The sequence below is a fragment of the Citrobacter sp. HN-141 genome (assembly GCF_033341895.1).
GTDB lineage: Bacteria > Pseudomonadota > Gammaproteobacteria > Enterobacterales > Enterobacteriaceae > Citrobacter.
Genome location: NZ_JAWPBF010000017.1, coordinates 56,900 through 114,570, shown reverse-complemented (window position 1 = coordinate 114,570; position 57,671 = coordinate 56,900). Strand labels below are relative to the sequence as shown.

53 protein-coding genes (2 of these 53 running past the window's edge) are annotated in these 57,671 nt (G+C 52.4%); 28 read left to right on the top strand and 25 right to left on the bottom strand.

All coding sequences use genetic code 11. From position 1 onward, the window contains the following. From oxyR to argC, 4 genes are all read right to left on the bottom strand, one after another. A protein-coding gene (oxyR, locus tag RYZ59_RS19500) for a DNA-binding transcriptional regulator OxyR (protein ID WP_137381485.1) crosses the window boundary here: on the bottom strand, window positions 1–700 show its 5' portion. Its footprint begins 218 nt before the window's first position; the window shows 700 of its 918 coding nt (coding positions 1–700); its start codon is at window positions 698–700; its stop codon lies beyond the left edge, outside the window. 320 nt (window positions 701–1,020) lie between these two features. Next, complete coding sequence (gene argH / locus RYZ59_RS19495; protein WP_318050226.1) at window positions 1,021–2,391, bottom strand: argininosuccinate lyase; 1,371 nt, start codon at window positions 2,389–2,391, stop codon at window positions 1,021–1,023. Window positions 2,392–2,499: 108 nt separating this feature from the next. Next, the gene (gene argB, locus RYZ59_RS19490; RefSeq protein WP_318050224.1) at window positions 2,500–3,276 is read right to left on the bottom strand and encodes an acetylglutamate kinase; all 777 of its coding nucleotides are present in this window, start codon (window positions 3,274–3,276) and stop codon (window positions 2,500–2,502) included. A gap of 7 nt (window positions 3,277–3,283) precedes the next feature. Beyond that, on the bottom strand, window positions 3,284–4,288 hold the full coding sequence (gene argC, locus RYZ59_RS19485) for an N-acetyl-gamma-glutamyl-phosphate reductase (protein WP_137381483.1): 1,005 nt from the start codon (window positions 4,286–4,288) through the stop codon (window positions 3,284–3,286). A gap of 155 nt (window positions 4,289–4,443) precedes the next feature. Between argC and argE the strand changes: the two genes are divergently transcribed. The 6 genes from argE to RYZ59_RS19455 all read left to right on the top strand — a co-directional run bounded on the left by argE (window position 4,444) and on the right by RYZ59_RS19455 (window position 13,518). Beyond that, on the top strand, window positions 4,444–5,595 hold the full coding sequence (gene argE / locus RYZ59_RS19480; protein ID WP_318050223.1) for an acetylornithine deacetylase: 1,152 nt from the start codon (window positions 4,444–4,446) through the stop codon (window positions 5,593–5,595). Between the two features lie 345 nt (window positions 5,596–5,940). After that, window positions 5,941–8,592, top strand: a complete 2,652-nt coding sequence (ppc, locus tag RYZ59_RS19475) for a phosphoenolpyruvate carboxylase (RefSeq protein WP_271442190.1) — start codon at window positions 5,941–5,943, stop codon at window positions 8,590–8,592. 209 nt (window positions 8,593–8,801) lie between these two features. Beyond that, window positions 8,802–10,535 (top strand): phosphoethanolamine transferase CptA, encoded by a 1,734-nt coding sequence (locus tag RYZ59_RS19470; protein WP_137381480.1) that lies wholly within the window; start codon window positions 8,802–8,804, stop codon window positions 10,533–10,535. Window positions 10,536–10,620: 85 nt separating this feature from the next. Continuing rightward, a complete protein-coding gene (locus RYZ59_RS19465) occupies window positions 10,621–11,472 on the top strand; it encodes an AraC family transcriptional regulator (RefSeq protein WP_318050220.1) in 852 nt (283 codons plus the stop codon). A 267-nt stretch (window positions 11,473–11,739) separates the two neighbouring features. Beyond that, window positions 11,740–12,402 carry a fructose-6-phosphate aldolase gene (fsa, locus tag RYZ59_RS19460; protein ID WP_318050218.1) on the top strand — a complete coding sequence of 221 codons (663 nt, stop codon included), beginning with the start codon at window positions 11,740–11,742 and terminating at the stop codon, window positions 12,400–12,402. A 12-nt stretch (window positions 12,403–12,414) separates the two neighbouring features. Then, window positions 12,415–13,518 (top strand): glycerol dehydrogenase, encoded by a 1,104-nt coding sequence (locus RYZ59_RS19455; RefSeq protein WP_318050217.1) that lies wholly within the window; start codon window positions 12,415–12,417, stop codon window positions 13,516–13,518. 86 nt (window positions 13,519–13,604) lie between these two features. On the opposite strand, the gene katG is transcribed toward RYZ59_RS19455, so the two are convergent. From katG to RYZ59_RS19440, 3 genes are all read right to left on the bottom strand, one after another. Then, window positions 13,605–15,785, bottom strand: coding sequence for a catalase/peroxidase HPI (gene katG / locus RYZ59_RS19450; RefSeq protein ID WP_318050215.1), 2,181 nt, complete (start codon window positions 15,783–15,785; stop codon window positions 13,605–13,607). Window positions 15,786–15,953: 168 nt separating this feature from the next. Next, complete coding sequence (metF, locus tag RYZ59_RS19445; protein ID WP_271442185.1) at window positions 15,954–16,841, bottom strand: methylenetetrahydrofolate reductase; 888 nt, start codon at window positions 16,839–16,841, stop codon at window positions 15,954–15,956. Window positions 16,842–16,998: 157 nt separating this feature from the next. Further along, window positions 16,999–17,907, bottom strand: coding sequence for a LysR family transcriptional regulator (locus RYZ59_RS19440; protein WP_318050213.1), 909 nt, complete (start codon window positions 17,905–17,907; stop codon window positions 16,999–17,001). 89 nt (window positions 17,908–17,996) lie between these two features. On the opposite strand from RYZ59_RS19440, the gene RYZ59_RS19435 reads away from it, so the two are divergent. Continuing rightward, the gene (locus tag RYZ59_RS19435) at window positions 17,997–18,374 is read left to right on the top strand and encodes a carboxymuconolactone decarboxylase family protein (RefSeq protein WP_318050239.1); all 378 of its coding nucleotides are present in this window, start codon (window positions 17,997–17,999) and stop codon (window positions 18,372–18,374) included. A gap of 38 nt (window positions 18,375–18,412) precedes the next feature. On the opposite strand, the gene RYZ59_RS19430 is transcribed toward RYZ59_RS19435, so the two are convergent. Beyond that, window positions 18,413–19,969, bottom strand: a complete 1,557-nt coding sequence (locus RYZ59_RS19430; RefSeq protein WP_318050211.1) for a bifunctional UDP-sugar hydrolase/5'-nucleotidase — start codon at window positions 19,967–19,969, stop codon at window positions 18,413–18,415. A 133-nt stretch (window positions 19,970–20,102) separates the two neighbouring features. Here RYZ59_RS19430 and RYZ59_RS19425 point away from each other — a divergent pair, with 133 nt between their 5' ends. Further along, window positions 20,103–21,266: a cytoplasmic protein gene (locus tag RYZ59_RS19425; RefSeq protein WP_318050209.1), complete on the top strand. Its 1,164-nt coding sequence runs from the start codon at window positions 20,103–20,105 to the stop codon at window positions 21,264–21,266. A 35-nt stretch (window positions 21,267–21,301) separates the two neighbouring features. On the opposite strand, the gene metL is transcribed toward RYZ59_RS19425, so the two are convergent. Both metL and metB read right to left on the bottom strand, forming a co-directional pair. Further along, complete coding sequence (gene metL / locus RYZ59_RS19420; protein ID WP_318050207.1) at window positions 21,302–23,734, bottom strand: bifunctional aspartate kinase/homoserine dehydrogenase II; 2,433 nt, start codon at window positions 23,732–23,734, stop codon at window positions 21,302–21,304. A 2-nt stretch (window positions 23,735–23,736) separates the two neighbouring features. Continuing rightward, entirely contained in the window at window positions 23,737–24,897 is a 1,161-nt protein-coding gene (gene metB / locus RYZ59_RS19415) for a cystathionine gamma-synthase (RefSeq protein WP_137381470.1), read from the bottom strand. Between the two features lie 265 nt (window positions 24,898–25,162). Between metB and metJ the strand changes: the two genes are divergently transcribed. Further along, window positions 25,163–25,480, top strand: a complete 318-nt coding sequence (metJ, locus tag RYZ59_RS19410; RefSeq protein WP_048213988.1) for a met regulon transcriptional regulator MetJ — start codon at window positions 25,163–25,165, stop codon at window positions 25,478–25,480. 58 nt (window positions 25,481–25,538) lie between these two features. Here metJ and RYZ59_RS19405 read toward each other — a convergent pair whose 3' ends face one another. The 3 genes from RYZ59_RS19405 to rpmE form a co-directional block, all read right to left on the bottom strand. After that, window positions 25,539–26,963 carry an MFS transporter gene (locus RYZ59_RS19405; protein ID WP_318050205.1) on the bottom strand — a complete coding sequence of 475 codons (1,425 nt, stop codon included), beginning with the start codon at window positions 26,961–26,963 and terminating at the stop codon, window positions 25,539–25,541. An 89-nt stretch (window positions 26,964–27,052) separates the two neighbouring features. Then, entirely contained in the window at window positions 27,053–27,733 is a 681-nt protein-coding gene (locus tag RYZ59_RS19400; RefSeq protein ID WP_318050203.1) for an oligogalacturonate-specific porin KdgM family protein, read from the bottom strand. A gap of 339 nt (window positions 27,734–28,072) precedes the next feature. After that, entirely contained in the window at window positions 28,073–28,285 is a 213-nt protein-coding gene (gene rpmE / locus RYZ59_RS19395; protein WP_094761941.1) for a 50S ribosomal protein L31, read from the bottom strand. Between the two features lie 204 nt (window positions 28,286–28,489). On the opposite strand from rpmE, the gene priA reads away from it, so the two are divergent. From priA to RYZ59_RS19355, 9 genes are all read left to right on the top strand, one after another. Then, the gene (priA, locus tag RYZ59_RS19390; RefSeq protein WP_318050201.1) at window positions 28,490–30,688 is read left to right on the top strand and encodes a primosomal protein N'; all 2,199 of its coding nucleotides are present in this window, start codon (window positions 28,490–28,492) and stop codon (window positions 30,686–30,688) included. A gap of 156 nt (window positions 30,689–30,844) precedes the next feature. Beyond that, the gene (gene cytR / locus RYZ59_RS19385; RefSeq protein WP_137381466.1) at window positions 30,845–31,870 is read left to right on the top strand and encodes a DNA-binding transcriptional regulator CytR; all 1,026 of its coding nucleotides are present in this window, start codon (window positions 30,845–30,847) and stop codon (window positions 31,868–31,870) included. 93 nt (window positions 31,871–31,963) lie between these two features. Continuing rightward, window positions 31,964–32,938: a cell division protein FtsN gene (gene ftsN / locus RYZ59_RS19380; RefSeq protein ID WP_137381465.1), complete on the top strand. Its 975-nt coding sequence runs from the start codon at window positions 31,964–31,966 to the stop codon at window positions 32,936–32,938. A gap of 92 nt (window positions 32,939–33,030) precedes the next feature. Beyond that, the gene (gene hslV / locus RYZ59_RS19375; protein WP_003028805.1) at window positions 33,031–33,561 is read left to right on the top strand and encodes an ATP-dependent protease subunit HslV; all 531 of its coding nucleotides are present in this window, start codon (window positions 33,031–33,033) and stop codon (window positions 33,559–33,561) included. Between the two features lie 9 nt (window positions 33,562–33,570). Further along, the gene (hslU, locus tag RYZ59_RS19370; protein WP_003028803.1) at window positions 33,571–34,902 is read left to right on the top strand and encodes an HslU--HslV peptidase ATPase subunit; all 1,332 of its coding nucleotides are present in this window, start codon (window positions 33,571–33,573) and stop codon (window positions 34,900–34,902) included. Between the two features lie 67 nt (window positions 34,903–34,969). Continuing rightward, the gene (gene menA / locus RYZ59_RS19365; protein ID WP_318050198.1) at window positions 34,970–35,899 is read left to right on the top strand and encodes a 1,4-dihydroxy-2-naphthoate polyprenyltransferase; all 930 of its coding nucleotides are present in this window, start codon (window positions 34,970–34,972) and stop codon (window positions 35,897–35,899) included. 367 nt (window positions 35,900–36,266) lie between these two features. Next, window positions 36,267–36,818: a type IV secretion protein Rhs gene (locus RYZ59_RS19360; RefSeq protein ID WP_137381463.1), complete on the top strand. Its 552-nt coding sequence runs from the start codon at window positions 36,267–36,269 to the stop codon at window positions 36,816–36,818. Next, complete coding sequence (locus tag RYZ59_RS24815) at window positions 36,815–37,156, top strand: putative T6SS immunity periplasmic lipoprotein (protein WP_368666065.1); 342 nt, start codon at window positions 36,815–36,817, stop codon at window positions 37,154–37,156. The genes RYZ59_RS19360 and RYZ59_RS24815 overlap by 4 nt, the downstream gene beginning before the upstream one ends. 12 nt (window positions 37,157–37,168) lie before the next feature. Next, window positions 37,169–37,669 (top strand): Hcp family type VI secretion system effector, encoded by a 501-nt coding sequence (locus RYZ59_RS19355; protein ID WP_318050195.1) that lies wholly within the window; start codon window positions 37,169–37,171, stop codon window positions 37,667–37,669. Between the two features lie 160 nt (window positions 37,670–37,829). On the opposite strand, the gene RYZ59_RS19350 is transcribed toward RYZ59_RS19355, so the two are convergent. After that, complete coding sequence (locus tag RYZ59_RS19350) at window positions 37,830–38,177, bottom strand: hypothetical protein (RefSeq protein ID WP_318050193.1); 348 nt, start codon at window positions 38,175–38,177, stop codon at window positions 37,830–37,832. A gap of 153 nt (window positions 38,178–38,330) precedes the next feature. Beyond that, complete coding sequence (locus RYZ59_RS19345) at window positions 38,331–38,624, bottom strand: Arm DNA-binding domain-containing protein (RefSeq protein ID WP_318050191.1); 294 nt, start codon at window positions 38,622–38,624, stop codon at window positions 38,331–38,333. 201 nt (window positions 38,625–38,825) lie between these two features. Here RYZ59_RS19345 and rraA point away from each other — a divergent pair, with 201 nt between their 5' ends. Next, on the top strand, window positions 38,826–39,311 hold the full coding sequence (rraA, locus tag RYZ59_RS19340; RefSeq protein WP_318050190.1) for a ribonuclease E activity regulator RraA: 486 nt from the start codon (window positions 38,826–38,828) through the stop codon (window positions 39,309–39,311). Window positions 39,312–39,526: 215 nt separating this feature from the next. Here the strand turns inward: rraA and zapB are convergent, their stop codons facing one another. Further along, window positions 39,527–39,772 carry a septal ring assembly protein ZapB gene (gene zapB / locus RYZ59_RS19335; protein WP_115259761.1) on the bottom strand — a complete coding sequence of 82 codons (246 nt, stop codon included), beginning with the start codon at window positions 39,770–39,772 and terminating at the stop codon, window positions 39,527–39,529. Between the two features lie 426 nt (window positions 39,773–40,198). Between zapB and RYZ59_RS19330 the strand changes: the two genes are divergently transcribed. The 4 genes from RYZ59_RS19330 to fpr all read left to right on the top strand — a co-directional run bounded on the left by RYZ59_RS19330 (window position 40,199) and on the right by fpr (window position 44,604). Continuing rightward, window positions 40,199–41,044: an MIP/aquaporin family protein gene (locus RYZ59_RS19330; RefSeq protein ID WP_137381460.1), complete on the top strand. Its 846-nt coding sequence runs from the start codon at window positions 40,199–40,201 to the stop codon at window positions 41,042–41,044. A 21-nt stretch (window positions 41,045–41,065) separates the two neighbouring features. Next, window positions 41,066–42,574: a glycerol kinase GlpK gene (glpK, locus tag RYZ59_RS19325; protein WP_271441490.1), complete on the top strand. Its 1,509-nt coding sequence runs from the start codon at window positions 41,066–41,068 to the stop codon at window positions 42,572–42,574. Window positions 42,575–42,751: 177 nt separating this feature from the next. After that, window positions 42,752–43,762, top strand: a complete 1,011-nt coding sequence (gene glpX, locus RYZ59_RS19320) for a class II fructose-bisphosphatase (RefSeq protein ID WP_318050186.1) — start codon at window positions 42,752–42,754, stop codon at window positions 43,760–43,762. Window positions 43,763–43,857: 95 nt separating this feature from the next. Continuing rightward, window positions 43,858–44,604, top strand: a complete 747-nt coding sequence (gene fpr / locus RYZ59_RS19315; RefSeq protein WP_101741961.1) for a ferredoxin--NADP(+) reductase — start codon at window positions 43,858–43,860, stop codon at window positions 44,602–44,604. A 33-nt stretch (window positions 44,605–44,637) separates the two neighbouring features. On the opposite strand, the gene RYZ59_RS19310 is transcribed toward fpr, so the two are convergent. Continuing rightward, a complete protein-coding gene (locus RYZ59_RS19310) occupies window positions 44,638–45,066 on the bottom strand; it encodes a DUF805 domain-containing protein (protein ID WP_005121733.1) in 429 nt (142 codons plus the stop codon). A 100-nt stretch (window positions 45,067–45,166) separates the two neighbouring features. On the opposite strand from RYZ59_RS19310, the gene RYZ59_RS19305 reads away from it, so the two are divergent. Together RYZ59_RS19305 and tpiA are read left to right on the top strand one after the other, a co-directional pair. After that, entirely contained in the window at window positions 45,167–45,763 is a 597-nt protein-coding gene (locus tag RYZ59_RS19305; RefSeq protein WP_137381457.1) for a DUF1454 family protein, read from the top strand. A gap of 111 nt (window positions 45,764–45,874) precedes the next feature. Continuing rightward, window positions 45,875–46,642: a triose-phosphate isomerase gene (tpiA, locus tag RYZ59_RS19300; protein ID WP_003028783.1), complete on the top strand. Its 768-nt coding sequence runs from the start codon at window positions 45,875–45,877 to the stop codon at window positions 46,640–46,642. A gap of 45 nt (window positions 46,643–46,687) precedes the next feature. On the opposite strand, the gene RYZ59_RS19295 is transcribed toward tpiA, so the two are convergent. The 7 genes from RYZ59_RS19295 to cpxP form a co-directional block, all read right to left on the bottom strand. Then, window positions 46,688–48,160 carry a DASS family sodium-coupled anion symporter gene (locus tag RYZ59_RS19295; RefSeq protein WP_061066967.1) on the bottom strand — a complete coding sequence of 491 codons (1,473 nt, stop codon included), beginning with the start codon at window positions 48,158–48,160 and terminating at the stop codon, window positions 46,688–46,690. A gap of 113 nt (window positions 48,161–48,273) precedes the next feature. Then, window positions 48,274–49,578, bottom strand: coding sequence for an SLC13 family permease (locus RYZ59_RS19290; protein WP_318050182.1), 1,305 nt, complete (start codon window positions 49,576–49,578; stop codon window positions 48,274–48,276). A 73-nt stretch (window positions 49,579–49,651) separates the two neighbouring features. Further along, window positions 49,652–50,401: a CDP-diacylglycerol diphosphatase gene (locus RYZ59_RS19285; RefSeq protein WP_318050179.1), complete on the bottom strand. Its 750-nt coding sequence runs from the start codon at window positions 50,399–50,401 to the stop codon at window positions 49,652–49,654. 104 nt (window positions 50,402–50,505) lie between these two features. Next, the gene (gene sbp, locus RYZ59_RS19280; RefSeq protein ID WP_202037252.1) at window positions 50,506–51,495 is read right to left on the bottom strand and encodes a sulfate/thiosulfate ABC transporter substrate-binding protein Sbp; all 990 of its coding nucleotides are present in this window, start codon (window positions 51,493–51,495) and stop codon (window positions 50,506–50,508) included. 206 nt (window positions 51,496–51,701) lie between these two features. Continuing rightward, a complete protein-coding gene (gene pfkA / locus RYZ59_RS19275) occupies window positions 51,702–52,664 on the bottom strand; it encodes a 6-phosphofructokinase (RefSeq protein WP_202037253.1) in 963 nt (320 codons plus the stop codon). A gap of 183 nt (window positions 52,665–52,847) precedes the next feature. Then, a complete protein-coding gene (gene fieF / locus RYZ59_RS19270) occupies window positions 52,848–53,750 on the bottom strand; it encodes a CDF family cation-efflux transporter FieF (protein ID WP_137381453.1) in 903 nt (300 codons plus the stop codon). Window positions 53,751–53,897: 147 nt separating this feature from the next. Further along, window positions 53,898–54,398: a cell-envelope stress modulator CpxP gene (cpxP, locus tag RYZ59_RS19265; RefSeq protein WP_137381452.1), complete on the bottom strand. Its 501-nt coding sequence runs from the start codon at window positions 54,396–54,398 to the stop codon at window positions 53,898–53,900. Between the two features lie 150 nt (window positions 54,399–54,548). On the opposite strand from cpxP, the gene cpxR reads away from it, so the two are divergent. Both cpxR and cpxA read left to right on the top strand, forming a co-directional pair. Continuing rightward, entirely contained in the window at window positions 54,549–55,247 is a 699-nt protein-coding gene (gene cpxR / locus RYZ59_RS19260) for an envelope stress response regulator transcription factor CpxR (RefSeq protein WP_048214010.1), read from the top strand. Next, window positions 55,244–56,617 (top strand): envelope stress sensor histidine kinase CpxA, encoded by a 1,374-nt coding sequence (gene cpxA / locus RYZ59_RS19255; protein ID WP_318050175.1) that lies wholly within the window; start codon window positions 55,244–55,246, stop codon window positions 56,615–56,617. Before cpxR ends, cpxA begins: the two co-directional genes overlap by 4 nt. A gap of 66 nt (window positions 56,618–56,683) precedes the next feature. Here the strand turns inward: cpxA and yiiM are convergent, their stop codons facing one another. Beyond that, complete coding sequence (gene yiiM / locus RYZ59_RS19250; protein WP_318050173.1) at window positions 56,684–57,358, bottom strand: 6-hydroxyaminopurine reductase; 675 nt, start codon at window positions 57,356–57,358, stop codon at window positions 56,684–56,686. 152 nt (window positions 57,359–57,510) lie between these two features. On the opposite strand from yiiM, the gene RYZ59_RS19245 reads away from it, so the two are divergent. Next, window positions 57,511–57,671: the 5' portion of a dihydrodipicolinate synthase family protein gene (locus RYZ59_RS19245; RefSeq protein ID WP_202037256.1), read on the top strand. It continues 736 nt past the right edge of the window; the window shows 161 of its 897 coding nt (coding positions 1–161); the start codon lies at window positions 57,511–57,513; the stop codon falls past the right edge of the window.

The following is a 57,671-nucleotide window of genomic DNA, read 5'->3' as shown; positions in this document are numbered from 1 at the left end:
CTGCCGCGACCATATTGCGCAGCGTTTCCAGACTGGTTGCCCGGAAATGGGTGTCTTCATCGGCGCCGGCTTCAAAGCAGAAGCCCATCGCCTGATCGCGCAGACAGTGCCCATCTTCCAGCATCAGCAGTTTTTCACCTGCTAAATCTGACATCGGCACACAGTCGCGGTTTGCCCATGGATGATCTTCATAGATCGCCAGCATCATAGGCTCATCAAACAGCGGCACTTCAATGAACGCCTCACTTTCCTTGACCAACGCCAGGATCACGCAGTCGAGCTTACCGCTATCCAGTTGCGCCAGCAGCTGATGCGTCTGCGCTTCATGCAGGTACATTTCCAGTTTCGGGAAGGTCTGGTGCAACATAGGGATAATATGCGGCAACAGGTATGGTCCCACCGTTGGGATCAAACCAATGTGCAGCGGGCCAGACATTGTCTCGCCTTGTTGGCTTGCCATTTCCTTGAGCACTTTGACCTCGCGCAGCACGGTACGCGCCTGATCCACCAGCAGTAAACCTGCCTGAGTGAACAGCACTTTACGGCTCGTACGCTCCAGCAGCATAACGCCAAGCTCATCTTCCAGTTTGCGGATTTGCCCGCTAAGCGTTGGCTGGCTGACGTGGCAGGAGTCCGCCGCTCGCCGGAAGTGACGATGCTCGGCTAGCGCCACCAGGTATTCAAGATCACGAATATTCATTATTCATCCTCCATCGCCACGATAGTTCATGGCGATAGGTAGCATAGCAACGAACGATTATCCCTATCAAGCTTTCTGTTTAATAATGCACCACAGAAACGGAACGGTACCCTTTAACCCTTGAAGCGCCTGTCCGTTCTCATACTCGAAATAACTAAAGCCAACGTGAACTTTTGCGGACCTCTGGTCCGCATTTTTTTTGCATAAAAAAGCCCGGCGTCGCAAAGCTCGGCCGGGTTATGGTTTGGTAGGCCTGATAAGCGTAGCGCCATCAGGCAGAACGACACACAGTGCCGGATGGCGGCTTCGCCTTATCCGGCCTACAGACGCGCCTTCGCATCGTCGATTGCCTGCGCAACCTGCTGCGGCGATACGCCGCCTTTCGCCGCACGTTTATCCAGACAGGATTGCAGGGAGAGTATCGGATAGACGTCATCACCAATGACGCTGCTGAACTTTTGCAAGTCGGCCAGCGACAATGCTTCCAGCGGTTTACCCTGACGAATCGCCTCAACCACCGTCTCACCTACAATATGGTGTGCTTCGCGGAACGGAACACCTTTGGCAACCAGATAATCCGCCAATTCAGTGGCGTTGGCATAACCCTGCTGCGCCGCTTCCTGACAACGCGGGCGTTTCACCTGAATGCCGTCCAGCACCAGCGCGGCCATGTGCAAACAGTCCAGCCAGGTATCAAGTGCATCGAACAGGCCTTCTTTGTCTTCCTGCATGTCTTTGTTGTACGCCAGCGGCAGACCTTTCAGTGTCATCATCATACCGGTCAGCGCACCTTGTACGCGGCCACATTTGCCACGGATCAGCTCTAATGCATCCGGGTTTTTCTTCTGTGGCATCAGGGATGAACCTGAGGTTACACGATCGGATAATTCAACAAAGCCTGCTTCGCCGGTGTTAAAGAAAATCAGATCTTCAGCAAAGCGCGACAGATGCACCATGCCGATAGAGGCATCAGAGAGCAACTCCAGGACATGGTCACGATCGGAAACGCTGTCCAGGCTGTTGCGGGTTGCCGAGGCAAAGCCCAACCAGCCAGCCAGCTGCTCGCGATCGATTTCGTAGGCAGTACCCGCCAGTGCGCCACAGCCTAACGGGCTAACGTCCAGACGCTTAAGCGCATCCTGCAGACGGCTCTCATCACGCGCCAGCATTTCGACATAAGCCAGACACCAGTGCGCAAACGTCACTGGCTGCGCACGTTGCAGGTGGGTGTAACCCGGCATGACGGCGTCCTGGTTATTCTCGGCCGTCACCACCAGCGCAGTTTGCAACTGATGATTGGCTGACAGTAATTCGATAACCGTGTCTTTGCACCACAGTTTAAGGTCAGTTGCGACCTGGTCATTACGGCTACGTCCGGTGTGCAGTTTTTTACCTAATTGCCCGACTTTATCAATCAGCTTACCTTCCACCCAGCTGTGAATATCTTCGGCATCGCTTTGCAAAATCTGCTGAGGATTCGCGCGAACCTCTTCCAGCAGGTTATTCAGCGCCTCTTCCAACTGCAGCTGTTCATCAGCAGTCAGTACACCAACGGTTACCAGTGCTTTGGACCAGGCCACAGAGCCAACAATATCCTGTTCTGCCAGGCGGTAATCAAAACGCAACGAGTCGTTGAACTGTTTGAACCGCTGATCTGCTGCCTGTGTAAAACGCCCACCCCAAAGTGCCATAACGAATTTCCTTAATATGATATTTTTTCCCGGTGGCGCTGCGCTTACCGGGCCTACAAAACCCACGTAGGCCGGATAAGGCGAAGCCGCCATCCGGCACATTAATAGTTAAGCCAGAATACGCGTGCCAATCGGCGTGCCGTTAAACAGCGCCGGGAGTTGTTCAGCATGACGCCAGGAAGCGATATCTACCGGGCGGCCCAGCGTACGCGCAGCATCCAGCGCCGCATTGACCTTCACGATCATGCCATCGGTAATAATACCCTGCTCAATCAACTGTTCCGCTTTCGTCGCGGTCATTTCGGCAATACGCTGGCCTTTACCATCCAGAATACCGCTCACATCAGAGAGCAGGATCAGATCAGCCCCCAGCGTTGCCGCCAGCGCCGTCGCCGCCTGATCGGCATTGACGTTCATTAACAGCCCATCTTCAGTAACGCCAATGGAACTCACTACCGGCAGAAAGCCCCCTTCCAGCAGCGTGTTAATCAGCTTAGGCGAACCCGGCTGCGCCAGTCCAACGTGACCTAACTCTTTATCGAGTGGCGTCACTTTTACACTGTCGCCATCGCCAAGATACAGACCCACAGAGGCAATTTGATGTTTTTTCGCCCAGGCCAGTAAGGTTTTATTCGCGGTTCCCGCCAGCGCCCCGGTGATGATGTCGATTTGATCGGCTGGCGTAACACGCAGGCCATTTTTCTTTTTCACCGGCAGATTAAGTTGTTTCATCAGCTCATCGACCACGCAGCCACCACCGTGCACAATGATCAGCGGACGCTGATGCGACTCGCGATAATTTACCAGCGCGGTAAACAGACGCTCCAGCGCCTCTTCGCTATCCAGTAAAACGCCGCCCAGCTTGATAATTAATGGATTCATCATTGCACCCTTAAATAAGAGACTGCGTCTCAGCAAAGCCGAAACGGATATTTGCGCACTGCATAGCCTGTGCCGCCGCGCCCTTCAATAAGTTATCTTCCGTCGCTACCACAATCAGATGTTCGCCCTGCACAGCAAATCCGATATCACAGAACGGTAAGCCAACCACGTTTTTCAGTGCCGGAACGCCTTTTTCATACAGACGCACCAGCGGTTTATCGCTGTATGCCTGTTGCAGCGTCTGCGCGACCTGAGTCTGAGTGACACCCGCATTCAGACGGCAGGTAATGGTTTCCAGGATCCCACGCGGGAAATTGCCCAGATGTGGAGTGAAGATCACCTCCGTACCCAGGTGAGTAGCGATTTCCGGCTGATGGCGATGAGTAAACACGCCATACGGTTGCAGGCTCACTTCACAGAAGCTGTTCGAAATAGCGGCTTTACGGCCCGCACCACTCACCCCGCTGGTGGCGTTAATCACCGGCCACTGAGTCAGGTCCAGCAGCCCGGCATCAATCAGTGGTTTCAGCGACAATTGTGCCGCCGTCGGGTAACAACCCGGAACCGCAATCAAATTCGCATCTTTCAGTCTGTCTGCACTCCACTCAGCCAGACCGTATACCGCCTGTTCCAGCAGTTCAGGATGCTGATGGGTAAAGCCATAGTATTGCTCATAGAATGCGCCGTCGTTTACGCGGAACGCGCCCGAGAGGTCAAACACCACACACCCGGCGCGCAGAAACTGCGGAGCCAAATCATGACTGACCTCATGAGCCGTCGCGAGGAATACAACGTCCACCCCTGCGCTAAACTCGCTGATATCGGACATTGGTTGTAACGGCAAATCGACAATGCCTTTTAGCTGCGGATGTAAATCGGAGATTAATTTTCCTGCATCATTGCTTTGCGCTGAGACGGTCAAAGCGGTTATGGTCATATCAGGATGGCGATTTACATAGGTCACAAGCTCTGCGCCAGCGTAGCCACTCGCGCCCACAATCAGCGTATTCAACATCGGAGCTGTTCACCTTCTTAGATTCGGTTGCCAGGTATAAGCCTTTATCACCTCACCTTACACTTGGTGGGTTTTATTACGCTCAATGTTATTGTATTTTTATTCACAAATACTGCATGAATATTGATACTATCATGACCCGAGGTGTGTCAACAATGAAAAACAATTTACCGCCATTTATCGAGATTTACCGCGCTCTGATTGCCACACCGTCGATTAGCGCAACCGAAGAAGCGCTCGATCAAAGCAATGCAGGTTTAATCACTCTGCTGGCGGACTGGTTCAAAGATTTAGGTTTCAATGTTGAGGTTCAGCCTGTTCCTGGTACGCGCAATAAATTCAACATGCTGGCGAGTGCCGGGCACGGTGCCGGCGGTCTGTTGTTGGCAGGCCATACCGATACCGTACCTTTTGACGATGGGCGTTGGACGCGCGATCCCTTCACCCTCACCGAGCACGACAATAAGCTCTACGGTCTGGGCACCGCGGATATGAAAGGCTTTTTCGCCTTTATTCTCGATGCACTGCGCGGTGTGGATGTCACGAAACTGAAAAAGCCACTCTACATTCTGGCCACCGCCGATGAAGAGACCAGCATGGCCGGCGCACGTTACTTTTCTGAAACGACTTCGCTCCGCCCGGACTGCGCAATCATTGGCGAACCAACATCTCTGCAGCCCGTTCGCGCGCACAAAGGCCATATCTCTAACGCCATTCGAATTTTGGGTCAGTCGGGTCACTCAAGCGATCCGGCACGCGGCGTGAATGCGATTGAACTGATGCATGATGCTATCGGCCATATCATGAAGCTGCGCGATGACCTGAAAGAACGCTATCACCATGACGCCTTTACCGTGCCGTACCCCACGTTAAATCTGGGTCATATTCATGGCGGTGATGCTGCTAACCGTATCTGCGCCTGCTGCGAACTGCATATGGATATTCGTCCGCTGCCCGGCATGACGCTTAACGATCTGAATGGGCTACTCAACGATGCGTTGGCCCCGGTTAGTGAACGTTGGCCGGGTCGCCTGACGGTATCGGAACTGCATCCGCCCATTCCTGGCTATGAGTGTCCGCCGGACCATCAGCTGGTCGAGGTGGTTGAGAAACTGCTGGGCGCACAGACTGAAGTGGTGAACTACTGCACCGAAGCGCCTTTTATCCAGACGCTGTGTCCGACGCTGGTATTGGGTCCCGGTTCTATTAATCAGGCACATCAGCCAGATGAATATCTGGAAACACGCTTTATTAAGCCAACCCGCGAATTGATCACCCAGGTTGTGCACCATTTCTGCTGGCATTAGAGGCTTGTCGCCCTGATAACCCTTTAGGGGTGTTCGGGGCGATTTCTTAACATTTCCATAAGCAACGCTTATTTGATTCGATGTGAATTAAATAACGTAAATTCCCGGCATTTATTCGTTTGCTGAACCGATTTCGCAGCAATTGACGTAAGGGTTTTTACGTGGCTTTATAAAAGACGGCGAAAAAATTAAGTCCTAAAGATTTCGTGTCACAGCAAGGCGGCAAGCGAGCCTATCCCAAGGAGCTGACATAAGTCAGTGACCTTGGTGGGCGAGCGCAGCCAACGCCGCTGTGGCGCGAAGGATACAGGACACATAAATTAAAGATGGGGTGTCTGGGTTAATATGAACGAACAATATTCCGCGTTGCGTAGTAATGTCAGTATGCTCGGCAAAGTGCTGGGAGAGACCATCAAGGATGCGCTGGGAGAGAACATTCTTGATCGCGTAGAAACAATCCGTAAGCTGTCTAAATCATCCCGCGCTGGCAATGAAGTTAATCGCCAGGAGCTGCTCACCACACTGCAAAATCTGTCTAACGACGAGCTACTGCCCGTTGCCCGCGCATTTAGCCAGTTCCTGAATCTGGCCAATACCGCCGAGCAGTACCACAGTATTTCGCCAAAAGGCGAAGCTGCCAGCAACCCGGAAGTGATTGCTCGTACTTTGCGTAAACTGAAAGACCAGCCCAACCTCGATGAAGCCACCATCAAGAAAGCCGTGGAATCGCTGTCTCTCGAACTGGTACTGACCGCGCACCCAACCGAAATCACCCGCCGCACCTTGATTCATAAAATGGGTGAAGTAAACGCATGCCTCAAACAGCTTGATAACAAAGATATCGTTGATTACGAACGCAATCAGCTGATGCGTCGTCTGCGCCAGTTGATTGCTCAGTCCTGGCATACGGATGAAATCCGTAAGCTACGACCAAGCCCGGTTGATGAAGCCAAATGGGGCTTCGCAGTGGTTGAAAACAGCCTGTGGGAAGGCGTACCCAACTACCTGCGCGAGCTAAATGAACAGCTGGAAGAACATCTGGGTTATAAGCTACCTGTTGATTTTGTTCCAGTACGTTTTACCTCCTGGATGGGCGGCGACCGTGATGGTAACCCGAATGTCACCGCAGATATCACCCGCCATGTGCTGCTGCTTAGCCGCTGGAAAGCCACTGACCTGTTCCTGAAGGACATCCAGTTCCTGATTTCTGAGCTGTCGATGGTTGAAGCCACACCGGAACTGATGGCGCTAGTCGGTGAAGAAGGTGCGGCAGAACCTTACCGCTACCTGATGAAAATGCTGCGTTCGCGTCTGATGGCAACTCAGGCCTGGCTGGAAGCGCGTCTGAAAGGCGAAAAACTGCCAAAACCTGCTGGCCTGCTAACCCAAAACGAACAGCTTTGGGAGCCGCTGTACGCGTGTTACCAGTCTCTGCAGGCCTGTGGTATGGGTATCATCGCCAATGGCGAGTTGCTCGACACCCTTAGGCGCGTGAAATGTTTCGGCGTACCGCTGGTACGCATTGATATTCGTCAGGAAAGCACTCGTCATACCGAGGCACTGGGCGAACTGACCCGGTATCTGGGCATTGGTGACTACGAAAACTGGTCAGAAGCGGATAAACAAGCCTTCTTGATCCGTGAACTGAACTCCAAGCGCCCGCTTCTGCCACGTAATTGGGAACCCAGCAACGATACCCGTGAAGTGCTCGATACCTGCCGGGTGATTGCCGAAGCCCCTTATGGCTCCATTGCTGCCTATGTTATCTCAATGGCGAAAACACCCTCTGACGTACTGGCCGTGCATTTACTGCTAAAAGAAGCCGGCATTGGTTTTGCTATGCCGGTCGCACCGCTGTTTGAAACGCTGGACGACCTGAACAACGCCGATGATGTTATGAGCCAACTGCTGAATATCGACTGGTATCGCGGCTTTATTCAGGGCAAACAGATGGTCATGATTGGCTATTCTGACTCTGCAAAAGACGCCGGCGTGATGGCGGCCTCCTGGGCGCAATACCAGGCTCAGGACGCGCTAATCAAAACCTGCGAAAAAGCCGGTATTGAACTGACGCTGTTCCACGGTCGCGGCGGCTCTATTGGTCGCGGCGGCGCGCCTGCCCATGCGGCACTGCTCTCTCAACCGCCAGGTAGCCTTAAAGGCGGCCTGCGCGTGACGGAACAAGGCGAGATGATCCGCTTCAAATACGGCCTGCCGGAAGTCACCATCAGCAGCCTGTCGCTGTACACTGCCGCAATTCTGGAAGCTAACCTGTTACCGCCGCCGGAACCAAAAGATGGCTGGCGTCATATCATGGATGAGCTTTCAGATATCTCCTGCGATCTCTATCGTGGGTATGTCCGAGAAAACAAAGACTTTGTACCTTACTTCCGTTCCGCAACACCAGAGCAGGAACTGGGCAAGTTACCGCTCGGCTCACGTCCGGCAAAACGTCGCCCGACCGGTGGCGTAGAGTCTCTGCGTGCTATTCCGTGGATCTTCGCCTGGACACAGAACCGCCTGATGCTTCCGGCCTGGCTGGGTGCGGGTACGGCACTGCAAAAAGTGGTTGAAGACGGTAAGCAAAGCGAGCTTGAAGCAATGTGCCGTGACTGGCCATTCTTCTCCACGCGTCTTGGCATGCTGGAGATGGTGTTCTCAAAAGCTGACCTGTGGCTGGCGGAGTACTACGATCAGCGCTTGGTCAAAAAAGAGCTTTGGCCATTGGGTGAAGAACTGCGTCAGCGTCTGGAAGCCGATATCAATGTGGTGTTGGCAATTGCCAATGACTCGCATTTGATGGCCGATCTACCGTGGATTGCCGAGTCTATTCAGTTAAGGAATATTTACACCGACCCACTGAACGTCTTACAGGCCGAATTATTATATCGTTCGCGCCTGGCAGAAGAGCAAGGTCATGCACCAGACCCACGCGTCGAACAGGCGCTAATGGTGACAATTGCTGGCGTTGCTGCCGGTATGCGTAACACCGGCTAATTTTTATGCCTGTCACCCTCGTGCTATTGCGCGAGGGTGACATAAAATACTGCTGTCATAACCACCTCATTTTTAATATATTCCTGTCTGCATTTTATACATCCAATGGATATTTGTTAGCAGAACGCGATTTTCGACTCGCATTGCTTCAGATCCTCTTAAGGTTTAGCCGCTAACGTTGGCGCTACGATTAAAGACAGGCTCACACTATGCAATCCTTACAACTCCAGTCTAAACCCAAATTTAGCTGGAAAGCCCTGGGTTGGGCACTCCTCTATTTTTGGTTCTTCTCTACCTTACTCCAGGCCATTATTTATTTTAGTGGCTATAGCGGAACTAACGGATTACGCGACTCAATACTGTTCAGCTCATTGTGGTTGATTCCGGTATTCTTATTCCCGAACCGTATTCGCATTATCGCCGCCGTTATTGGTGTGGCACTCTGGGCTGCTTCATTGGCCGCGCTGAGTTATTACGTTATTTACGGACAAGAATTCTCACAAAGCGTTCTGTTCGTTATGTTTGAAACCAACGCCAACGAAGCCCGCGAATATCTGAGCCAATATTTCAGTCTCAAGATCGTACTTATCGCACTGGCCTATACAGCAACCGCAATCCTGCTGTGGACGCGTTTACGCCCGGTCCATATTCCGTCGCCATGGCGTTATCTGGTGTCATTTGCGCTGTTGTACGGTTTAATTCTGCACCCAATGACCGTCAATACGTTTATCAAGCATAAGCCGTTTGAGAAAACGCTGGGCGGCCTTGCATCGCGCATGGAGCCTGCCGCGCCATGGCAGTTCATCTCCGGGTATTATCAATACCGTCAACAATTGACCGCATTAAATAGCCTGCTGAATGAGAACAACGCATTGCCACCACTGGCTAACTTTAAAGACACTTCTGGTGATGCGCCGCGTACGCTGGTGCTGGTGATTGGCGAGTCAACTCAACGTGGCCGCATGAGCCTGTACGGCTACCCACGTGAAACCACGCCGGAACTGGATGCGCTGCATAAATCCGATCCAAACTTCACCGTGTTCAATAATGTCGTAACCTCACGTCCGTACACGATTGAAATCCTGCAACAGGCGCTGACCTTCGCAAACGAGAAGAACCCGGATTTATATCTGACGCAGCCGTCGTTGATGAATATGATGAAACAGGCGGGTTATAAAACGTTCTGGATAACCAACCAGCAAACAATGACCGCCCGTAACACCATGCTGACCGTATTTTCCCGGCAGACAGACAAGCAGTTCTATATGAACCAGCAGCGTACCCAAAGTGCGCGTGAATACGACAGCAACGTACTGGCGCCGTTTAAAGAAGTCATGGCCGACCCGGCACCGAAAAAGTTCATCATCGTTCACTTGCTGGGTACGCACATTAAATACAAATTCCGCTATCCGGAAGGCCAGGGTAAGTTTGACGGTAATACCGAGAACGTACCTGCAGGTCTGAGCAGTGATGAACTGGAGTCATATAACGATTATGACAATGCCAACGTCTATAACGACCATATCATTGCCAGCCTGATCAAAGACTACAAAGCAACTGATCCGAACGGCTTCCTGCTCTACTTCTCTGACCATGGTGAAGAAGTGTATGACACGCCGCCACATAAAACACAGGGCCGTAATGAAGATAGCCCAACGCGCCATATGTATACGGTACCGTTCCTGCTGTGGACGTCTGAAAAATGGCAGGCTGCGCACCCACGCGACTTCTCACAGGACGTCAATCGTAAGTACAGCAGCTCTGAACTTATCCATACCTGGTCAGATTTGGCCGGCTTTACGTACGACGGTTTCGATCCGACCCGTTCTATTACCAGCCCGGAGTTCAAAGAGACGACCCGCTGGATTGGTAATCCGTACAAGAAAAACGCCCTGATCGATTACGACTCCCTGCCTTACGGCGATCAAATCGGGAATCAGTAACGCCCTCTCAGGCCACTCTTTAAGAGTGGCCTTTTTTTATGATGACGGTTACTGTTTCCCTGTCCACGATCGGTTAGGGATTCACATGTATCACAACATCAGCCACCTACTTTCCCGCCTGATTAACGGTCCCTTACCGCTGCACCAGGTTTACTTCGCCAGCAGCAATGCCGCAACGCCAGAACTGGCGTATAAGGTCGATTTTCCACGACTGGAAATCGTGCTGGAGGGGCAACTTTCGGATACGGGTATCGGGAACATGCTTCTTCCCGGAGACGTTCTGTACGTCCCGGCAGGAGGCTGGAATCTTCCGCAATGGCAAACGCCCGTCACCCTGCTGACAATTCTGTTCGCTAAGCAGCAGTTAATCTTTAGCGTTATGCAATGGGATGGCCGCCAGTTCCAACATCTCGCCAATCAACATGTGGCACGCCGCGGGCCGCGTATCGGCTCCTTCCTGCTACAGGCACTCAATGAAATACAAATGCAGCCCCAGGAGCAGCAAACCGCGAAATTAATTATTGCCAGCCTGTTCAGTCATTGCCGTGACCTGCTCGGTAGTCAAATCCAGACGGCATCGCGTAGCCAGGCGCTTTTCGCCGCCATTCGCGATTACATTGACGAACGCTACTCCTCTCCGTTGACCCGCGAATCCGTCGCCCAGGCCTTTTACATCTCACCGAATTACCTTTCGCATCTGTTTCAGAAAACCGGAGCCATTGGTTTTAACGAATATCTTAACCACACCCGACTTGAACAAGCGAAAATGCTATTGAAGGGCTACGATCTGAAAATTAAAGAAGTTGCACACGCCTGCGGGTTCGTCGACAGCAACTACTTCTGTCGCCTGTTTCGCAAAAATACCGAACGTTCACCGTCTGAGTATCGTCGGCAATATCACAGCCAGTTAACGGAAAAAGAGACGTCCCCACATTAAGGTGATGTCGCGACAAAACCCACAGAGGACAAAAAACATATTTACTGGATTTTTGTAATATCAAAAAGAAACACGTATCCCCGGTTATCAGCATAGACTGACCAACCAATAACATGTGAAGTATCTCCCACTTTCACCGACACATTACATTTGTCCAGCTTTTGACAGATTTGTCAGATAGCGCAGTATGCCGAAACACTCTTATCCTGAGCACAGCAAAGTATCCCGGTAACGGGTTGCTAACGAGAAATTAAGAGGGTGTTTTATATGGAACTGTACCTGGATACCGCCAACGTCGCGGAAGTTGAACGTCTGGCTCGCATTTTCCCCATAACCGGGGTCACAACCAACCCCAGTATTGTCGCGGCCAGCAAAGAATCCATCTGGGATGTACTGCCACGTCTGCAAAACGCCATCGGCGAAGAGGGCATTTTGTTTGCCCAAACCATGAGCCGCGACGCGCAGGGCATGGTGGAAGAAGCCAGACGCCTGAGCAACGCCGTGCCCGGTCTGGTAGTGAAAATCCCGGTGACATCCGAAGGCCTGGCCGCAATTAAAATGCTGAAAAAAGAGGGTATCACCACGCTGGGAACCGCCGTTTACAGTGCTTCTCAGGGGCTGCTGGCTGCGCTGGCGGGAGCTAAATATATCGCGCCTTACGTTAACCGTATCGACGCGCAGGGCGGCGACGGAATTCGCACTGTACAGGAACTGCAAACGTTACTGGAACTGCATGCGCCAAACAGCATGGTACTGGCAGCCAGCTTCAAAACCCCGCGTCAGGCGCTGGATTGCTTACTGGCAGGATGTGAAGCAATCACCCTGCCATTAGACGTAGCGCAACAAATGCTCAATACCCCTGCGGTAGAGTCAGCAATAGAGAAGTTTGAGCAGGACTGGAACAACGCATTTGGTCACATCAACCTGTGAGGGAAATAAAGTATGGATCGCATTATTCAATCACCTGGTAAGTACATCCAGGGTGCCGATGTTATTACCCGTCTTGGCAGCTACCTCAAACCATTGGCAGAACGCTGGCTGGTCGTTGGGGACAAGTTTGTCTTAGGTTTTGCCCAGGGCGCACTGGAAAAAAGCTTCCACGACGCCGGACTGGCGCTGGAAATTGCACCGTTTGGCGGCGAATGTTCACAAAACGAGATTGACCGTCTGCGCGGCGTGGCGGAAAAAGCGCAGTGTGGCGCAGTACTTGGTATTGGCGGCGGTAAAACGCTGGATACCGCCAAAGCGCTGGCGCACTTTATGGGCGTGCCTGTCGCCATTGCGCCAACCATCGCCTCTACCGATGCGCCGTGCAGCGCGCTGTCCGTCATTTACACCGATGCCGGTGAATTCGATCGCTATTTGCTGCTGCCAAACAACCCGGACAGGGTCATTGTTGATACCAAAATTGTCGCGGGTGCGCCTGCGCGGCTGCTGGCAGCAGGTATTGGCGATGCGCTGGCAACCTGGTTTGAAGCACGCGCCTGCTCACGCAGCGGCGCAACAACCATGGCGGGTGGTCAATGCACTCAGGCCGCACTGGCACTGGCGGAGCTGTGCTTCAATACGCTGATTGAAGAAGGCGAAAAAGCGATGCTGGCCGCCGAGCAACATGTGGTAACGCCTGCGCTGGAGCGCGTTATTGAAGCTAACACCTATCTGAGTGGCGTTGGTTTTGAAAGCGGTGGCCTGGCAGCGGCTCACGCCATTCATAACGGTCTGACCGCAATCCCGGATGCGCATCACTACTATCACGGCGAGAAAGTGGCTTTCGGTACGCTGACACAGTTGGTGCTGGAAAACGCGCCGGTCGATGAAATTGAAACCGTGGCGGCGCTGTGCCATTCCGTTGGTCTGCCGATTACCCTGGCGCAACTGGACATCAAACAGGACATCCCGGCGAAAATGCGCATTGTGGCTGAGGCAGCCTGTGCCGAAGGCGAAACCATCCACAACATGCCTGGCGGCGCAACGCCGGACCAGGTGTATGCCGCCCTGCTGGTGGCTGATCAGTACGGTCAACGTTACCTGCAAGAGTGGGAATAAGCTGCCAATAAAAAATCCCCGCAATCGCGGGGATTTTTTTATTCATACCATGCCGGATACGCGCAAGCGACATCCGGCATTGTCTGTTACAGCAGATCGAAACGATCCAGGTTCATCACTTTCACCCATGCGGCAACGAAATCTCTCACGAACTTCTCGTGGGCATCGCTGCAGGCATAAACTTCAGCTACTGCGCGCAGTACAGAGTTAGAACCGAACACCAGATCGGCGCGGGTTGCGGTGTATTTTACTTCACCGCTCAGACGGTCACGACCTTCGAACAGCTCTTGTGACTCATCAACCGCCTTCCACTCATGACGCATATCCAGCAGGTTGACGAAGAAGTCAGTGCTGAGTACGCCTGGACGATCGGTAAAGACGCCGTGCTGGCTACCATCAAAGTTGGTGCCCAGTACGCGCATACCGCCCACCAGCACGGTCATTTCCGGTGCGGTCAGCGTCAGCTGCTGTGCTTTATCAATCAGCAGCGACTCGGTGGTCGACACGTCAGGGCGAGAGCGGTAGTTACGGAAACCATCAGCAATCGGCTCGAGCAATTCGAACATCTCAATATCCGTTTGATCCTGGCGCGCATCCACGCGGCCCGGTGCAAAAGGTACCTTAATGCTGACACCCGCAGCGCTAGCCGCCTGCTCTATACCGACAACACCGGCCAGCACGATAATATCGGCTAACGAAGCGGTATGGGCGGACTTATAAATGCCTTCCAGCACTGGCAGAACACGTGCCGCAGTCGCATTAACATCCCAGCCGCGTTGTGGTGCCAACGCCAGGCGAGCACCGTTAGCGCCACCACGTTTGTCACCGCCACGGAAAGTCGATGCGGAAGCCCACGCCACCGATACCAGCTCACTGACAGAAAGCCCGGAAGCTGCAATGGTCGCCTTCAGGTTAAGAATGTCTTCTTCGCTTGGATTGAAGAACGCATGCGGCAGTGGGTCCTGCCAAATCAGATCTTCTTGCGGTACTTCCGGTCCGATGTAGCGCGATTTCGGCCCCATATCACGGTGCGTCAGTTTAAACCACGCACGGGCAAAGGCTTCGTTGAACGCCTGCGGATCGTTAAGGAAACGACGAGAGATCTTCTCGAACTCAGGATCAAAGCGCAGGGTCAGGTCTGTAACCAGCATTGTTGGCTTGCGCTTTTTCGACGGATCAAACGGATCGGGGATAATTTCTGGCGCGTCAACGGCTTCAAACTGAATAGCGCCTGCTGGACTGCGCGTTTGCACCCATTCGTATTTGAACAGGTTCTCGAAGAAATAGTTGCTCCATTGGGTCGGCGTCTGCGTCCACACAACTTCCAGACCGGAAGTAATTGCGTCTGCACCCGAGCCGCTGCCGTAGCTGCTGGCCCAGCCCAGTCCCTGCGCTTCAATTGGTGCGGATTCTGGATCAGGGCCAACATGGGATGCTGGTGCTGCACCGTGGGTTTTGCCCAACGTATGACCACCACCAATCAGCGCGACAGTCTCTTCGTCGTTCATCCCCATATTACCGAAGGTCGCACGAATCGCCGCTGCCGCAGAAAGCGGTTCACCGCTATGGTCCGGCCCTTCCGGGTTCACATAGATAAGGCCCATTTCGGTTGCGCCCAGCGGCGCTTTCGCCAGCTCTTCCGGATGACGGTGGGTCAACCAGGCTTTTTCATCACCCCAGTTTACGTCGAGATCCGGTTCCCAGACATCTTCACGACCGGCACCAAAGCCGAAGGTACGGAAGCCGGAGTTTTCCAGCGCCACGTTGCCCGCAAGGATAAACAGGTCGGCCCAGGAAATTTTTTGACCATATTTCTGCTTGATTGGCCACAGCAGACGACGCGCTTTATCCAGGCTGACGTTGTCCGGCCAGGAGTTCAGTGGTGCAAAACGCTGCTGTCCGCGACCCGCGCCACCGCGTCCATCGATGGAACGATAGGTCCCTGCACCGTGCCATGCCATGCGGATAAATAATCCGGCATAAGTTCCCCAGTCAGCGGGCCACCACGGTTGAGATTCGGACAGAAGGGCTCTGAGATCCCCTTTCAGGGCAGAATAGTCGAGTTTGCTAAACTCTTTACGGTAGTCGAAGTCCTCACCCAGCGGGTTCGAACGATTGGAATGTTGGTTTAAAAGATCAACGCGGAGTTGGTTAGGCCACCAGTCGCGGTTGTTCGTTCCTGCTCCCGCGCTCTGATCGTGACCGCCCTGATGAAAAGGACACTTACCGGCAGTTGATGCGTTATGGCTATCGTCGGACATGCTCATCTATATGCTCCCTTTACAGTGTTCTGACTACGATATACACCACCAGAGATAAGATATAGTCGAATTAACCCACAGATTCGATAGCTAATTCCTTTTATATTTTAAGTTACAGAGATGTAGATCAAAATGATCAATAAAAAGCCCTCCGTAGAGGGCTGGGGCATCTGTTTAATTCGGTCTTACACCTAGTGTGTGACAAATAGCGTAGCTCATCTCGGCGCGGTTGAGCGTATAGAAGTGAAAATCTTTCACCCCTTCGCGACTGAGGATCTTCACCATGTCCATGGCAATATTCGCACCCACCAGCTTACGGGTTTCGGCATCATCATCCAGACCATCAAACATGGTCGACATCCAGGAAGGGATACGAACATTAGTCATATCGGCAAATTTTTTCGCCTGTTTAAAGTTAGATACCGGCAGGATACCCGGAATAATTTCCACATCGATACCCGCAGACACGCAGCGATCGCGAAAACGTAGATAGCTTTCTACATCGAAGAAAAACTGAGTGATCGCGCGGTTCGCACCAGCATCAACCTTACGCTTCAGGTTCAGCAAGTCTGCCTGGGCACTCTTCGCTTCCGGATGAACTTCCGGATAAGCGGCAACAGAGATATCAAAATCTGCGACGTCTTTCAGCAGGCTCACCAAATCGGCAGCATACATGTCTGGTTTACCTCCACCCGGAGGCAGGTCGCCGCGCAGGGCAACAATATGACGAATACCGTTATTCCAGTAATCCTGAGCAATGGTGCGCAGCTCATCGCGAGTGGCATCAATACAGGTCAGGTGCGGAGCCGCTTCGAGGCCCGTGCGATCCTTAATTCCTTTAATAATGCTGTGCGTGCGGTCGCGCTCACCAGAGTTTGCACCGTAGGTGACTGAAACAAACTTCGGCTTCAGGCTGCTCAGGCGATCGATGGAGTTCCACAGGGTTTGCTCCATTTCACTGGTGCGCGGCGGGAAAAACTCAAACGAAACGTTAATCTGACCCTGTACTTCCGCCAGGCTCTGATTCAGGGCTTCCCGCTGGTTGGCGTGAAAAAAGCTCATACCTTACCTCATCAATCTTTTGTCGTTATATGTTGTGTTGTGAACTGCTATACGTTTAGACGTCTAGATGTAAAAATGACGGAAAAGCGTGCTGGCGTCAACACAAAAATCATCGATAAAGGTGAGGAATACTCAGCCAACGTGAAATAAATTCACATCAGCCTGAAATAATGAGGGATTGCGTCACGACCGTCTGCAGCCACGCTAATTTTGTTACGTTCTCAGGTAGCATCAGCAACCCCGTACTAATACGTAATTCGGTATCGGTAAGCGGAAGAAAGGTCACGCCCTGACGCTGGATAGCCGAAAAGGAGGCGGGAATCAGGCTCAGACCGTCACCCTGCGCGATCCGCGCCAGCAGCACGTCATGTTCCAGCGGCTCTTCAATACAGGCAGGCGAGTAACCCGCACGACGAAAAATGTGTCGGGTGTAATCAAAGAAGGCGGGGTTACGATCACGTTTGAACCAGAACAGTGGCCGGTGGTTCAGCGCCGTTAACGAGAGCGACGGCAGCGTCGCTTCTGCCCACTGCGCGGGTAAGGCGGCAATCATCGATTCATGCCAGTCGAGCGGCGTGACGCTAAGCCCCGAGGCCTCAAGCGGTAGTGCTACCACTGCGGCATCCAGTTTTCCCCGACGCACCTGGCGCGCCAGTTCAGGCGAACTATGACGGACAACATGCAGCTTCTGTACTCGCGTAATAAGCTGCGACTCAAGTGCAGCGAAAACGCCCTGCTCAAACGCCGTACTTAGCCCTAAGCGCAGAGATTGCTCCCCCGTTTTCGCTAGCTGACTCAGCGCCGTCCAGGTTTTATCCTGTAGCGCCAATAGCGGGAGCACGATATCAAGCACGCGCTGGCCGTCCTCCGTCAGCGTAAGCCCACGGGTATGACGGACAAAAAGCGTCACTCCCAGGCGTTCTTCAAGCTGGCGAATATGGCGACTCAGCGGCGGCTGCGACATAAACAAACGCTGCGCCGCCCGACTCATATTGTTCTCTTCCGCGACTACGGCAAAGTAACGCAGCAGGCGAATATCCAGAGAGTGCAAAGACGGGGTTGTCATACCGAAAAGGTATCACGGAAACGGTATTATCCCAATCATTCCGCACGCTCTATCCTCACGCCACAGACCACATGAAAGAGGAAGAAATGATGCCTTCAGAACGCTTTATTACCGGTCAGAAGATGTTGCAAAAAGTGGATGGTAAAGGGGGCGATGCAGTCGTCGAAAGTCTGCAAGATATTGCCCCAGATTTCGCCCAATACCTGATTGAATTTCCTTTTGGCGACATCTATTCAAGACCGGGGCTGGATTTACGCAGTAGAGAAATCGCTACCGTCGCGGCATTAACTGCGCTGGGTAACGCCGCACCGCAGTTGAAGGTACATATTGGCGCGGCATTACACGTCGGTTTAACGCAGGATGAAATCATTGAAGTGATTATGCAGATGGCCGTATATGCTGGCTTCCCCGCGGCACTCAACGGCTTGTTTGCCGCAAAAGAGGTGTTTGCCTCCCACAAAGGCTAAAACAACAGGCCAGCGGAATATCTGCTGGCCTGAGCTCACTACGGTTTCACATCTTCCACACGCATGCCTTTGAGTTGCTCATCCGTCAGCGTATTTCCTGCTTTGAAAAAATCAACGACAGCATTAGAGACATAGTAACCGCCGGATGTGTTACGCGCTTTACCTTCGGTAAATGTTGTAAAACCATCACCGCCGTCTGCCAGGAAGCTATTGGTGGCAATGTGATAAACCGTGGCATCCTCAATGGGTTTGCCGTTTAACGTCAATACGGTGACCCGCTGACCAACCGGTTTACTGCTGTCATACTTCATCTCCAGTCCTTTGGACACCTGCAATACACCGTTGCTTAAACTCGCGCCATGCTCCATCAGGCTACGCAACTGCTTACCGGTAAGATCCATGGTTGCCAGCTCATTCGGGAACGGGAAGGTGCTAATAACCGCCCCCATGGTGATGGCACCTGCAGGGACTTCATTACGGATGCCGCCCGAGTTAGTGAGCGCTAACTGGGTATCTTTACCCGCCGCAGCCAGCAACGCATCTGCCGCCAGATTTCCCAGGGAAGAAGATTCACCGTAAGCACGCGTCAGCTCAACCGGGGAGTTGGCAACCGTTTGTTGTACCACTTTATCGAGCTTTTTATTCCAGCCATCAATGACCTGTTTCGTCTGCGGGTCTGGCTGCCACTCATCAGCAAAAATGGTCTTCAGCTCGAAGTTCTTCACGGTAAATTGATGCGGTTTCTGCTGGTAATCCAGCACCAGTTTACCCACATCAATACCACCGCTGTCGGTAGAAAGTATCAGGGTGTTACCGACTTTAATCGGCTCCGGCGTGCCCACATGCGCATGACCGGTGATCAGGATATCCAGCCCCTTCACCTGGCCTGCGGTCTGGATGTCTTTATCCAGCGCACGGCGCACATCGGTGCCCCCCAGACTGGACTGACGTGCTGGCGTGCCTTCATGGATCAGCGCCACGGTAAGGTCGACTTTGCCTTTAAGCTCATCGATATAGCGTTGCAACCACTTCACTTCATCCCGCGCCTCGATCCCGACACGTGTCGCAGCGGAAACCGTATCATCAAAAGCAAACACGCCGTGCAGGCCAATCACGCCAATCTTCACGCCATCTTTCTCAATGATGGTGTAGGGCTTATCCCAAAACTTTTTGCTGCTGTTTTGATAAAAGATATTGCCCTGCACAATCGGGAATTTCGCCTGGCTCAGCTGTAGCAGCGTGTTATCCCAGCCATGATCGAACTCATGATTACCCATGGTGACAGCATCAAAATTCATGGTGTTCATGATATCGATAATCGCCTTCCCCTTGGTCAGGCTGCTGATATATGGCCCGGTAAAATAATCACCGGCATCAAAAAACCAGGTGGCGCTATTTTTCGCTTTCTCCTGCTTCACCATCGTCGTGATATTGGCCCAACCACCAATGTCACGTGAGCCATTGGCAATCCATGGGACTTTATAAGGTTCGACATGGGCATGGAGATCGTTGGTATAGATAATCGTGACATCTTTAGCACTGGCCCAGAGCGGCAAAGAGACCAGAACACCAACGGCAAGCATTTTTAACTTCATAATCAATCCCTTTCAGTCATATAAAGAATCGCTACGTTACGTTCTGAAAGGTTTTTTTATGTGATAAAAATCACATCCGTCAGGGATAGTCGCGGGTCAAAATCAACGACCCTTAAAAATCGTTGGTAATACGATGGCGTCTCCGTTCACTATCAATTGCTGTAAGTCCTTTGGCTGCCAAAATCTGGGATTGCCGAGTTCAGCAGATTACAGCTGGCCAGAGTATCGGCTGGGTTATGCCGCGCTGCACTGCCGGGCATGCGGGAGTTATCCGCCGCTGTTTAACGAGGAACAGTTCCGACTCTGGTTGTCGGCATATTTAGCGGATTCTGCAGCTAATAGCGGTCATTTTTGCCCAAGTTGTTACCAACGGGACCCCATCCGCTATGGCCGAAATCCCCAGGGCAGTCAGCGCGTTCAGTGTCGGGCGTGTAAAAAGGTCTGGACGCCCAAACGGCAGCCGCTCACACTTTTTGAGCCGCCAGAACAAATCGCGACGGTTCCGTTGATCGTGCCTTTTCAAGGCGCCAGCGCCGACCAGAAACTTTATGTATTGCTCAGTTTTGACGCTATTCGCGGTAATATTCTGCATATTTCCAGCAATTTCACACATCATCCTGCCGGGGCTTCATTGCGCTACCGCTGGCGCGGCATCAGCGAGGCAGCTGCAACACATGACGATATTGTTGAGAGAGTAAGCCAACGAGAAAGTCAGTTTTTACGCCGCAGCCAGTTTGACGAAATTCAGTACGGCAGCGCGATGCTCAAACGTAACGCCAGCGGCGCGATTTTACGCCCGGTCATTACCGCGCATGGGCATTTCCGCGTCCTGAGCCATCTGTGGCCGGAGGTAAAAACTCACATTATTGCCCACGAATGTTTTCTGCGCGGCGCAGTGATTACCGCATGGGCGGAACAATTTCGCGAACATCACGCCTCGCTCTGGTTTGTGGATGAAGAAATCAGTGACGATCAACACACCAGTCCCTGGCAGTTACTGGGCAAAAGTTATCAGGGATGGTGGCAAAACCAGTGGCAAATTTGGCAACAAAGCGACACGCGTAAAATGGTGTGTTTGTTAACGGAAGGTCAGGTTGAAAAAGGCGCGTCAATAACCCTGGCGGCAAGTCATCATTTTCTCGCCTGGTTGCAGCAACAGACGGAATTTCGGGATAGCGCCCGTTACTCGGCCCATTCGGTGTTGCTGACGATAAGGACGCTGGCGGAGAAATACAACATCCTGGATTTGCCCGGTGGCGCTGCCGCTTACCGGGCCTACGGTTCGTGTCATATGTAGGCCGGATAAGCGTAAGCGCCATCCGGCAACGCAAACTACAGCAGCTGCGCCAGACGATTAATATCCGACTGAATCGCACCGGCGGTCACATCACGACCTGCGCCCGGCCCGCGGATCACCAACGGATTATCGCGATACCAGCGGCTTTCAATGGCGAATACGTTATCGCACGGCAACAGCGCAGCCAGCGGGTGTTCAGCGCGGACCGCCTCAACACCCACACGCGCTTTACCATTGGCATCAAAACGCGCCACGTAGCGCAATACCAGCCCCATTTCACGTGCAGCTTCCAGACGTTGCACCATCTGTTCGTTCAACTCATCGCCATTTTCAAAGAAATGGTCAATGGAGCCTTCTTCACAGTGCGCAGGCACCAGCGACTCAACGCGAACCTGGTCCGGCTCAATATCGTAACCTGCTTCACGCGCCAGGATCACCAGCTTACGCATCACATCTTTGCCAGAAAGATCGACGCGCGGGTCCGGTTCAGTTAGCCCTTGCTGCCAGGCTTGATCCACCAGATCGGTGAACGGGACCGTGCCATCAAATTGCAGAAACAGCCAGGATAACGTGCCGGAGAAGATCCCGCTGATCGACAAAATCGTATCACCGCTATCAATCAGATCGCGCACAGTGTGGTTGATCGGCAAACCTGCGCCCACGGTGGCGTTATACAGCCAGTGGCGGCCGGTTTTTTCGAACGCATCATGAATTTGGCGATACTTATCACTGGTACTCGCCCCCGCCAGTTTATTGGCGCTAATGACATGGAAACCATGGCTGGCGAAGTCCAGATACTGATCGGCCAATTGTTCACTGGCCGTCACATCCAGCACCACTAAATCATCATACGGGTGGGCGCGCATCCACAGGAATAGCGCCTCTTCATCCTGCTCTACCGCTTCGTCGTCGAAGAAGGCCAGAGCACGGCTGGCATCCAGCCCTTCATAGTTCAGCAGGCTGCGGCGGCTATCCACCACGCCTGCCAGCACAAACTCGAATCCGGTACGCGCGGAAAGCGTTGTTTGTTCGCGGGCAAACAGTTCCAGCCAGCGCGAGCCAATATTGCCTTTGCCGAACAGCACCAGACCGATACGTTTTTCTGCACGGAAAATAGACTGATGCAGACCCTGAATCAGGCTCTCCGTCGGGCCGGTACGCAGTACCGCAACCAGACTGATCCCCTCTTCCGACTGCCAGGTAAACTCGACTGGTTGACCTTTTAACTGCTGCCAGAAACGGTGGCAATGCAGCGGATTGCGCGTTACGCCAGCCCCAACCATCGCCACCAGCGCCAACCCCTGGCGCAGACGCAGCTCGCCCGGCAGGCCAGCTTCATCCAGAATTTTCAGCGCGCCGTCAGCCACTTCGGAGGTATAGCAAAATTGCAGCAACTGACGGTCCGGATGCACGCCAACCGCCAGCGGACGCACCTGCATGCGTTTTAAAATCTGATCGATATCTTTGTAAGCCAGCTTAAAGTCCTGGCCGGTGGGAACCTGAAACTCAATCAGACAGACGTCGTCATGGCTGGTCACAATGCGCGCCCCGGTACCAGAAGCCAGTACACGTTCAATCCGAGTTGACCCCTGATCCGGCGTGTAGCTGCAGCGCAGCTGCAGGTCGATATCGCTACCCGAAACCGGCTGTAAGGTGCGGGCATGCAGAACCGGCGCCGCCAGACGCGCCAGCTCGCTGGCTTCATCCAGACGCAGCAGCGGCAGCAAACAGGCATCTTTGACTTTACGCGGGTCCGCACTATAAACCCCAGCGACATCGCTCCAGATAGTCACACGGGAAACGCCTGCCAGCGCCCCCACCTGCGTAGCTGAATAGTCAGAGCCGTTACGCCCCAGCAGCACCGTTTCACCGGCATTGCTACGGCTGATAAACCCGGTAACCACCAGGCGCTTGCCAGGATGTTGAGCCAGCAGTTGTTGCAGCAACGGATAAGACAGACCTTCATCCACCTGCGGCTGGGCACCGCGTTCAGCACGTAAAAACTCACGCGCATCCAGCCAGGCCGATTCCAGCCCCTGCTGGTTAAGGACAGCAGACATCAAACGCGCCGACCACACTTCACCATGCCCCACCACTTCGGCATAGACGGCTTCATTCACACCGCTGTCGAGCAATCCGGCCAGACGCTCCAGATCGTGAATAAACGCACCGATCAGCCCATCAGCCACATCTGGTGGTAACAGGCCACTAATCAGCTCACTTTGATAACGGCGTAACGCCTGCTGAACCTGATGCGCAGAAAGACGATCGGTCTGGCTTAACTTAAGCCAGCTAATCAACTGGTTAGTGGTACTGCCTGCGGCGGAAACAACCATCATATCGTCAGGCTGCGAGTACTCCGCCATAATACCTGCGACACGCAAATAACATTTCACGTCTGCCAGACTACTACCACCAAATTTGTGCAGTTGACGACCCTTCGCCCCTGCCTGCGCAATCACACTCATGTTTACCCCTTGTTTGCAGCCCGGAAGCCATTTTCCAGGTCGGCAATTAAATCTTCGCCATCTTCAATACCAGTGGAGATACGCAGCAGCGTTTCAGAAATTCCGGCAGCAGCACGCGCTTCTGGCGCCATACCCGCGTGTGTCATGGTCGCGGCGTGGGAGATCAGACTTTCAACGCCCCCTAACGATTCCGCCAGCGTAAACAATGACAACCCGCTCAGGAAGCGACGCAATGTTTGCTCGTCGCCATCCAGTTCAAAACTCAACATCGCGCCAAACCCTTTTTGTTGACGCGCAGCAATCTCATGCCCCTGATTATCCGGCAGTGACGGATGATACAGTTTCTTCACCAACGGCTGGGTTTGCAGGTAGTCCACAATAGCCTGAGCATTACGTTGTGCCACTTCCATACGCGGCGACAGAGTACGCAGGCCACGCAACAGCAGATAGCTATCAAATGCGCCGCCGGTTACGCCAATATTATTCGCCCACCATGCCAGCTCAGTGACCGTCTCCGGATCTTTCGCTATCACCACGCCAGCCACCACATCCGAGTGACCGTTTAAATATTTCGTGCATGAATGCAACACCAGATCGGCGCCCAATGCCAGTGGATTTTGCAGTGCAGGGCTTAAAAAAGTGTTGTCGACAACGCTCACCGCACCAGCCTCACGCGCCAGTTGGCAGATTTTTGCAATATCCACCACACGCAGCAACGGATTGCTTGGACTTTCAATCAGTACCAGCTTTGGTTTTTCCGCCAACGCCGCTTTCAGCGCCTGCTCATCACCCTGATCGACAAACAGCACGCGATAGCAGCCACGTTTTGCCAGACTGTCAAACAAGCGGTAGCTACCACCGTAACAGTCGTGCGGTGCAACCAGCAGATCGCCAGGCTTCAGGAACACCGTGGTCACCAGATGAATCGCCGACATGCCGGTATTGGTCAGCACTGCGCCAGCGCCCCCCTCCAGCTCCGCCAACGCACGCTGAACCACATCACGCGTCGGGTTGCCACGGCGTGAATAGTCATGGGCACGCGGCTCATTAAAACCGGTGAAATTATAGGTACTGGAGAGGTGAATCGGTGGGACAACGCAACCGTACTGCTCGTCGTCATTTAATCCGCTACGCACTGCAATGGTGGCCTGTTTACGCGTCATATTGAGGAGATCCTGGCTGAGTCGGTGAAAAGTCAGACACCAGAGTAATCATTGTTACAATAGCCGTCAATACATCTGGACATCTAAACTTCTTTGCGTATAGATTGAGCAAACAGGAAATAGCCGTTAAAATTATATGCATTAGCGTACATTTGCGTCGGCTAACTTCGTGTCAGGGCCGCGCCACTACGATAAACTACGCGCAATTATGGTCCGGGCTCAGGTTCTGGCCTCAATATTAATGACGAAGAGGATTAAGTATCTCATGGCTGAATGGAGCGGCGAATATATCAGCCCATACGCTGAGCACGGTAAGAAGAGTGAGCAAGTCAAAAAAATTACGGTTTCCATTCCTCTGAAGGTGTTAAAAATCCTTACCGATGAACGCACGCGTCGTCAGGTGAATAACCTGCGCCACGCCACCAACAGCGAACTGCTGTGTGAAGCGTTTCTGCACGCCTTTACCGGGCAACCGTTGCCGAACGACGAGGATCTGCGCAAAGAGCGCAGTGATGAGATCCCGGAAGAGGCGAAGATCATCATGCGTGAACTGGGGATCGACCCGGAGACGTGGGAGTACTGATCGGCTAACGGTGAGAAAAATGAGAAAAGGCGGGATAACCCCGCCGTTTCTCACAACGTTATTTTCTAATACCATTGATTTTATTCAATGTTTCTTCCATTTTGAGCGTTTCTTTGCGGTTCAATGGATAGAGATAAATCAGTATGACTGCCGCCAAAAACAGACATAACGCCGGCAAGAGATTTGCCATCGTATAAATATTTTCCTGCACGATGCTGGTTTGCACAGCGCCGCCCGTTGACGAAGATTGATAACCAATGATGGCCAGCATAAAGCCACCAATCGCCCCTGCACACGCCTGACCCACCTTGCGGGCAAAGAAGTTCACGCCGTAAACCGTACCATCCTCACGATCGCCGGTGACATACTGATGATAATCACACACATCGGTCATAAACGCCCAAATCATCAGGTTGAATAACCCTGCCCCCAGCGTCGCCAGGAACAGGAAAACCAAATAGACTTTCGCGTCCGTAATATGGATGAAGTACATCAGCAGGTACATCGCCACCGCAAAGAGCAATGCGCCGACGCTGGCCTCTTTTTTACCAAACCGCTTCGTGAGCCAGGATGCCGAGGGAGCCAGCAAAACCAGAGAGCCGAAGGTAAACAGCAACGCCACGGACATCGCCTCTTTGTTGTGGAAGTAGTCATTAAACAGGTAAGTCATGTTGGTACCTGACAACCCCTGGTTAATCACAATCAGCAGATCCACCACAACTAAAACGATCAGTGCTTTATTGCGTAACAATCCCTTCAGCAGCACCGATACGGGCATGCTCTCTTTTCTCTCCACGCGCACACGTTCTGTTGTTAACTGACAGGTCAACGTTAAAAAGATAAAGCCCAGTACGGCACAGCCGATGGAAATCCAGAAGAAGTGCTGCCCGGAAATCACCTGGCTGCCGTCCACCAGCGTGGTGTACATCAGGATAGGAATGAAGAAACCGGTCGCCCCGCCGCCAATAGCCGAGCCGACGCTACGCCAGGTTGACAACGAAACACGGTCTTCCGGATTCGAGCTAATCGCCGCAGACATGGCGCCATACGGAATGCTGACTGTCGATAACAGTGAACCGTAAACAAAATAGGAGCAGCAGATATAGATAATTTTCGCCGTATAAGAAAAATCGTTCACAAACGGCAGAAACAGGACCACCGCAACGATACAGAATGGATACTTCATGCGACGCACCCAGGGGTTGAAACGTCCATGTGCCGTCAGTTTAGAGGTATCACATAAGCGACCTACGCCAACATCGACAAACGCATCAAAGAGTTTGGTCACAAAATAGAGCGAGCCGACAATGACACCAGAAATGCCGAGGACGTTCGTGTAATAAATCATTAAAAAACTATTTACTAACCCAAGAATAAAACAGGTTCCCAGGTCACCACACAAATAACCAATTTTATCTCTGAATCCGAAAGGTCTGACGACAATATTTTGATTGCTTCCGCTCACTGTTCCATCATTAGACATGATGTCAACTCCTTAGACATATTATTCACGCAAACTATGTGTATATCCTGGTGCTCAACGTAATAAACCAATACGCAGAGTATTAACAATCAGAAGTTATAACCGAGGCCGACACGATAGCGGGTCTGACGATCGTCAGTCGTGGTGGTGTCATAACCCGAAGAAACGTTACCAATCTCAATAAATGGAACCCAGGAATCTATTTTATAAGCGATACGGAAGTTATATTCATAATCGTCTTTTCTGTTGTTGTATAAATCTTCGCTGTCAGCAATTTTATAAATGCCGTTTAGCTCAAACATCCAATTATTGACGTTATAGCCAAGCCACGCTTCAGGACGGTAAACCATACGGTCATCTTTACCATCGGTGTTTCTGCGCATATACTCCTGGCGATAGCGGAATGCCGTCCACCAGCTGTCATTGAGATTATATTGCACACGAATATAAGGCTTATAGATCGTGATGTTGTCACCCGTTTCAACCGCGATACCCGGCTGCCAGATGAGGCCCCGCCAGGTAAACTGATAACTTGCCGTATACTCGTTACCGTTACTTTCCATATTATTCCACGCATCATTCGATTGCGTATCTTCAGAACGTGAAATGGCCTCTACCGCTACACCAAAACCTGTAGCAAAACGATGCGACATATAAACACGATCGTAATTTCGCCCGTCATCATAATATTCATGACGGTAATCAACATAACCCGCCTGCACGGCTGCAGATAATAACGGGATAAGTAACAAGGTAGATTTAAATTTCATGACAATCCCTTTTCACACTCAATAAAGAAAATTCACCATCACATTCCGGACGATAAACAGGAAAGTAATAGAGTCGTAAGAATAATTTTATATTTCCACGAAAGTGTATTTTAGAAAGAGGGGATAAACCTTTGAGATTTTGCCAGTAATTGGCATGAGTGGCAAAGAACAGAAGATAAAAATGACGGAGATCACTAGTGTGAATATTTTATTTAAAAAATAAAAACACTGTTTCATTTATTAAAAATGAAATATCATTCAACATATCAATATAAATTTTATTATCAAATACAGATACAAAAAAAGCGCCATAAGGCGCTTTTTTCTGACAGTAGGAACTTATTTGCTGCCCGGGATGTTGAAACGCTTGTTGAAGCGATCAACACGGCCACCGGTAGCAACATCACGCTGCTTGCCAGTATAGAACGGGTGGCACTGACCGCACACGTCCAGGTTCAGATCGTGACCGACGGTAGAGCGGATTTTCATGACGTTACCGCAAGAGCAGTTTGCAGTAATTTCTTCGTATTTCGGGTGAATATCTTTTTTCATGGGAAAACCTCGGTTTAAGGCCGCGTCGCTCTTCCAGCCCTAACGCCAGACACCACGCGATGTTAATAGTATAGGTCAGTGATACAAATTCGTATCAAAGGCGGCGAATCATACAGAAATTAACCTGCTCATGCAAACTGATCCGCATTCTACCCTTCACTAATGTGTATACTAACCCGCCAGATTTCAAGTCAGGATGATTCAATGCCCGTTGCGCATGTTGCCTTACCCGTTCCGCTACCTCGTACCTTTGACTATCTCCTGCCGGAAGGTATGAGCGCCAAAGCCGGGTGTCGCGTACGCGTGCCCTTTGGCAAGCAGCAGGAGCGCGTCGGTATAGTGCTGTCAGTCAGCGAGCAAAGCGAACTGCCGCGGAGCGAATTGAAAGTCGTTCACGAGGTACTGGACAGCGAACCGGTCTATTCGACCTCCGTCTGGCGCTTGCTGCTGTGGGCGGCTGATTACTACCATCATCCCATTGGCGATGTGCTGTTCCATGCCCTGCCGATCCTGCTGCGCCAGGGCAGACCCGCCGCCAACACGCCCATGTGGTACTGGTTCGCCACCGAAGAAGGCCAGGTCATTGACCTCAACAGTCTGAAGCGCTCTCCAAAACAGCAACAGGCGCTGGCTGCGCTTCGGCAGGGAAAAATCTGGCGCGATCGGGTCGCCGAACTGGAATTTAACGATGCTGCATTACAGGCGCTACGGAAAAAAGGCCTGTGCTCCCTGGCAAGCGAAACGCCAGGCTTTAGCGACTGGCGTACGCACTACGCGGTTTCCGGTGAGCGTCTGCGGCTGAATACCGAACAGGCTACCGCCGTCGGGGCGATCCACAGCGCCTCTGACAGTTTTAGCGCCTGGTTGCTTGCAGGTGTAACGGGTTCCGGCAAAACAGAAGTCTATTTAAGCGTGCTGGAAAATGTTCTCGCCCAGGGCAAACAGGCACTGGTAATGGTGCCGGAGATTGGCCTGACGCCACAAACCATTGCCCGCTTTCGCGAACGCTTCAATGCCCCGGTCGAAGTCCTGCACTCGGGTTTAAATGACAGCGAACGTCTTTCGGCCTGGCTGAAAGCAAAAAATGGCGAAGCGGCAATAGTCATCGGCACACGCTCATCGCTGTTTACCCCATTTAAAAATCTTGGCGTCATTGTCATCGATGAAGAGCATGATAGCTCTTACAAGCAACAGGAAGGCTGGCGGTACCATGCCCGCGATCTGGCGGTTTACCGCGCCCACAGCGAACAGATCCCGATTATTCTCGGTTCAGCCACCCCCGCGCTGGAAACGTTGTGCAACGTGCGGCAGAACAAATACCGCATGCTGCGCCTGACGCGTCGAGCCGGAAACGCACGCCCTGCCACTCAGCACGTGCTGGATTTAAAGGGTCAGCAGGTGCAGGCCGGACTGGCTCCGGCGCTGATCACCCGCATGCGTCAGCACCTGCAAGCCGATAATCAGGTAATTTTGTTTCTTAATCGTCGGGGTTTTGCGCCTGCGCTGCTGTGTCACGACTGTGGCTGGATTGCCGAATGCCCACGCTGCGATCACTACTACACGCTGCATCAGGCGCAGCATCACCTGCGCTGCCACCACTGCGACAGCCAGCGCCCGATACCGCGCCAGTGCCCCTCCTGCGGCTCAACGCATATGGTCCCGGTAGGACTCGGCACCGAGCAACTAGAACAAGCTCTGGCGCCCTTTTTCCCTGGCGTGCCAATCTCACGCATCGATCGCGACACCACCAGCCGTAAGGGATCGCTGGAGCAGCACCTGGCAGAAGTGCATCGCGGCGGCGCTCGCATTCTGATCGGCACGCAAATGCTGGCGAAAGGCCACCACTTTCCGGACGTCACGCTGGTTGCACTGCTGGATGTTGACGGGGCGCTGTTCTCTGCCGATTTCCGTTCGGCTGAACGTTTCGCCCAACTTTATACCCAGGTTTCCGGACGAGCTGGCCGCGCCGGGAAACAAGGCGAAGTGGTGCTGCAAACGCACCATCCTGAACATCCGCTGCTGCAAACCTTGCTGTATAAAGGTTATGACGCGTTTGCCGAACAGGCGCTGGCCGAACGGCAAACGTTACAGTTACCGCCGTGGACCAGCCACGTGATCGTGCGGGCAGAAGATCATAACAATCAGCATGCGCCGATGTTCTTACAACAGTTGCGAAACCTGATTCAGGCCAGTCCGTTAGCTGATGACAAACTCTGGGTACTCGGCCCGGTTCCGGCGCTGGCCCCCAAACGTGGCGGTCGCTATCGCTGGCAAATTTTGTTGCAACATCCGTCACGCATTCGCCTGCAGCATATCGTCAGCGGAACGCTGGCGTTGATAAATACGCTACCCGATGCACGTAAGGTGAAATGGGTGTTGGATGTCGATCCCATCGAGGGATAACCCCTCATGATGCGAGGCGGATCGTAAAATTTAAGATCCATCACACTTTTTATGAAAATTCTGTAACTGCTTCTATTCACTATCTGATAAAAATGTTTCAGATGAAGGTTATCCAGGGACAGGTCTGTGCCAGCTGCACCCTGGCGAGGAGAAAGAGTGAAACCGAATAAGCAGGTTGCCGCCGCTACGATGAAAGATGTTGCTCTGAAGGCGAAAGTCTCAACGGCAACCGTATCCCGCGCATTAATGAACCCAGACAAAGTCTCTCAGTCCACCCGCAACCGGGTCGAACAGGCGGCGCTGGAAGTGGGATATTTACCCCAATCAATGGGACGCAACGTTAAACGTAATGAATCACGTACCATTCTGGTGATTGTGCCGGATATCTGCGATCCCTTTTTTAGCGAAGTGATTCGTGGCATAGAAGTCACTGCCGCAGAACAAGGTTATCTAGTACTTATCGGCGATTGCGCGCACCAGAATCAGCAGGAAAAGACTTTTCTTAACCTCATTATTACCAAGCAGATCGATGGCATGGTCCTGCTCAGCTCACGCCTGCCATTTGATGCCAGCGTGGAAGAACAGCGCAATTTACCGCCAATGGTCATGTCCAACGAATTTGCGCCAGAGCTGGAACTGCCTACCGTTCACATTGATAACCTCACTGCAGCCTTTAACGCGATGAATTATCTGCTGGAGCTGGGGCATAAGCGCATTGGTTGTATTGCCGGGCCAGAGGATATGCCGCTGTGCCACTACCGCCTGCAAGGCTATGTTCAGGCACTACGCCGCAGTGGAATTACCGTTGATCCACACTTCATCGCGCGCGGTGATTTCACCTATGAAGCGGGCGCTAACGCGTTAAAACAGCTGCTTGAGTTACCGCAACCTCCGACCGCAGTCTTTTGTCACAGCGATGTGATGGCGCTTGGCGCGCTCTCTTACGCCAAACGTCAGGGCTTAAAAGTACCGGATGATTTATCTATCATTGGCTTCGATAATATTTCACTGACGGAATTTTGTGATCCACCCCTGACAACCGTCGCACAGCCGCGTTTCGATATCGGACGCGAAGCTATGCTGTTACTGCTCGATCAGCTTCAAGGGCAGAACGTCAGCAGTGGTTCACGTTTACTGGACTGTGAACTCATAATTCGGGGCACTACCCGGGCACTGACGTAAAGTAAAGTGCTTTCGGACTCCCCTGTCTGGTCAAAGGCCCGTCGCTTAAGTAACATGGCGGGCTGACGAACGAATAAATACAGCGAAACGATAGTGGCACAACGAGATTATGTACGTCGCGGCCAACCGGCACCTTCGCGGCGCAAAAAGAGCACATCACGGAAAAAGCAACGCAGTACGCCAGCGGTATCCCCCGCGATGGTCGCTATTGCTGCAGCCGTACTCGTGACCTTTATCGGTGGTCTGTACTTCATTACGCATCACAAGAAAGAAGAGTCCGAGACGCTGCAAAGCCAGAAAGTCACCGGTAATGGCATCCCGCCTAAACCGGAAGAACGCTGGCGCTATATCAAAGAGCTGGAAAGCCGTCAGCCTGGCGTACGTGCGCCTACCGAACCCTCTGCAGGCGGCGAAGTGCTTAACGCCGATCAGCTGACCAATGAGCAGCGCCAGTTGCTGGCGCAAATGCAGGCGGATATGCGTCAACAGCCGACACAGCTCAACGAAGTACCGTGGAACGAACAAACACCTGAACAGCGCCAGCAAACGCTGCAGCGTCAGCGTCAGGTACAACAGCAACAGTGGAACAACGCGCAGCAGCAGGCGCAGCAACCGCGCCCACGGGCGACGGAACAGCCGTACCAGCAACCGCAAACGCGTACGGCACAAACCGCACCGGTACAACAGCCGAAAGCGCAGCCAAAACCGGCGGCCCAGCAGCCGTACCAGGATCTGTTGCAGACGCCAGCGCACACCACTGCCGCACAACCTAAAACGCAACCGGCCGCGCCAATAACGAATGAGACTCAGCCGCCAAAACAGACGGCAGAGAAAAAAGATGAACGCCGCTGGATGGTTCAGTGCGGATCATTCAAAGGGGCTGAGCAGGCGGAAACCGTGCGTGCACAATTGGCCTTTGAGGGCTTCAATTCCCGCATTACCACCAACAACGGCTGGAATCGCGTGGTGATTGGCCCGGTGAAAGGCAAGGAAAATGCCGACAACACCATCAGCCGCCTGAAAGTTGCCGGCCACACAAACTGCATTCGACTCGCCACTGGGGGTTGAAACCCCCAAAATCTCCCCCATCTATACTTGCATTACGCCCCGCATGCCTGTGCGGGGCCTGTATTCTGCATTTGTAACCAAGGGGTCTGCTCGTGACAACAATAGTAAGCGTACGCCGTAACGGCCATGTGGTAATCGCCGGTGATGGTCAGGCCACACTGGGTAACACCGTAATGAAAGGCAACGTGAAAAAAGTCCGCCGTCTGTACAACGACAAAGTCATTGCGGGCTTTGCGGGCGGTACTGCGGATGCATTCACGCTGTTTGAACTGTTTGAACGCAAACTGGAAATGCACCAGGGTCACCTGGTTAAGGCCGCCGTTGAGCTGGCTAAAGACTGGCGTACCGACCGTATGCTGCGCAAACTCGAAGCGTTGCTGGCCGTTGCAGATGAAACGGCATCGCTCATCATCACCGGTAACGGTGACGTCATTCAGCCAGAAAACGATCTGATTGCCATCGGCTCCGGCGGTCCCTACGCCCAGGCGGCGGCACGCGCTCTGCTGGAAAACACCGAGCTTGGCGCACGCGAAATTGCTGAGAAAGCGTTGGATATTGCAGGGGATATCTGCATTTATACCAACCACTTCCATACCATCGAAGAATTGAACTCCAAAGCGTAAGGATCCCCCATGTCTGAAATGACCCCACGCGAAATTGTCAGCGAACTGAACAAGCACATCATCGGCCAGGATAACGCGAAGCGTTCCGTGGCGATTGCACTGCGTAACCGCTGGCGCCGCATGCAGCTCAACGAAGAGCTGCGCCATGAAGTCACACCGAAAAACATTCTGATGATTGGCCCAACCGGTGTCGGTAAAACCGAGATCGCACGCCGTCTGGCAAAACTGGCCAATGCGCCATTCATCAAAGTGGAAGCAACGAAATTCACCGAAGTCGGCTATGTGGGTAAAGAAGTTGACTCCATCATCCGCGATCTGACCGATGCCGCCATCAAAATGGTTCGCGTTCAGGCAATTGAGAAAAACCGCTTTCGCGCAGAAGAAATGGCCGAAGAGCGTATTCTCGATGTACTGATCCCGCCAGCCAAAAATAACTGGGGACAGTCAGAGCAGCCTCAGGAACCTTCTGCTGCGCGTCAGGCATTTCGTAAAAAACTGCGTGAAGGCCAGCTGGATGATAAAGAGATTGAAATCGATCTCGCTGCCGCACCGATGGGCGTAGAAATTATGGCGCCTCCGGGAATGGAAGAGATGACCAGCCAGCTGCAGTCCATGTTCCAGAACCTGGGCGGTCAGAAACAAAAGCCGCGTAAGCTGAAAATCAAAGATGCGATGAAGCTGCTGATTGAAGAAGAAGCGGCCAAACTGGTCAATCCGGAAGAGCTGAAACAAGAAGCTATCGACGCCGTTGAGCAGCACGGGATCGTGTTTATCGACGAAATCGACAAAATCTGTAAGCGTGGCGAATCCTCCGGCCCGGATGTTTCCCGTGAGGGCGTACAGCGCGACCTGCTGCCGCTGGTTGAAGGCTGCACCGTCTCGACCAAGCACGGTATGGTGAAAACCGATCACATCCTGTTTATCGCCTCCGGTGCATTCCAGGTGGCCAAACCGTCTGACCTGATCCCGGAACTGCAGGGTCGTCTGCCGATTCGCGTCGAGCTGCAGGCACTGACCACCAGCGATTTCGAGCGCATTCTGACCGAACCGAATGCCTCTATCACTGTGCAGTACAAAGCGCTGATGGCAACCGAAGGTGTGGACATCAACTTTACCGAATCGGGCATTAAGCGCATTGCCGAAGCGGCCTGGCAGGTTAACGAAACCACCGAAAACATCGGTGCGCGTCGTCTGCATACCGTGCTCGAGCGTCTGATGGAAGATATTTCCTATGATGCGAGCGATTTGAACGGTCAAAGCATCACAATTGATGCCGAATATGTGAGCAAACATCTGGATGCGCTGGTCGCAGATGAAGATCTGAGCCGTTTTATCCTATAATCGCGTTCAATGCATTTTCATCACTGTTGATGGGGCTGATAAAGCCCCATTTTTATTGGCGCTAAATATGACTGAACAACAACAAATTAGCCGCTCACAAGCCTGGCTGGAAAGTTTACGACCTAAGACCTTACCGCTCGCCTTCGCGGCGATCATCGTCGGTACGGCATTAGCATGGTGGCAAGGATATTTCGATCCGCTGGTAGCTCTGCTGGCATTAATTACGGCAGGGCTACTGCAAATCCTGTCCAATCTCGCTAACGACTATGGCGATGCCGTCAAAGGCAGCGATAAACCCGACCGCATCGGACCGCTGCGTGGCATGCAAAAAGGCGTTATTACCCAGCAGGAGATGAAGCGTGCGCTGATTGTCACCGTGCTCTTAATCTGCCTGTCCGGCCTGGCGCTGGTGGCGGTGGCATGTCACACACTGGCGGATTTTGTCGGCTTCCTGATTCTCGGCGGCCTGTCGATTATCGCCGCTATCACCTATACCGTCGGTAATCGTCCGTACGGGTATATCGGTCTGGGTGATATTTCCGTGCTGGTCTTCTTCGGCTGGCTCAGCGTGATGGGGAGCTGGTACCTGCAGGCGCATACGCTGATTCCGGCGTTAATCCTGCCGGCAACCGCCTGTGGCCTGCTGGCAACTGCCGTACTCAACGTTAACAACCTGCGCGATATCAACAGCGACAGAGAGAATGGCAAAAACACGCTGGTGGTGCGCTTAGGCGCGGTTAATGCCCGCCGCTACCATGCCTGCCTGCTGATGGGCACGCTGGTCTGTCTGGCGCTGTTTAACCTGTTCTCGCTGCAAAGTTTATGGGGATGGTTGTTTATCCTCGCCGCACCGCTGCTGATTAAACAGGCACGCTACGTGATGCGCGAGATGGACCCGGCAGCAATGCGCCCAATGCTGGAACGCACCGTAAAAGCGGCACTATTGACTAACCTGCTGTTTGTTGTTGGAATTTTCTTAAGTCAGTGGTCTCTTTAACTGACAAATATCAATTAATAATTTCAATTTTTAGAATCGCATAACGCCTCGCAACCCTTACAATAGAGGGTCGCGAGGTTTTTTCATGTTTTTATATTTTTCGGGGATACCTCGGGGATACCAACGAACGGTAAACACCGTGGCCTATAAGTACTAAAATCAGCGTTTCCCAGCTTACTTAACCGATCACGGGGTCTGAAGCCCAACCGTACGATCTCGTACGGTTGCTCCCTAAACCAGGGGGCTTAACGGTAGAAGCGGCGTAGTCGCAGTTTGTGACAATGTCGGATATTTCCCGCATTTTTTAACAGGAAAAAATTTACTTTAAGGCGTATTAAGGTATTTTTACCAATGGATGATGTCTCCAATGATAAGGGAAATGAACGATATAGACCGGGGCGGGTTACGGCTGTTAACGCTTGGTGAGATTAACTTAGCCCGTACCCTCTACGCTTTCACCATCCGCTATAACGAAGTCTGGATCCACCGCAGCAGCTATCTACCTTTCAACCTCCAAAAGAACAACTACGCCATGACGCCCAACGGCGAATTGTACTTTCAGGAAGGTACTTATGAGCCTGACTTTTCACAGCCGCATGTTAATAACGATCGCGTTGGTGGGCAGCATCTTTTTTTACATGAAATGATGCACGTCTGGCAGCATCTGCACGGGATGATGGTAAGGATGCGGGGCCTGTTCTCTTGGGCAGTTGATTACTATTACACCTTGGATAAGGCCATACTCTTGGATTACGGCTTAGAGCAGCAGGCTGCAATGGTGGCTGATTATTGGCTGCTTAAAACGTATGGATTCGGCAGCCGCTCTGATTTGTATCGCCTCAAGGATTACGATCCATCTGAACCTGTCCTTAGCCTCATATCCCGCTATGAGAAAGTGTTAGGGAGGTTCCCGCATTGAAACGTTACTTTCTCATTCCTGCCTTTTTTGCGCTGGCTGGGTGTGGCGCTGGCGATAGCGTTCCCCCATGGCGTAGTTTCCCTATTATAAATAATTCGCTTTGCTTCTCTGTTAATAAATCGGACGTTCTGAGCCGATACGGCGTTTATTCTGAGCAGGGAAATGAATACAAGACATTGGCGGAAAATTCGCATGTAGCTCTCTCCTACCCTGAAACGTGCTTAAAAATACCGATAACGCCGGGCTATATCTATGCGGCTTCATACACATTGAACGGAAAGAATTACCGTTACAACTTTTTCATCGACAGAAACGGGAAAATATTAAGCACAAAATAAGGAGATCTATAAATGTCATTACCAGCTTATATGTATATTTATGATGAAAATGGACAACTGATCAAAGGCAGTTGCATGGCGCTGGGCCGTGAGGGTGCAATTGAAATCATGAACAGCAGTTACGGTGTGTACCAAAACACATGCCGCAACACTGGTAAGCTGATGGGTTCGCGCGAACACAACGCTTTTACCCTGCACAAAGAGATTGATAAGACCTCGCCATATTTTGCAGTTGCAGTCTGCCAAAGTAAGCGACTGCAAAAGGCAGTAATCCACTATTACGACATCAACGAGGCGGGTGTCGAATACGAGATTTACCGAATTACGCTTAGCAACATCGTAATCATGTCCGTCAATGCTGCTCATGCTTATATGCCGGGTTCCCACACTCCGGGCATGATGGAAAATATCGCCATCACCTACTCAGGCATTGAGTGGTTTTATATCGAAGGGAATATCAAATACGACGATGACTGGAGCCGCCCGGTTGGTTACAACCAGCAGCAGAGGTAAATCGAATTGGCAGGCAGGTCTGTTGAAAATAAAGACCACTTAGCAGACTGCCTGCAATACTCGTCGCTATTCCCAAACACGCTTACTTGCAATACGAGCGTACCAGGTCATCAAATCAACGTAAATCAAACCAATAATGCAACAACTTTATAGACTTAAATCATAAGGTTACGTTCTTAGCGTACATTTCTGTACGGTTGGGCTTCCCCCCCATCAACACATCAGTTTTATAGCCTGCTATAGCCCATTGTCTTACGGTATCAAGGGCCTTGAGCCAGCGGCCTAAATCATTATTTCTGATTTTAGTTGTTCTCCGTGTATTTCCATTCCAAAGCCTTTTTGTACATAAAATGGTTGTGGGCGGATCCGGTAACAATCTCCCGCCATCTTTATCACGGTAGCTATCATATGCATAGCGATAGACAGCACGCAGAACACGTGCCCATAAATCAGCCTGGGCTTTACTGCCTTTTTCTTCACGCGTGATAGATGAAAGTTGAAGAGCCATCCAGTCACCAGAATAATTATTGATAGTGTCTTCATATTTTCGCTGGTCGTTTTTTTTATACGCCCGGCAGCCAACCGGGATTTGATGTACTCATCCAAAGCATCAGACAGCGTTATCGCCCGTTTTTTCTCTTCACAACGCCGTTCGTTCGGGTTACGCCGTGTGGTAGCTACTAGCTACTTCACTTAAGGCGTTATATGCCCGCTCTCTGGCCTGCTCAATAGTCATATCCGGGAACTTGCCCAACGTCACACGGTAAAATTTTCCGTCGCGCTTTCGGGACACACAAAAACTTTTGCTGCCACTGGACGTAACACGCAGCCGCAACCCATTAACGACACTATCAGCATATTCAAGGCGTTTGCCGGCATCAGGAACGGGGAGTTCCATCAGCACGGCTTGGTGAATCTGATCGTTCTCATAGGGCTTTCTTTTATGCTCCAGCAATCTTCCGGGGATACCTTACAGAGGGAAATACGGGTAATCACAGGTCATTATCGGCTGTTTTAAAAATCAGTAATTATCTGTTTTTCGATGAAAAATATGAATGGTTGTTGATCTGGACACTAATTAACAATTGATGATTTTGCCAACAGTACACATAGCGCGATATACTAAAAATTCTCGCAGCAACTGAACGTTAAGCCTATGAAATACGATACATCCGAGCTTTGTGACACCTATCAGGAAGATGTCAACGTCGTGGAACCGCTGTTCTCTAACTTTGGAGGACGGGCGTCGTTTGGCGGACAAATCATCACGGTAAAATGTTTCGAGGACAACGGGTTGCTGTACGATCTGCTCGAACAAAACGGCCGTGGTCGTGTTCTGCTGGTCGATGGCGGCGGTTCTGTCCGTCGTGCGCTGGTCGATGCCGAACTAGCAAGACTGGCCGTACAGAATGAATGGGAAGGTCTGGTCATCTACGGCTCAGTCCGCCAGGTAGACGATCTGGGAGAACTGGATATCGGCATTCAGGCGATTGCCGCTATTCCGGTAGGTGCTTCAGGAGAAGGTATCGGGGAAAGCGATGTGCGCGTCAATTTTGGCGGCGTGACGTTCTTTTCCGGCGACCACCTGTACGCCGACAACACCGGGATAATCCTCTCCGAAGACCCGCTCGATATCGAGTAAGCAAAAAAGGCACCGTAAGGTGCCTTTTTTATGCGTTGTCGCTGATTGCCGGATGGCGGCTTGCGACTTATCCGGCCTACGAAGGGACGATTACGCAAGAGATTTCGTGTTGTAGCAAGGCGGCAAACGAAGGTATCCCCAGGAGCGTAGTAAACTACGTGACTGGGGTAACTGAGAGCAGCCAACGCTGCTACGGCACGAAAGATAAAGCGTAATTAGACTTCTTCCATACGACCCAGCAGGGCATGCAGACGATCCTGCCAGCCGCTCTGCTGTTCTTTCAGGCTGTTGTTCTCACGCTCCAGTTCTTCACGCTGCTGCTGTGCAGACTGAACTTCCTGCGACAGTGAGTTATTCTTTTCTTTCAGCTCTTCGATTTCCATCTGCAACAGCGTGATGGTATCAATCGCCTGCTGTACTTTTGCTTCCAGTTTCTCAAACACTTCTAATGACATCGTCATACCTCTCCTGAATTGCAAGGCGTTGATGGATAAAAATCCTCGTCCCGATAACCGGCGACGCCTTAATAAAAACGAGCGCACACTACTTAACACCGATTGTATGAAGCCACGTCATCCCTGTCCAGCGGCATCCCGCGCAGATTGCGGTTTGCAACACTTTTAATCTTTGTCCTGGTGACATAACTGTCATAACTCTTAAGTGTTAACAGGATGATCGGTGAAATGATTCAGCTCACACTATTTTTGTATAACAAATACCGCGCAATGGCGCGAAAACGCTCATTTTGTTGATGGAGTACACACATTTTAATTTCGATATTTCTCGTTTTTGAGCGTTAACGATAAATTAACAGTGTGCCTACCGGCTCCGGGGATGTCAGTGACCTTCTCGCATACAATAAACATTAAACTCTTCAGGATCCGATTATGAGTCAAACATCAACCTTGAAAGGCCAGTGCATTGCTGAATTCCTCGGTACCGGGTTGTTGATTTTCTTCGGTGTGGGTTGTGTCGCTGCACTCAAAGTGGCTGGTGCTACTTTTGGTCAGTGGGAAATCAGTATCATCTGGGGTCTGGGGGTAGCCATGGCTATCTATCTGACAGCAGGCGTTTCTGGCGCACACCTGAATCCAGCAGTCACAATCGCACTATGGCTGTTTGCGTGTTTTGACAAACGCAAAGTCGTTCCTTTTATTATTTCGCAAATTGCTGGCGCCTTTTGCGCAGCGGCATTGGTTTACGGGCTTTATTACAATCTTTTCATCGATTTCGAACAAACGAACCATATCGTGCGCGGTAGTGTAGAAAGCCTCAATCTGGCAGGTACTTTCTCCACCTATCCAAACCCGCATATCAATTTTGTGCAGGCCTTCGCGGTTGAAATGGTCATTACCGCTATTCTAATGGGGCTGATTCTGGCACTGACCGATGATGGTAATGGTGTACCGCGTGGTCCACTGGCACCGCTGCTGATCGGCTTACTGATTGCCGTTATTGGTGCATCCATGGGCCCACTGACCGGTTTTGCGATGAACCCGGCACGTGACTTCGGACCGAAACTCTTCGCCTGGATGGCAGGATGGGGCGAGATTGCCTTCACGGGTGGTCGTGATATCCCTTACTTCCTCGTCCCCGTGTTTGGCCCGATTACCGGCGCAATTCTGGGCGCATGGGCATATCGCAAACTGATTGGTCGCCATTTACCGTGCGATGTCTGCGCGATTGAAGAAAAAGACGTTGCGACCAACACTCAACAAAAAGCTTCGCAGTAATGTGACTACGGGACAAAAATGATGACTGAAAAAAAATATATCGTTGCGCTCGACCAGGGCACCACCAGCTCCCGCGCGGTCGTAATGGACCACGATGCGAATATCGTTAGCGTTTCACAGCGCGAATTCGAGCAAATCTATCCGAAAGCAGGCTGGGTAGAACACGACCCAATGGAAATTTGGGCGACCCAAAGCTCCACGCTGGTAGAAGTGCTGGCGAAAGCCGATATCAGTTCCGATGAAATTGCCGCGATCGGTATTACCAACCAGCGTGAAACCACCATTGTCTGGGAACGTGAAACCGGTAAGCCAATCTATAACGCCATTGTGTGGCAGTGTCGTCGTACCGCAGATATCTGCGAGAAGCTCAAGCGCGACGGTATGGAAGAGTACATCCGTAACAACACCGGTCTGGTCATTGACCCGTATTTCTCCGGTACCAAAGTGAAGTGGATCCTCGACCACGTAGAAGGCTCGCGTGAGCGTGCCCGTCGCGGCGAGCTGCTGTTCGGTACCGTAGACACCTGGCTTATCTGGAAAATGACTCAGGGGCGCGTACACGTCACGGATTACACCAACGCCTCACGTACCATGCTGTTCAACATCCATTCCCTGGACTGGGACGACAAGATGTTGGATGCGCTGGACATTCCGCGCGCAATGCTGCCGGAAGTTCGCCGTTCTTCTGAAGTCTATGGCCAGACCAACATTGGCGGTAAAGGCGGCACACGTATTCCTATCTCCGGTATCGCGGGTGACCAGCAGGCTGCACTATTCGGCCAGCTGTGCGTGAAGGAAGGGATGGCGAAGAACACCTACGGTACTGGCTGCTTCATGCTGATGAATACCGGCGAGAAAGCCGTTAAGTCAGAAAATGGACTGCTGACCACTATCGCATGTGGCCCGACCGGGGAAGTGAACTACGCGCTGGAAGGTGCCGTGTTCATGGCGGGTGCGTCCATCCAGTGGCTGCGTGATGAGATGAAACTCATCAGCGATGCATTCGACTCAGAGTATTTCGCCACCAAAGTGAAAGATACCAACGGCGTATATGTTGTTCCGGCGTTCACCGGTTTGGGCGCACCATACTGGGACCCGTATGCACGTGGCGCCATCTTCGGTCTGACCCGTGGCGTAAACTCCAACCACATCATCCGTGCTACGCTTGAGTCTATCGCTTATCAGACCCGTGACGTACTGGAAGCGATGCAGGCTGACTCCGGTATTCGTCTGCATGCCCTGCGCGTGGATGGCGGTGCAGTTGCCAACAACTTCCTGATGCAGTTCCAGTCAGACATTCTCGGCACACGCGTTGAGCGCCCGGAAGTTCGCGAAGTGACTGCGCTGGGTGCGGCATATCTGGCCGGTCTGGCTGTCGGCTTCTGGCAGAATCTGGATGAGCTGCAGGAAAAAGCGGTTATTGAGCGTGAGTTCCGTCCTGGCATCGAAACCACCGAACGTAACTTCCGTTACAGCGGCTGGAAAAAAGCGGTCAAACGCGCTCTGGCGTGGGAAGATCACGAAGAGTAATACGTCATTGCCGGGTGGTGCGGCCTACTGATACGAAACTGACGTAGGCCGGATAAGACGCGTTAGCGTCGCCATCCGGCTATATCTCCGTGCGGGGCAACCCCGCACACACATCAATAATCTCGCCCCCTCCCCTGTGCTACACTTCGCGCCATTCCTTTCTGCTACGAGTTTGCAATGAGACGAGAACTTGCCATTGAATTTTCACGCGTGACCGAAGCGGCTGCACTGGCTGGCTATAAATGGTTGGGTCGCGGCGATAAAAACACCGCTGACGGCGCGGCGGTGAACGCCATGCGTATTATGCTCAACCAGGTCAACATCGACGGCACCATCGTGATTGGCGAAGGTGAGATCGACGAAGCACCCATGTTGTTTATCGGTGAGAAAGTCGGAACCGGTCTCGGCGATGCTGTTGATATTGCCGTCGATCCCATCGAAGGTACACGCATGACGGCAATGGGCCAGGCGAATGCGCTGGCGGTACTGGCTGTCGGCGACAAGGGTTGCTTCCTGAACGCGCCGGACATGTACATGGAAAAGCTGATTGTCGGCCCTGGCGCTAAAGGTTCTATCGACCTGAACCTGTCGCTGGAAGCGAACCTGCGTAATGTCGCCAGCGCGCTCAACAAACCGCTGAGCGAACTGACCGTCACCATTCTGGCGAAACCACGCCACGATGAAACCATCGCCGAAATGCAGGCGCTGGGCGTTCGCGTATTCGCGATTCCCGATGGCGACGTAGCCGCGTCGATTCTGACCTGCATGCCAGACAGTGAAGTTGACGTGCTGTATGGCATTGGTGGCGCACCGGAAGGTGTCGTCTCTGCCGCCGTTATCCGCGCACTGGATGGCGACATGCAAGGCCGTCTGCTGGCTCGCCATGACGTCAAAGGCGACAGCGAAGAGAACCGACGTATCGGCGAACAGGAGCTGACTCGCTGCGCCGCGATGGGTATTGAGGCAGGTAAAGCGCTGCGTCTGGACGAAATGGCCCGCAGCGACAACGTTATTTTCTCAGCAACCGGGATCACCAAAGGCGATCTGCTGGAAGGGATTAGCCGCAAAGGTAATATTGCCACCACCGAAACGCTGCTGATCCGTGGGAAATCACGTACGATCCGTCGCATTCAGTCCATCCACTACCTCGATCGCAAAGATCCGGATGTACAGACGCATATCCTGTAATTGATTTGATCAATAGAGCCTTCCAGCCCATCTGGGCTGGAAATCTTTCGTGCAACGAACGAAGATAAGGCAATCACAGCAGACAGGAGAAAACCATGGCAGATTGGGTAACAGGCAAAGTCACTAAGGTACAGAACTGGACCGATGCCTTATTTAGTTTGACCGTGCGAGCTCCGGTTCTTCCCTTCACGGCAGGTCAGTTTACCAAGCTCGGCCTCGAAATCGACGGCGAGCGCGTCCAGCGAGCCTATTCCTACGTGAATGCGCCTGATAACCCCGATTTAGAGTTCTATCTGGTGACGGTTCCTGACGGAAAACTCAGCCCCCGACTGGCGGCGCTAAAACCTGGCGACGAAGTCCAGGTAGTGAGCGAAGCAGCCGGTTTCTTCGTGCTGGATGAAGTCCCCGATTGCGACACGCTGTGGATGCTGGCAACCGGTACGGCTATCGGCCCATATTTATCGATTCTGCAGTTGGGCAAAGATCTGGACCGTTTTAAAAATCTGGTGCTGGTCCATGCCGCCCGCTATGCCGCCGATTTAAGCTATCTGCCGTTAATGCAGGACCTGGAAAAACGCTACGAAGGAAAATTACGCATCCAGACGGTGGTCAGCCGTGAAACCGCTGCAGGTTCATTAACCGGGCGAGTTCCGGCGTTGATTGAAAGCGGCGCGCTGGAAGCTGCAGTTGGGCTACCCATGGACACAGCAACCAGTCATGTGATGCTCTGCGGTAACCCGCAAATGGTACGCGACACGCAGCAACTGCTGAAAGAAACCCGGCAGATGACCAAACATCTGCGCCGTCGACCGGGCCATATGACCGCTGAACATTACTGGTAAGGGCTTGCCGGATGGCGCTCACGCTTATCCGGCCTACGAGTCAGCTCTGTATTTTACGTCCTGCGTGTCCTTACCGTATTTATTTGCGTCCTGGGTGCCAACGAACGCGCCCAGATCGATAAGCATACCCACCAGAATCAGCGTCGGTACAAAGCGGCCTACCGCCCATTGCCAGACACCGGGCAATACTGCCCAGTTTCCGGCCAGCAGCATCCATGCAAGAATCATCAGGAACGCCCACGCGCCGGAGCGGCCTCGATCATGCAGACGTTTTACTGTGACTGCAGCCGTCGGCCACAGCAGACAGACCAGACAAAATGCCGCCGTCTGGATATCGAGCAATTGTTTACTCGCCAGCGAAAACAAAACCAGCATCCCGACAATCCACAGGCCGATCCAAATCCAGAAATCACGGCGTCCAAGACGCCCTTTAAATGAGAATAACCACTGCTGTATGGTCATGTAGATTCCTTTATTATTACCTTCCAGAACAGTTTACCCTTTTGACAAGCCCGGCGGTTACCGTTTTAATCGTGAGCAGTGAGAATAAAAGGTACGATTGATGAAGCAAGGATTGACACTGTTTTTATTATTGTTTTCAGCCTTAACCGCGAGCACAGCGGTACTGGCGGAAGCGCCATCGACGGCAACTACGGCCCCCTATTTACTGGCGGGTGCGCCGACCTTTGACCTGTCGATTAGCCAGTTTCGCGAAAACTTTAATACGCAGAATCCGAAGCTTATTCTGAATGAATTCCGTGCCATCGACAGCAGCCGCGATCGGGCAAATCTCACCCGTGCCGCCAGTAAAATCAATGAAAACCTGTACGCGTCCTCCGCCCTTGAACGCGGCACCTTAAAAATCAAAAGCATGCAGATAACCTGGCTGCCGATTCAGGGGCCAGAACAAAAGGCGGCCAAAGCGAAAGCGCTGGAATACATGACCGCCGTCATTCGCACCGTCGCGCCGCTACTGACAAAAGAGCAAAGCCAGAAAAAGCTGCAAAAATTACTCGCTGCCGGCAAAGGTAAGCGCTATTACGCCGAAACCGAAGGCGCAATTCGCTATGTTGTTGCAGATAACGGCGAAAAGGGGCTGACCTTCGCTGTTGAACCGATTAAGCTGGCACTATCAGAAAGTCTTGAGAAAGCGAATTGATGACAAAAAGCAAAGCCTTTCCGCAGACGAATCTCTATACTGTTTCACAGACCATGCTGCCCTGATGGGCGGCCATCTTCCTTAATTCGCTGACAAGCGTGGAGAAATGAAATGCGACATCCTTTAGTGATGGGTAACTGGAAACTGAACGGCAGCCGCCACATGGTAAACGAACTGGTTGCTAACCTGCGTAAAGAACTGGCTGGCGTTGCTGGCTGTGCAGTAGCAATCGCTCCACCGGAAATGTATATCGACCTGGCGAAACACGCCGCTGCCGGTAGCCACATCATTCTGGGCGCGCAGAACGTTGACCTGAACCTGTCTGGCGCATTCACCGGTGAAACAAGCGCTGAAATGCTGAAAGATATCGGCGCACAGTACATCATTATCGGTCACTCTGAGCGTCGTACTTACCACAAAGAGTCTGACGAGCTGATCGCGAAGAAATTCGCTGTGCTGAAAGAGCAGGGTCTGACGCCGGTTCTGTGCATCGGTGAAACCGAAGCAGAAAACGAAGCGGGTAAAACTGAAGAGGTTTGCGCACGCCAGATTGACGCGGTACTGAAAACTCAGGGCGCAGCAGCATTCGAAGGCGTCGTTATCGCTTACGAACCTGTATGGGCTATCGGTACCGGTAAATCTGCAACGCCTGCTCAGGCTCAGGCAGTCCACAAATTCATCCGTGACCACATTGCTAAAGCTGATGCGAAAATCGCTGAACAAGTGATCATCCAGTACGGCGGTTCCGTAAACGCCGCTAACGCTGCTGAACTGTTCGCTCAGCCGGACATCGACGGCGCGCTGGTTGGCGGTGCATCTCTGAAAGCAGACGCTTTCGCCGTGATCGTTAAAGCCGCTGAAGCCGCTAAACAGGCCTAAGTTGTTAAAAGGGGAGCATCGCTCCCCTTCTTATACCTACCCGCTTTACCAGTATCCCAGCCAGTGCCACCAGAAGGCCCCCGTGACACCCCAGATGGTCAGGTTGACCACGCTCATCACCAGCCCCGTTTTCCACCACTCAGCCAGTGTAACGTAACCCGAACCAAAGATGATTGGCGCAGTCCCTGTACCATAGTGCGTGAGCGACATCATCAACGAGGAGGAGAAGCCCAGCATCAGACCGAGCAGCGCCGGTGGAGCACCGAGGCCTAATCCGGCAGCGAAGAAAGCCGCGAACATGGCCGTGATATGTGCAGTGGTACTGGCGAAAAAGTAGTGTGAATAGACATAAAGCAGGATCAGCAACAGCGTGGCGATACTCCAGTGCACGCCGAGATGGTCAATTGCACTACCAACGCTCGTCGCCAGCCACCCCACCAGACCCAGTTTGCTCAGGAAATCCGCCATCATAACCAGTGCGGCAAACCAGACTATCGTATCCCATGCACCGCGACATTTAAGGATATCGTCCCAACTCAATACCCCTGTCACTAACAGAACAGACAAGCCAATGAGCGCCGCACTGGTGGGGTTAACGGCCCAGGTACTGCCCATCAGCATGGCAGGTACCCCCGCCCACAGGCAGAGCAGCAAAGCGAAAACCGCGAGGGTGATTTTTTCAGCCAGCGACAACGGACCGAGTGCCCCCAGTTTTTCCCGGGCAAACTCTGGCGCATTCGGTGTGCGTGTAATAGCGGGCGGATAGAGCCACCAGATGACAATAGGCATCACGACCAGGGAGACAACGGCAGGAAGAAGCGCCGCAATCGCCCACATTCCCCAGGTCATATTCAGCACCCCATCCGTCCCTTTGGTCAAAAAACTCACAATAAGCGGGTTTGGCGCGGTAGCGGTAATAAACATCGCCGAACTGATCGGGTTAATGTTGTAGTTCACCAGCGCCAGGTAACGACCTGTAGCGCCGTTTTCTTTGTCACCGGGTTGAGAGCCCAGACTTTCCGCAATCGCCCGCATCACCGGGTGAATAATACCGCCACCGCGCGCGGTATTGCTTGGGGTTACGGGGGCTATCAGCGTTTCTGCCAGCGTTAGCGCCCAGGCGATACCCAACGTTCGTTTGCCAAACAAAGCAATAAACCCATAGCCGATACGCGCGCCCAGCCCCGTTTTCAACAAGCTTTGCGACAACATAATCGAGATGCCGATCAGCCAGATAAGCTGGTTGGAGAAGCCACTTAACGCATCGCTCAGCGCCGCGGTGGGTTTACCGGGGTGCGTCACGCCGGTCATGGCTACCAGCATAATTGCCACAATCGCAATCGCGCCGATAGGCATGGCTTTACCAATAATTGCCGCGATAGTACCGATAAATAACGCCAGCAGATGCCACGCCTCGGGGGTGACATCTGCTGGACATGGGATAACAAACCAGATGGTCAGCGTAATAACAATCGAGATGATGGCAGGCCAACAGCGGATGGGGGTCAATCTGTCCATGAATCAATCCTTGAGTTTCCAGCACGCAATTATGCGCTCAGGTATTAACCAATATCGGTGTGCATAATACAATTCACCCACTCACAAAACAAAAAATTAACATTCCGATACAACTATAATTTCCCCAACACGCTAAACCACAGATAATCCAGCGGCAGCAGTATCAGATACGTTGCCGCCGCCAGCGAGATACACAGCAGCATTCCAGCTCTTGCCGGTACTTTTCCTAACGCCATTGCCACCACAATCGGTGATGCCTGATACGGCAATAGCGGTGTGGAATAGCCCAATACCTGAATCATAATCACCGAGAGTAGCGGGAAGCCGGTCGCGTCTGAAAAGCTTTGTGCCAGTGTGGTATACAGTGCCGGAACGCCGTTCGCCGTCATGATGAAATTGAGCGCGGTGGTAATGCCGGTCAATGCAAGGAAGCTGGTAAACGGTTTATCCGCATCCAGCGGCATCACCTGTAACAGCGCCTCGCCTACCGCGCTACCGATACCGGTCTGCGTCACGGTGATGGCCAGCCCCAGAATACCCGCTACGTAAATGCAGGTACGGATATTCACCCCACTGGAAAATTCTTCGCCATTAATAAATCCTACGCGCGGCAACAGCGTAATCACCGCCGCCACCAGCCCGGTCCATGCCGGCCCCACGCCATGCCAGCTTTCGCTGACCCACAGAAACAGCACCACCGCTAACATCCAGGCCAGACGTTTTTCATCACGACTCATTGGTTCAGGCGGCGTCAGATCGCGCGGCGCATGAGGTTGACCGGGAAACAGCCAGCAGATAAGAGCAATGAGCACCGCACCTTTTAGCCAACCCAGCACGGGTGTATGCAGCAGCAAATAAGGAAGATAATTGAGGTGGATGCCGTAAGAGCCTTCCGCTGCGCCGCTCATCACCAGATTCGGTACGTTAGCAGGTAAAATCGTCGCAGAAAGCTGGAACGTCCCAAACCCGACGGCCAGTGCCAGACCATACCAGGCGCGCGTGCCGTCGGTAATTCCGGCTCGTTTCGCCATCGCCGCGACAATCGGCATCAGCAGCGCAATGCGGCCCATGTTGGATGGCATTACAAATGCCAGCGCATAACTCAGCAGCACTATGCTCGCCACCATTAACGGCCAGGAATCGGTCAACCGCGATGACAGCGCCCTCGCCGCCCGGTCCGCCAGCCCCGTTTTACGAATTGCGATGCCCAGCACAAAACCACTGAAGACCAGCCAGAACGCCGATGAGGCAAAGCCGCCAAAGATGACATCCGGTGGCGCGATTTTGGCCACCATCGCCACGGCAAAGAAAAGCAGCGCCGTGATAAATTCCGGCAACAGCGACGTTGCCCAAAGCAAAATGGTGACGCCGACCACCAGAGAGGGAATAAACAGAGGGTGCGTAAGCCAGAGCGACATGCCTGTCTCCTGTTGTTTTTTTCAACAAGAATACGGGGACAGGCAAAGAGAGTAAACGCCAGATTAAGGGGGGTTAACGCAGAATATCACATTGATGATCCTGGATTTCCTCAGCGGAGGCGAGATTCAGCGACAACAGGTCACGCTGAGTCGCCAGCAGGACAAAGGATTCGTCGCTTTGGCGCACCATCGCCAGCGCATAGCTTCCCATCCGCTCACGCGCATCCGGCACCTCTTCTGCCAGCATCATAAACGGGCTGCGCTGCGCCAGTTCGTTTTCCGTCACACGACGCGCCAGATATTCATGCCCGCGCAATCCGCCGGGCAATGGCAACCAGCGAGTGCTGATTTTCGCCATATTGTCATCCAGTTGCATTCTGACATCGGGTCGCAGGCAGGAGATATGAATGTGAAAGTGATTTTGCGTACGCCCGGTACGTGAGTTTATTGTCAGCGATACCGCCTTATCAGGGATCTCCTGGCCGTATTTTTGACTCATAAAACTACGTGCCTGCCAGGCTAGCCAGAAGAAGTTCGGCGTGCCTGATTCCAACAGCAGCGGGCTTTCCGTACCATTGATACGGTAAGTCGGCATCAACAGATATTGCAGCGGACCGTTACGGTCTTTGAACACCACATATCCGGCATCGGGTTTAACTTCAGTACACGGCGCGGGATCGTGCTGCTGCAGCTGATGTGGCAGGCATTGCTCAAGGACTATCTGGCGTAACGCGTCCGGGTTACCGCTAAATTTCCAGTACCCTATGCCCGCAGCGGCGGCGACCACAATAACCGCCAGTAAAAGATAGCCTGCTTTTTTCATTACGCGTTCCCTGTATCCCATTGAGGCGCAAGAGTAACGCAAAACGATGACAAATAAAAAACCCGGTCGCGCTATGCCACCGGGTTCTGTCGTGACCTCAACCTTTAACGTTTGCTGATCTGGTCAAAGGTACCGCCGTTAGAAAAATGCGTTTTCTGCGCTTTCGTCCAGCCGCCAAACTCTTCATCAATGGTGAACAGTTTCAGTTTCGGAAATGCGCTTTCGTATTTCTTCGCGACGTCAGCATCACGCGGGCGATAGTAGTTTTTCGCCGCAATCTCCTGACCTTCCGGGGAATAGAGATACTTCAGGTAAGCTTCTGCCACCGCTTTGGTATCTTTCTTTTCCACGACTTTGTCGACAACGGAAACGGTCGGCTCAGCGAGGATAGACTCACTTGGGGTGACTATCTCGAATTTATCTTTGCCCAACTCATTCGTTGCCAGCAACGCTTCGTTTTCCCAGGCGATCAGTACATCGCCAATCCCGCGTTCAACAAAGGTATTGGTTGAGCCGCGCGCGCCGGAATCCAGCACTTCCACGTTTTTAAACAGAGCTTTGACGAAGTCCTGCGCTTTGGCCTGATCGTTGTTGTTGTGGTGCAGAGCGTAGCCCCATGCCGCCAGATAGTTCCAGCGTGCGCCGCCTGAGCTTTTCGGGTTTGGAGTAATCACTGACACACCCGGTTTGACCAGATCGTTCCAGTCATGAATTTGCTTTGGGTTGCCTTTGCGTACCAGGAACACGATGGTGGAGGTGTAAGGCGCGGAGTTATCCGGCAAGCGTTTAATCCAGTTTTTATCAATTCGACCACGTTCAGCAATAGCATCCACGTCGTAAGCCAGCGCCAGCGTCACGACATCGGCTTCGATACCGTTGATGACAGAGGTCGCCTGCTTACCAGAGCCGCCGTGCGACTGGCGGATAACGACGTTATCGCCTGTTTCCTGCTTCCAGTGTGCGCTGAATGCTTTGTTGTACTGCTCGTACAGTTCACGTGTTGGATCGTACGATACGTTAAGTAACTGAATATCCTTTGCCAGAACGCTGGTCGATGCCAGCAATAATGTTAACCCTACGCCCCATTTGTTCATCGCCCAGCTCTCTTATGTGATGTTGTGATGAGCAAAGCGTGCCAGAAAGAGATCCAAACATTAAAGAATAAAAAAAGATTTGCTATAACTTCGAGGAATAAATCCGAGGGGTTGCCGGATGGCGGCTAACGCCTTATCCGGCCTACAAGTTTCTGCAACCTGTAGGCCTGATTAGCGTAGCGCCATCAGGTGCGCAAAAAATACAATCAGTACAGTTTTTTCGCGCAGTCCAGCCAGTCACCTTTGAACGGACGCTTCATGTTTTCGATAGCGTCGATAATGTCGTGGTGAACCAGTTGCTCGTTCTGAATACCGACGCAGCGACCGCCATGACCTGCCAGCAGCAGTTCAATAGCATATGCGCCCATTCGGGACGCCAGAATACGGTCGTAAGGAACCGGAGAACCACCACGCTGGATGTGACCCAGTACGGTAGAGCGCGTTTCACGGCCCGTTTCTTTCTCGATGTAGTGCGCCAGTTCATCAACGTCACACATGTGCTCGGTGATCGCTACGATGGCGTGTTTTTTACCTTTTGCGATACCGGCTTTGATTTCAGCAACCAGATCGTCACGGCTAAATTCAACTTCCGGAACCACGACAAATTCGCAGCCACCGGCAATTGCTGCAGCCAGAGTCAGGTCGCCGCAGTAACGACCCATCACTTCAACGATGGAGATACGCTGGTGAGAAGAAGAAGTATCGCGCAGACGGTCAATCGCTTCAACGACGGTACCCAATGCGGTGAAATAACCGATGGTGTAATCGGTGCCTTTAATATCGTTGTCGATAGTGCCCGGCAAGCCGATGCACGGGAAGCCCATTTCAGTCAGGCGTTTTGCACCCAAGTAAGAACCGTCACCACCGATAACAACCAGAGCGTCGATGCCACGTTTCTTCAAGTTTTCGATAGCCACAGCGCGCACGTTTTCGTCGCGGAATTCCGGGAAGCGAGCAGAACCGAGGAAAGTACCACCACGGTTGATCATGTCGGACACGCTGTAGCGGTCAAGCTGGACCATACGGTCTTCATACAAACCCAGGTAGCCATCATGGATCCCCATGACTTCCAGTCCTTCCGTTAACGCTGCACGTACAACACCACGGATTGCTGCGTTCATGCCCGGCGCATCACCGCCGCTTGTCAACACACCGATTTTCTTAATCATGACTACCTCTGAACTTTGGAATGCAAAATGAAATCTGCTGCCGGAAGTCGATTCCGCATATCGAAACGATCCAACGAATATGCAGATAGTATAACAATCACTTCCTGCTGAATTGATTCAGGTCAGGCCAAATGGTGGTAATTTATACACAAAATGCTGGCCCTGCTCACTTTTTACAACGAATTATGAAAGCTCAAACATCTTGCCTTCCTTGGGTACGACTGAACAGGGATCCTGGTGAATAATCACATCCGATCCCGGGAAACGCCGTAAAATGGCCTGCTCCACCTGCTCAGCCACTAAATGCGCCTGAACGAGCGGCAGATTATCTTCCATTTCCAAATGAATCTGAATAAAGCGGGTCGGCCCTGACTGCCGCGTGCGAAGATCGTGAGCGCCGCTGACACCTGGCCATGACGTCACTATATCAATAATTTCCTGACGTTCCTCATCGGGTAAGGCGCGATCCAGCAAGGATTGCACTGCCTCATACCCCATGCGTAATGCACTATATAAAATATAGATGCCAATCCCGAGCGCAAACAAGGCATCCGCACGATGCCAACCATACCAGGCCAGTCCAAGCGCAACGAGAATCGCACCGTTCATCATAACATCAGACTGATAATGAAGCATATCTGCCCGTACAGCCTGACTTTGCGTACGTTTCACCACCCAGCGCTGAAACGTGACCAGAATGATAGTACAAATTAACGCAATAACGGTGACAACTACCCCGACACCCGGATCTTTCATCGGCGTCGGTTGGATGAGATGCTGAATCCCGGTCAGGAATAAAAACAGCGCCGAACCGGAAATAAACATACTTTGCGCCAGCGCCGCCAGAGATTCAGCTTTCCCGTGCCCAAACGTGTGCTCATCATCTGCTGGCTGCAACGAATAGCGCACCACCAGCAGATTGGTGAGCGACGCAGCGATATCGACCAGGGAATCCACCAATGCCGCCAGAATACTGACCGATCCGGTGTACCACCACGCAAAAATTTTGATCAAAAGTAACAGCGATGCCATCACGGTCGCCGCGATTGCCGCCCGGCTAACCAGCCGCCCATAGGTTTGATTCATAAACACTCCTGCCAGGATATGCCGCTAGTATAACGGATGAAGCAAAACAGTCAGGCAATTACCGAGAGACAAATTTTGGGCAAAAAAAACCCCCACATCATGTGGGGGAAGACAGGGATGGTGTCTATGGCAAGGAAAACAGGGTTACTACTGGGAACGTGAGTTGCTACTACTCAATAAATTCAACGATGAGCTTTTTTGCCATTGCGTAACATCACGCAGTTGCTCCATTCGTTGTTCATGTTTCTCATTTAAAACCGCTTGCTGCTCGGGCGTTAACAGGCGATACATCTGGTTGCGGACCCTGGCTATTTCAACCTGGCGGGCAACCTGTTCTTGTGCCATTTTTTCTGCCTGAGCGCGCACAGCGCTTTCATCAAATTTCTCTGCGGTGACAAGACGATGCATTGTCTCCATTTCGCTAACATTAACAGGAGGCTGCTCGTGTCTTGCCTGCTGCATTAAATCTCGCATCTGTTGACGTTGATGTTCGGTTAAACTGATACCGTCAAACATGTGGCTCTGTACGCTGCGTTGCGATGAGCCTTCACCCAGGTGCCAGTGATCGCCTGTGACGACTTCAGCTGCATGGCTTAAAGTACTGAGTGCCAGCGTTGAGGCCATGACGGCAGCGGTAACTTTGCCCATCACTTGCTCCCAAAATCTTTTCTGTCGCGATTCAACGAGAGACAGTTTACGATTCGGGCTGCAAACATGCGTCAGGGGGTGTAAAACAACGTAAAGTCATAGATTAGCGACGCCTGATGACGTAATTTCTGCCTCGGAGGTACGTAAACAATGAATAAAATCCTGTTAGTTGATGATGACCGAGAGCTGACTTCCCTGTTAAAGGAGTTGCTCGAAATGGAAGGTTTCGATGTGCTGGTTGCCCATGATGGGGAGCAGGCACTTGAACTTCTGGATGACAGCATCGATTTACTTTTGCTCGACGTCATGATGCCGAAGAAAAACGGTATCGATACACTGAAAGCGCTTCGCCAGACACACCAGACGCCCGTAATCATGCTGACCGCTCGCGGTAGCGAATTGGATCGCGTACTCGGCCTTGAGCTGGGCGCGGACGACTATTTACCCAAACCCTTTAACGACCGCGAACTGGTCGCGCGTATCCGCGCTATTCTGCGCCGCTCTCACTGGAGCGAACAACAGCAGACCAGCGATAATGGCTCGCCGACGCTGGAAGTGGATGCGTTAAGCCTGAATCCGGGTCGCCAGGAAGCCAGTTTTGATGGGCAAACCCTGGAGTTAACCGGCACCGAATTCACCCTGCTTTATTTACTGGCACAACATCTCGGTCAGGTCGTATCTCGTGAACACCTGAGTCAGGAAGTGCTGGGCAAGCGCCTGACGCCGTTTGACCGCGCTATCGACATGCACATCTCGAACCTACGTCGTAAGCTGCCAGAACGGAAAGACGGGCACCCGTGGTTTAAAACCCTGCGTGGTCGCGGCTACCTGATGGTCTCCGCTTCATGATAGGAAGCTTAACCGCACGCATCTTTGCCATCTTCTGGTTAACGCTGGCGCTGGTGTTGATGTTGGTACTGATGCTACCCAAGCTCGACTCACGTCAGATGACCGAGCTACTGGACAGCGAGCAGCGCCAGGGGTTGATGATCGAGCAACACGTGGAAGCTGAGCTGGCGAACGACCCACCCAACGATCTGATGTGGTGGCGTCGCTTGTTCCGTGCCATCGACAAGTGGGCACCGCCAGGACAGCGGTTATTGCTTGTCACTACAGAAGGACGTGTGATCGGCGCAGAACGCAACGAAATGCAGATCATTCGTAACTTTATTGGTCAGGCTGATAACGCTAATCATCCGCAGAAGAAAAAATATGGTCGCGTTGAGATGGTCGGGCCCTTCTCCGTCAGAGATGGTGAAGATAACTACCAGTTGTATCTCATTCGACCTGCCAGCAGTTCACAGTCTGATTTCATCAACCTGTTGTTTGACCGGCCCCTGTTGCTGCTGATCGTCACCATGCTTGTCAGCTCGCCGCTGCTGCTTTGGCTGGCATGGAGCCTGGCAAAACCAGCGCGTAAACTGAAAAATGCGGCGGATGAAGTGGCACAGGGTAACCTGCGTCAGCATCCGGAACTGGAAGCCGGCCCACAGGAATTTCTGGCGGCAGGTGCCAGTTTTAACCAGATGGTGACCGCGCTGGAACGCATGATGACCACGCAGCAACGCCTGCTGTCGGACATCTCTCACGAGTTGAGAACGCCACTAACACGTTTGCAACTGGGGACTGCGCTGCTGCGCCGTCGTAGCGGTGAGAGCAAAGAGCTGGAGCGCATTGAAACAGAAGCGCATCGGCTGGACAGCATGATCAACGACCTGCTGGTGATGTCGCGTAATCAGCAGAAGAACGCGCTGGTCAGTGAAACCGTGAAGGCTAATCAGCTATGGGGCGACGTGTTGGATAACGCCGCCTTTGAAGCCGAGCAGATGGGCAAATCGCTTACCGTGAATTTCCCGCCGGGACCGTGGCCGCTGTATGGCAACCCGAACGCACTGGAAAGCGCATTGGAAAACATTGTGCGTAATGCCCTGCGCTATTCACATACGAAGATTGAAGTTGGCTTCGCGGTGGATATTGACGGGATTACCATCACCGTAGACGACGATGGTCCAGGCGTGAGTCCTGAAGACAGAGAGCAGATTTTCCGTCCATTCTATCGCACCGATGAAGCGCGCGATCGTGAGTCCGGTGGGACAGGTCTGGGTCTGGCGATTGTTGAAACCGCTATTCAGCAGCATCGAGGCTGGGTGAAGGCCGAGGACAGTCCGCTGGGAGGTCTACGTCTGGTGCTTTGGCTGCCGCTGTATAAACGTTCGTAATTGTTCCTGTTGTGCCGGATGGCGATGCTAACGCATCTTATCCGGCCTACAGGTTCAATAATCGCCTTATTTTCCCCACAATCTCCGCGAATTATCTTCGATCTTGCCGCTTAAGCGACGTTTCTGCATGGTCCTGGTCCAGCTTTTCGATAATCCTGCCGCTGACAGCAGGCGGTGATACTGGTCATCGTCAAACGGCATATGCCACGCAATGGCAATGGCCTCCCGCAGACTGACATCGCTCACGCGCGACACCAGTTCCAGCGGCGCATCCGCCGACACGCGTCCCGGCGCGATAACACTGTACAGCCAGCCTATCTTCCCCGAAGCCTGCATCTGACTTGCCATATCGCTAATGCCAAAATGGAAATTCAGCTTAAAACACGGTGAACGCGGCTGCGTGACCTGAATCAGCGCCTCTCCCCACTGGAAAATATCGCCGATATAGACATTCTCTTCTGTCAGACCAAGCGTTGAGAGGTTCTCCCCAAAGGCGGGGGCGACAAATAACTCCGCCTGTTCGGGGAATTCTTGTATCCAGTGCTGATAGTGTTCACGCGGATAGTGGCACAGCGCGCGATCCGGCCCGCCATGAATTTTAGTCTCCGCCTGTTCATCGCCCGTGAGCCCCAGATCGGTCAGCATCAACTCGCCATCAACCTGAACTTTAGCAATCGCGCTGGGACGGCTTCCCGTGTAGTCCCGAATCTTGCCTGTAAAAACATCGACCGGATATCGCATCTGTTCCCTCTCCCGATAAATTTCTCCCATTACACCATATTTATTTTACCCCAGTCGCTCAAAATGAGAGCACGGTTCACATGAAACTTAGGGACACATGCTATCAATGTAATCTTGTTTTGAAACATCATTTCAATTAAGGAGTCGACAACGTGACTGGTCAATCGCAATTTGCTGGCGTCTGGTGTCCTTCCATTACGCCAATGGACAATGATGGCAAGATCGATCTCAATGGTCTGAGCCAGCATCTCAAACGCCTTACTGAGGCAAAAATCGACGTTATTTTGTTGATGGGCAGCATTGGGGAATTTGC

Coding starts and splice junctions, on each gene's coding strand:
- RYZ59_RS19290 (WP_318050182.1), bottom strand. CDS start 49,578: ATGTCGCTCTGGCTTACGCACCCTCTGTTTATTCCCTCTCTGGTGGTC.
- cpxP (WP_137381452.1), bottom strand. CDS start 54,398: ATGGGCAAAGTTACCGCTGCCGTCATGGCCTCAACGCTGGCACTCAGT.
- metF (WP_271442185.1), bottom strand. CDS start 16,841: ATGAGCTTTTTTCACGCCAACCAGCGGGAAGCCCTGAATCAGAGCCTG.
- RYZ59_RS19400 (WP_318050203.1), bottom strand. CDS start 27,733: ATGAAATTTAAATCTACCTTGTTACTTATCCCGTTATTATCTGCAGCC.
- RYZ59_RS19360 (WP_137381463.1), top strand. CDS start 36,267: ATGATAAGGGAAATGAACGATATAGACCGGGGCGGGTTACGGCTGTTA.
- RYZ59_RS19330 (WP_137381460.1), top strand. CDS start 40,199: ATGAGTCAAACATCAACCTTGAAAGGCCAGTGCATTGCTGAATTCCTC.
- katG (WP_318050215.1), bottom strand. CDS start 15,785: ATGAGCATGTCCGACGATAGCCATAACGCATCAACTGCCGGTAAGTGT.
- priA (WP_318050201.1), top strand. CDS start 28,490: ATGCCCGTTGCGCATGTTGCCTTACCCGTTCCGCTACCTCGTACCTTT.
- RYZ59_RS19285 (WP_318050179.1), bottom strand. CDS start 50,401: ATGAAAAAAGCAGGCTATCTTTTACTGGCGGTTATTGTGGTCGCCGCC.
- RYZ59_RS19310 (WP_005121733.1), bottom strand. CDS start 45,066: ATGACCATACAGCAGTGGTTATTCTCATTTAAAGGGCGTCTTGGACGC.
- RYZ59_RS19455 (WP_318050217.1), top strand. CDS start 12,415: ATGGATCGCATTATTCAATCACCTGGTAAGTACATCCAGGGTGCCGAT.
- cpxA (WP_318050175.1), top strand. CDS start 55,244: ATGATAGGAAGCTTAACCGCACGCATCTTTGCCATCTTCTGGTTAACG.
- hslU (WP_003028803.1), top strand. CDS start 33,571: ATGTCTGAAATGACCCCACGCGAAATTGTCAGCGAACTGAACAAGCAC.
- sbp (WP_202037252.1), bottom strand. CDS start 51,495: ATGAACAAATGGGGCGTAGGGTTAACATTATTGCTGGCATCGACCAGC.
- fieF (WP_137381453.1), bottom strand. CDS start 53,750: ATGAATCAAACCTATGGGCGGCTGGTTAGCCGGGCGGCAATCGCGGCG.
- metJ (WP_048213988.1), top strand. CDS start 25,163: ATGGCTGAATGGAGCGGCGAATATATCAGCCCATACGCTGAGCACGGT.
- rraA (WP_318050190.1), top strand. CDS start 38,826: ATGAAATACGATACATCCGAGCTTTGTGACACCTATCAGGAAGATGTC.
- argE (WP_318050223.1), top strand. CDS start 4,444: ATGAAAAACAATTTACCGCCATTTATCGAGATTTACCGCGCTCTGATT.
- RYZ59_RS19405 (WP_318050205.1), bottom strand. CDS start 26,963: ATGTCTAATGATGGAACAGTGAGCGGAAGCAATCAAAATATTGTCGTC.
- rpmE (WP_094761941.1), bottom strand. CDS start 28,285: ATGAAAAAAGATATTCACCCGAAATACGAAGAAATTACTGCAAACTGC.
- glpX (WP_318050186.1), top strand. CDS start 42,752: ATGAGACGAGAACTTGCCATTGAATTTTCACGCGTGACCGAAGCGGCT.
- RYZ59_RS19350 (WP_318050193.1), bottom strand. CDS start 38,177: ATGGCTCTTCAACTTTCATCTATCACGCGTGAAGAAAAAGGCAGTAAA.
- ppc (WP_271442190.1), top strand. CDS start 5,941: ATGAACGAACAATATTCCGCGTTGCGTAGTAATGTCAGTATGCTCGGC.
- RYZ59_RS19355 (WP_318050195.1), top strand. CDS start 37,169: ATGTCATTACCAGCTTATATGTATATTTATGATGAAAATGGACAACTG.
- RYZ59_RS19465 (WP_318050220.1), top strand. CDS start 10,621: ATGTATCACAACATCAGCCACCTACTTTCCCGCCTGATTAACGGTCCC.
- RYZ59_RS19425 (WP_318050209.1), top strand. CDS start 20,103: ATGGCGTCTCCGTTCACTATCAATTGCTGTAAGTCCTTTGGCTGCCAA.
- menA (WP_318050198.1), top strand. CDS start 34,970: ATGACTGAACAACAACAAATTAGCCGCTCACAAGCCTGGCTGGAAAGT.
- argB (WP_318050224.1), bottom strand. CDS start 3,276: ATGATGAATCCATTAATTATCAAGCTGGGCGGCGTTTTACTGGATAGC.
- RYZ59_RS19295 (WP_061066967.1), bottom strand. CDS start 48,160: ATGGACAGATTGACCCCCATCCGCTGTTGGCCTGCCATCATCTCGATT.
- RYZ59_RS19440 (WP_318050213.1), bottom strand. CDS start 17,907: ATGACAACCCCGTCTTTGCACTCTCTGGATATTCGCCTGCTGCGTTAC.
- metB (WP_137381470.1), bottom strand. CDS start 24,897: ATGACGCGTAAACAGGCCACCATTGCAGTGCGTAGCGGATTAAATGAC.
- pfkA (WP_202037253.1), bottom strand. CDS start 52,664: ATGATTAAGAAAATCGGTGTGTTGACAAGCGGCGGTGATGCGCCGGGC.
- tpiA (WP_003028783.1), top strand. CDS start 45,875: ATGCGACATCCTTTAGTGATGGGTAACTGGAAACTGAACGGCAGCCGC.
- metL (WP_318050207.1), bottom strand. CDS start 23,734: ATGAGTGTGATTGCGCAGGCAGGGGCGAAGGGTCGTCAACTGCACAAA.
- RYZ59_RS19470 (WP_137381480.1), top strand. CDS start 8,802: ATGCAATCCTTACAACTCCAGTCTAAACCCAAATTTAGCTGGAAAGCC.
- RYZ59_RS19305 (WP_137381457.1), top strand. CDS start 45,167: ATGAAGCAAGGATTGACACTGTTTTTATTATTGTTTTCAGCCTTAACC.
- zapB (WP_115259761.1), bottom strand. CDS start 39,772: ATGACGATGTCATTAGAAGTGTTTGAGAAACTGGAAGCAAAAGTACAG.
- argH (WP_318050226.1), bottom strand. CDS start 2,391: ATGGCACTTTGGGGTGGGCGTTTTACACAGGCAGCAGATCAGCGGTTC.
- cpxR (WP_048214010.1), top strand. CDS start 54,549: ATGAATAAAATCCTGTTAGTTGATGATGACCGAGAGCTGACTTCCCTG.
- RYZ59_RS19435 (WP_318050239.1), top strand. CDS start 17,997: ATGCCTTCAGAACGCTTTATTACCGGTCAGAAGATGTTGCAAAAAGTG.
- fpr (WP_101741961.1), top strand. CDS start 43,858: ATGGCAGATTGGGTAACAGGCAAAGTCACTAAGGTACAGAACTGGACC.
- fsa (WP_318050218.1), top strand. CDS start 11,740: ATGGAACTGTACCTGGATACCGCCAACGTCGCGGAAGTTGAACGTCTG.
- argC (WP_137381483.1), bottom strand. CDS start 4,288: ATGTTGAATACGCTGATTGTGGGCGCGAGTGGCTACGCTGGCGCAGAG.
- RYZ59_RS19430 (WP_318050211.1), bottom strand. CDS start 19,969: ATGAAGTTAAAAATGCTTGCCGTTGGTGTTCTGGTCTCTTTGCCGCTC.
- yiiM (WP_318050173.1), bottom strand. CDS start 57,358: ATGCGATATCCGGTCGATGTTTTTACAGGCAAGATTCGGGACTACACG.
- glpK (WP_271441490.1), top strand. CDS start 41,066: ATGACTGAAAAAAAATATATCGTTGCGCTCGACCAGGGCACCACCAGC.